Source organism: Gammaproteobacteria bacterium (assembly GCA_016716465.1).
Taxonomy (GTDB): Bacteria; Pseudomonadota; Gammaproteobacteria; order SZUA-140; family SZUA-140; genus JADJWH01.
The window spans coordinates 57,264-114,934 of the sequence record JADJWH010000007.1; the positions used below are offsets into that span (position 1 = coordinate 57,264).

General features: G+C 67.1%; 36 protein-coding genes (2 of these 36 cut by a window edge). 17 read left to right on the top strand and 19 right to left on the bottom strand.

The window, feature by feature from the left end; translation table 11 throughout:
- The 5 genes from IPM20_13630 to erpA all read left to right on the top strand — a co-directional run.
- A protein-coding gene (locus tag IPM20_13630) for a cytochrome c (GenBank protein ID MBK9132656.1) crosses the window boundary here: on the top strand, positions 1 to 365 show its 3' portion. Its footprint begins 559 nt before the window's first position; 365 of the gene's 924 nt are visible here — the last part of the coding sequence; its start codon lies beyond the left edge, outside the window; it ends in the stop codon at positions 363 to 365.
- 72 nt (positions 366 to 437) lie between these two features.
- The gene (locus IPM20_13635; GenBank protein ID MBK9132657.1) at positions 438 to 1,487 is read left to right on the top strand and encodes an N-acetyl-gamma-glutamyl-phosphate reductase; all 1,050 of its coding nucleotides are present in this window, start codon (positions 438 to 440) and stop codon (positions 1,485 to 1,487) included.
- 127 nt (positions 1,488 to 1,614) lie between these two features.
- On the top strand, positions 1,615 to 2,340 hold the full coding sequence (locus IPM20_13640; GenBank protein MBK9132658.1) for a hypothetical protein: 726 nt from the start codon (positions 1,615 to 1,617) through the stop codon (positions 2,338 to 2,340).
- Positions 2,341 to 2,360: 20 nt separating this feature from the next.
- Entirely contained in the window at positions 2,361 to 2,792 is a 432-nt protein-coding gene (locus tag IPM20_13645) for a polymer-forming cytoskeletal protein (GenBank protein MBK9132659.1), read from the top strand.
- Positions 2,793 to 2,843: 51 nt separating this feature from the next.
- Positions 2,844 to 3,212, top strand: a complete 369-nt coding sequence (erpA, locus tag IPM20_13650) for an iron-sulfur cluster insertion protein ErpA (GenBank protein ID MBK9132660.1) — start codon at positions 2,844 to 2,846, stop codon at positions 3,210 to 3,212.
- 70 nt (positions 3,213 to 3,282) lie between these two features.
- Here erpA and IPM20_13655 read toward each other — a convergent pair whose 3' ends face one another.
- Both IPM20_13655 and IPM20_13660 read right to left on the bottom strand, forming a co-directional pair.
- Positions 3,283 to 4,404, bottom strand: a complete 1,122-nt coding sequence (locus IPM20_13655; protein MBK9132661.1) for an anhydro-N-acetylmuramic acid kinase — start codon at positions 4,402 to 4,404, stop codon at positions 3,283 to 3,285.
- Positions 4,405 to 4,479: 75 nt separating this feature from the next.
- Positions 4,480 to 5,958: a peptidoglycan DD-metalloendopeptidase family protein gene (locus IPM20_13660; GenBank protein ID MBK9132662.1), complete on the bottom strand. Its 1,479-nt coding sequence runs from the start codon at positions 5,956 to 5,958 to the stop codon at positions 4,480 to 4,482.
- A 197-nt stretch (positions 5,959 to 6,155) separates the two neighbouring features.
- Here IPM20_13660 and IPM20_13665 point away from each other — a divergent pair, with 197 nt between their 5' ends.
- The 7 genes from IPM20_13665 to IPM20_13695 all read left to right on the top strand — a co-directional run bounded on the left by IPM20_13665 (position 6,156) and on the right by IPM20_13695 (position 12,876).
- Positions 6,156 to 7,355 (top strand): tyrosine--tRNA ligase, encoded by a 1,200-nt coding sequence (locus IPM20_13665; protein MBK9132663.1) that lies wholly within the window; start codon positions 6,156 to 6,158, stop codon positions 7,353 to 7,355.
- Between the two features lie 31 nt (positions 7,356 to 7,386).
- Positions 7,387 to 8,295 carry a glycosyltransferase family 2 protein gene (locus tag IPM20_13670; protein MBK9132664.1) on the top strand — a complete coding sequence of 303 codons (909 nt, stop codon included), beginning with the start codon at positions 7,387 to 7,389 and terminating at the stop codon, positions 8,293 to 8,295.
- 2 nt (positions 8,296 to 8,297) lie between these two features.
- Positions 8,298 to 8,705, top strand: coding sequence for a WxcM-like domain-containing protein (locus IPM20_13675; GenBank protein ID MBK9132665.1), 408 nt, complete (start codon positions 8,298 to 8,300; stop codon positions 8,703 to 8,705).
- A 15-nt stretch (positions 8,706 to 8,720) separates the two neighbouring features.
- Entirely contained in the window at positions 8,721 to 9,473 is a 753-nt protein-coding gene (locus tag IPM20_13680; protein ID MBK9132666.1) for a methyltransferase domain-containing protein, read from the top strand.
- A 51-nt stretch (positions 9,474 to 9,524) separates the two neighbouring features.
- Entirely contained in the window at positions 9,525 to 10,490 is a 966-nt protein-coding gene (locus tag IPM20_13685; GenBank protein ID MBK9132667.1) for a GNAT family N-acetyltransferase, read from the top strand.
- 21 nt (positions 10,491 to 10,511) lie between these two features.
- Positions 10,512 to 11,618 (top strand): DegT/DnrJ/EryC1/StrS family aminotransferase, encoded by a 1,107-nt coding sequence (locus IPM20_13690; GenBank protein ID MBK9132668.1) that lies wholly within the window; start codon positions 10,512 to 10,514, stop codon positions 11,616 to 11,618.
- 226 nt (positions 11,619 to 11,844) lie between these two features.
- Complete coding sequence (locus IPM20_13695) at positions 11,845 to 12,876, top strand: sulfotransferase (GenBank protein ID MBK9132669.1); 1,032 nt, start codon at positions 11,845 to 11,847, stop codon at positions 12,874 to 12,876.
- 47 nt (positions 12,877 to 12,923) lie between these two features.
- Here the strand turns inward: IPM20_13695 and rfbC are convergent, their stop codons facing one another.
- The 17 genes from rfbC to IPM20_13780 all read right to left on the bottom strand — a co-directional run bounded on the left by rfbC (position 12,924) and on the right by IPM20_13780 (position 49,093).
- Positions 12,924 to 13,469, bottom strand: coding sequence for a dTDP-4-dehydrorhamnose 3,5-epimerase (gene rfbC, locus IPM20_13700; protein ID MBK9132670.1), 546 nt, complete (start codon positions 13,467 to 13,469; stop codon positions 12,924 to 12,926).
- The gene (gene rfbA, locus IPM20_13705; protein MBK9132671.1) at positions 13,469 to 14,350 is read right to left on the bottom strand and encodes a glucose-1-phosphate thymidylyltransferase RfbA; all 882 of its coding nucleotides are present in this window, start codon (positions 14,348 to 14,350) and stop codon (positions 13,469 to 13,471) included. Before rfbA ends, rfbC begins: the two co-directional genes overlap by 1 nt.
- Positions 14,351 to 14,361: 11 nt before the next feature.
- A complete protein-coding gene (rfbD, locus tag IPM20_13710; protein ID MBK9132672.1) occupies positions 14,362 to 15,264 on the bottom strand; it encodes a dTDP-4-dehydrorhamnose reductase in 903 nt (300 codons plus the stop codon).
- Complete coding sequence (gene rfbB, locus IPM20_13715; GenBank protein ID MBK9132673.1) at positions 15,261 to 16,358, bottom strand: dTDP-glucose 4,6-dehydratase; 1,098 nt, start codon at positions 16,356 to 16,358, stop codon at positions 15,261 to 15,263. The genes rfbD and rfbB overlap by 4 nt, the downstream gene beginning before the upstream one ends.
- A gap of 52 nt (positions 16,359 to 16,410) precedes the next feature.
- On the bottom strand, positions 16,411 to 20,586 hold the full coding sequence (locus IPM20_13720; protein MBK9132674.1) for a tetratricopeptide repeat protein: 4,176 nt from the start codon (positions 20,584 to 20,586) through the stop codon (positions 16,411 to 16,413).
- Positions 20,583 to 24,830: a tetratricopeptide repeat protein gene (locus IPM20_13725; GenBank protein ID MBK9132675.1), complete on the bottom strand. Its 4,248-nt coding sequence runs from the start codon at positions 24,828 to 24,830 to the stop codon at positions 20,583 to 20,585. Before IPM20_13725 ends, IPM20_13720 begins: the two co-directional genes overlap by 4 nt.
- The gene (locus IPM20_13730; GenBank protein ID MBK9132676.1) at positions 24,827 to 26,905 is read right to left on the bottom strand and encodes a tetratricopeptide repeat protein; all 2,079 of its coding nucleotides are present in this window, start codon (positions 26,903 to 26,905) and stop codon (positions 24,827 to 24,829) included. Before IPM20_13730 ends, IPM20_13725 begins: the two co-directional genes overlap by 4 nt.
- Positions 26,902 to 28,959, bottom strand: coding sequence for a tetratricopeptide repeat protein (locus IPM20_13735; GenBank protein MBK9132677.1), 2,058 nt, complete (start codon positions 28,957 to 28,959; stop codon positions 26,902 to 26,904). The genes IPM20_13730 and IPM20_13735 overlap by 4 nt, the downstream gene beginning before the upstream one ends.
- A 562-nt stretch (positions 28,960 to 29,521) precedes the next feature.
- Positions 29,522 to 33,262, bottom strand: a complete 3,741-nt coding sequence (locus tag IPM20_13740; GenBank protein MBK9132678.1) for a tetratricopeptide repeat protein — start codon at positions 33,260 to 33,262, stop codon at positions 29,522 to 29,524.
- Between the two features lie 250 nt (positions 33,263 to 33,512).
- On the bottom strand, positions 33,513 to 35,567 hold the full coding sequence (locus IPM20_13745; GenBank protein MBK9132679.1) for a tetratricopeptide repeat protein: 2,055 nt from the start codon (positions 35,565 to 35,567) through the stop codon (positions 33,513 to 33,515).
- 101 nt (positions 35,568 to 35,668) lie between these two features.
- The gene (locus IPM20_13750; GenBank protein ID MBK9132680.1) at positions 35,669 to 36,973 is read right to left on the bottom strand and encodes a class I SAM-dependent methyltransferase; all 1,305 of its coding nucleotides are present in this window, start codon (positions 36,971 to 36,973) and stop codon (positions 35,669 to 35,671) included.
- Positions 36,974 to 37,151: 178 nt separating this feature from the next.
- A complete protein-coding gene (locus IPM20_13755; GenBank protein MBK9132681.1) occupies positions 37,152 to 38,522 on the bottom strand; it encodes a hypothetical protein in 1,371 nt (456 codons plus the stop codon).
- A 23-nt stretch (positions 38,523 to 38,545) separates the two neighbouring features.
- The gene (locus tag IPM20_13760) at positions 38,546 to 42,490 is read right to left on the bottom strand and encodes a tetratricopeptide repeat protein (protein MBK9132682.1); all 3,945 of its coding nucleotides are present in this window, start codon (positions 42,488 to 42,490) and stop codon (positions 38,546 to 38,548) included.
- A 10-nt stretch (positions 42,491 to 42,500) separates the two neighbouring features.
- Entirely contained in the window at positions 42,501 to 43,433 is a 933-nt protein-coding gene (locus tag IPM20_13765; GenBank protein MBK9132683.1) for a hypothetical protein, read from the bottom strand.
- A 46-nt stretch (positions 43,434 to 43,479) separates the two neighbouring features.
- Positions 43,480 to 46,008, bottom strand: coding sequence for an MMPL family transporter (locus tag IPM20_13770; GenBank protein ID MBK9132684.1), 2,529 nt, complete (start codon positions 46,006 to 46,008; stop codon positions 43,480 to 43,482).
- A gap of 65 nt (positions 46,009 to 46,073) precedes the next feature.
- Positions 46,074 to 47,645 carry a hypothetical protein gene (locus IPM20_13775; GenBank protein MBK9132685.1) on the bottom strand — a complete coding sequence of 524 codons (1,572 nt, stop codon included), beginning with the start codon at positions 47,643 to 47,645 and terminating at the stop codon, positions 46,074 to 46,076.
- A gap of 623 nt (positions 47,646 to 48,268) precedes the next feature.
- The gene (locus IPM20_13780; GenBank protein MBK9132686.1) at positions 48,269 to 49,093 is read right to left on the bottom strand and encodes an outer membrane lipoprotein-sorting protein; all 825 of its coding nucleotides are present in this window, start codon (positions 49,091 to 49,093) and stop codon (positions 48,269 to 48,271) included.
- A 475-nt stretch (positions 49,094 to 49,568) separates the two neighbouring features.
- Between IPM20_13780 and IPM20_13785 the strand changes: the two genes are divergently transcribed.
- The 5 genes from IPM20_13785 to IPM20_13805 form a co-directional block, all read left to right on the top strand.
- Positions 49,569 to 50,522, top strand: a complete 954-nt coding sequence (locus tag IPM20_13785) for a hypothetical protein (GenBank protein ID MBK9132687.1) — start codon at positions 49,569 to 49,571, stop codon at positions 50,520 to 50,522.
- A gap of 24 nt (positions 50,523 to 50,546) precedes the next feature.
- Entirely contained in the window at positions 50,547 to 51,479 is a 933-nt protein-coding gene (locus IPM20_13790) for a hypothetical protein (protein ID MBK9132688.1), read from the top strand.
- 177 nt (positions 51,480 to 51,656) lie between these two features.
- Positions 51,657 to 53,627, top strand: coding sequence for a hypothetical protein (locus IPM20_13795; protein MBK9132689.1), 1,971 nt, complete (start codon positions 51,657 to 51,659; stop codon positions 53,625 to 53,627).
- On the top strand, positions 53,627 to 55,558 hold the full coding sequence (locus tag IPM20_13800; protein ID MBK9132690.1) for a tetratricopeptide repeat protein: 1,932 nt from the start codon (positions 53,627 to 53,629) through the stop codon (positions 55,556 to 55,558). Before IPM20_13795 ends, IPM20_13800 begins: the two co-directional genes overlap by 1 nt.
- 135 nt (positions 55,559 to 55,693) lie before the next feature.
- A protein-coding gene (locus tag IPM20_13805; protein ID MBK9132691.1) for a hypothetical protein crosses the window boundary here: on the top strand, positions 55,694 to 57,671 show its 5' portion. The gene runs 872 nt beyond the window's last position; the window shows 1,978 of its 2,850 coding nt (coding positions 1–1,978); it begins with the start codon at positions 55,694 to 55,696; its stop codon lies beyond the right edge, outside the window.

The following is a 57,671-nucleotide window of genomic DNA, read 5'->3' on the forward strand; positions in this document are numbered from 1 at the left end:
TCTCGGGCGCGTCGCTGTCCGCGCGGCATGACGCTGCCCCGCGGCTGGTCAACCCGACGCCGCAGCAACGGCGCGGGGAAGAGATCTTCCAGCACAACTGCGCCTTCTGCCACGCGCGCGACGGCAGCGGACGCAACTGGATCGGCGCGTTTCTGGAGCCGCGGCCGCGCGATCTGACTTCCGCGTCCGTGGCGGCGCTGACGCCGGAGCGGTTGCGCGAGGTCATCGCGCGGGGCGTGCCCGGCAGCGCGATGCCGGCCTGGGAGACGGTGCTCGACGCGGCGCAGATCGCGGCGGTGGCATCCTATGTGGAAGCGGTCTTCGTACGGTCCGCCAGGGAAGCGCCGCGTGCCGGCCAGGATTGACCCGCGCCGGGCGCGGCATATCTGTTATATTGGGCCGATTGTGGCCGGGACATGACCCGGGCGGGAACGCGGATGGCGAACACGAGACTCAAGGTGGGCGTGGTCGGAGGCACGGGCTATACCGGCGCGGAGCTCCTGCGTCTGCTCGCGCGTCACCCGGAGGTCGAACTGCGTGCGGTGACTTCACGCGAGCAGGCCGGACGTCCGGTCGCCGGTCTGTTCCAGAATCTGCGCGGCCATGTCGATCTGGAGTTCACGTCGCCGGAGCCCGCGGTGCTGGCGGATTGTGATACGGTCTTTTTCGCGTCCCCCAACGGCACCGCCATGACCATGGCGCGCGTGCTGCTGGAAGCCGGTACGCGCATCATCGATCTGGCGGCGGACTTCCGTCTCAAGGATCCGGAACAATGGCGCCACTGGTACCGGATGGACCACGCCTGTCCCGAACTGCTGGCGGAGGCCGTGTATGGCCTGCCCGAGATCAATCGCGCCGCCCTGCGCGGGGCCCGGCTGGTGGCCAACCCCGGCTGTTACCCCACCGCGGTCCAGCTCGGGTTCCTGCCCCTGCTGGAGGCCGGTCTGGTCGATCGCGACCGCCTGATCGCGGACGCAAAGTCCGGCGTCAGCGGCGCCGGGCGCAAGGCCGAGATCGGTACCCTGTTCGCGGAGGCGGGGGAGAACTTCAAGGCCTACGGCGTGGCCGGTCACCGGCACTGGCCGGAGATCCGCCAGGGGCTTGCGGCGGCCGGCAGGGGAGGCCCCGTCGGCCTGACCTTCGTGCCGCATCTGGTGCCGATGATCCGCGGCATTCATGCCACGCTGTACGCCGAACTGGCGACGGAACGTGAGGTGGATTTGCAGGCCCTGTACGAGAAGCGGTACGCGCAGGAGCCCTTCGTCGACGTGATGCCGTCCGGCTCGCTGCCCGAGACGCGCAGCGTGAAGGGCGCGAACCTGTGCCGCATCGCGGTCTACCGTCCGCTCGATCAGCGTACCGTGGTCGTCCTGTCGGTGATCGACAATCTGGTCAAGGGCGCGGCCGGGCAGGCGCTGCAGAATTTCAACATCATGCACGGATTCGAGGAAGGACTGGGACTCAAGGAGATCGCGCTGCTGCCCTGACCGGGCGCCGTGTGCCGCCGGGTGGAGCCGTATATTTGGTATATTTGGGGTCAGAGTAAAAACTGAATCTAGATAGCATACTTTCGACCGATTAAATAAGTTTTTACTCTGACCCCAAATATTATTAATGGCGAACAAACCCACACACGTCATCGTTCCGGCCCGCCATCCCCGCCTCAAGCGGGCCTTGTATGTGCTGTTGAGCGTCGTGGTTCTGGCGGGAGGGTGGGCCCTGTTCGATTACGGACGATCGCGCGCGGGATTCGATTCCCAGGCGGCCCGCGCGGCGCGCGATACCCTGGCGACGCGCATCCTGGATCTGGAGGCGGAGAACAAGCGGCTGAGCGGCGAGAAAGCGGTGCTGGAACAGGCGCGCGATATCGACCGTCGGGCCTATCAGGAAGTCGACCAGAATATCGCCACCCTGCAGGACGAGCTGCTCGAGCTGAAGCAGGAAGCAGCGTTCTACCGTCGACTGGTCAATGCCTCCGGCGGAGACAAGGGGCTGCAGGTCGAGAGCCTCAAGCTGCAGCGCGACGGAGAGTCCCCGCTGCTGCGTTATCGCCTGGTGCTGACCCAGTACGTGACTCCGCCCGGTCTGATCCAGGGCGAGGTACGCATGACGCTGAGCGGACTGCGCAACGGGGCGCAGGCCGAATTGTCTCAAGAGGAGCTGCTCGGCGGCGACAAGTCCGCGCTGACGTTCCGGTTCAGGCATTTTCAGGAACTGGCCGGCAGCCTGACGCTGCCCGAGGGATTCGTGCCCTTGCGTCTGCAACTCAAGGTATTGCCGCGTGACGGCGCCAAGCCGCCGGTGGAACGCAGCTTCAGCTGGACCGAACTGTTTTCGTAGTCGATAGAAGGAGACCGGCCATGTGGAATGGAGCCAAAAAACAGCGAGCCGACAAGGTCGATACCCTGATCGGGCAGCGCACCGAGATACACGGCGATATCGTGTTCAGCGGCGGCCTGCACATCGACGGCGCGATCAAGGGCAACATCGAGGCGGGCAACGACGGCTCGACCAGTCTGGTCCTGAGCGACAAGGGCTCCATTGAAGGTGAGGTGCGCGCCCCCCATGTCATGATCGACGGGCAGGTGATCGGCGACATCTACGCCTCGGAGTCGGTCGAACTCGCGCTGCATGCCCGCATCACCGGCAACGTCTACTACAAGCGCATCGAGGTGGCCATGGGCGCGGAGGTGAACGGCAGCCTGGTACACCTCGACGAGGCCGAGCTCAAGGCCTCCTCCGGGGCCAAGGATGTGAAATACCTGAGTGAATCAGGCGGACATGTTGATTGATGTGGGGCGGTCGGATTACAATAACCCCCAGTTCATGTAAGGAGATACCCCATGAGTTTAGCTGGCTCCGAAGTTATGGCCGAGGCGGCTCCGCCGATTCTGGTGTTCACCAATGCGGCGGCCGCCAAGGTGAAGTCCCTCATCGATGAAGAGGCCAACGACGCGCTCAAGCTGCGCGTGTTCATTACCGGCGGCGGGTGTTCCGGCTTCCAATACGGCTTCACCTTCGACGAAGCGGTCAATGACGGTGATACGGTGATCGAGAATGGCGGCGTGACACTGCTGGTCGACCCGATGAGCTTTCAGTATCTGGCGGGCGCCGAGATCGATTATTCCGAGGGTCTGGAAGGCGCGCACTTCGTCATCCGCAATCCCAACGCCACCACCACCTGCGGCTGCGGTTCCTCGTTCAGCGTCTGATCGACCGGTACGGGGACGGATTTCAAATCCGTCCCCGTTTACCCCGCAACTCCGTCCCCTTCCCGGTCAATCACCCCTTGCGGGCGGTACGGTAGATTCCGCCCAGCAGCACCGGCCGTGTCGCCCCGGTGACGCTGGGGAGATTGCCCGGTCGTCCCCCCAGGGTCTCGTGCGCGAGCCAGGCAAAGGCCATGGCCTCGATCCAGTCGGGCGGAAACCCGTAATCCTCGGTCGATCTGAGCTGAACCTCTCCCAGCAGTGCCTGCAGGCGGAACATCAGCGCGAGATTGTGCGCCCCGCCGCCGCAGACCAGCACCTCCCGCGTCGCCGGGGCGTGTTCGCGCAGGGCCTGCACGACGCCGGCGGCTGTCAGCTCGCACAGCGTGGCCTGGACGTTCTTCCTGATCATGCGTCCGGTGTGCCGTTTCAGCATCCGTTCCAGCCAGTGGAGGTTGAAATACTCCGTGCCGGTGGATTTGGGCGGCGGGGCGGCGAAATAACGGTCCTTCAGCAGGCGCTCCAGCAGGGCCCCGTCGATGCGGCCGCTGGCGGCCCAGCGGCCATCGCGGTCCATGGGCTGGCGCAGGTGGCGCGCGGCCCACTGGTCCATCAGCACGTTGCCGGGGCCGGTGTCGAAGCCGGTGACCGCGGCCTGCGGGTCACCGGGCAGGATCGTGACATTGGCGATCCCGCCGATGTTCAGCACGGCGCGCTCGCGTCCGCGCTGTCGGAACAGCAGGTTGTGAAAGGCCGGTACGAGCGGCGCGCCCTGGCCGCCCACGCTGATGTCGCGGCGGCGGAAATCCGCTACCGTCGTGATGCCCGTGACGGTCGCAATGATGTTCGGGTCGGCGATCTGCAGGCTGGATTTGGGTTCGGGGCCGGGATAATGCCGGACGGTCTGGCCATGGCTGCCGATGGCCACCACCTCCGCCGGCCGGATCCCGCCCTGGTGCAGCACGGCGAGCGCGGTCTCGGCGAACAGGTGCCCGAGTTCGGTGTCGAGCCGGGCGAAACTCTCCAGTTCGTCGCGGGTCCCTTCGCACAGGGCCTGCAGGCGCCGGCGCAATTCGGGCGGATAGGGCCGGCTGGCGGTGTGCAGCAGCTTCGGGTGCCCGTGCAGGTCGACCAGCGCGGCGTCGACGGCGTTCATGCTGGTCCCCGACATCAGACCGATGTAGAGCTCCGTCACGAGGGGTCGGCCGAATGACCGGCGCCTGGGCGCCAGGGACAGGAGGGTACTGCCGGAGCTGCGGGCGAGTGTCCCTTATTCCGCGGCATTCAGGGCGATCGCGGAGGACGCGCCCGACTGCGCGACCTGTGTCCGATCGAGCGTATCCAGGCGCGCGAGATAGGGCTGCGATTCCTGCCTGAATGCGGCCATCTGCTGCGCGGGCAGTGGGGCGGCGTCCGGCAGCGCGACGGTGAGCGGGTTGCGATGGACCCCGTCGACACGGAATTCGTAGTGAAGATGCGGTCCCGTGGCCAGGCCGGTCATGCCGACGTAGCCGATGACCTGTCCTTGCGAAACGCGGCTGCCATTGCCGAGGCCGCGCGCGAAACCGGAGAGGTGGCCATAGAGCGTGCTGTAGCGGCTGCCGTGCTGGACGATGACGACATTGCCGTAACCACCCTTGATGCCCTTGAAAGCGATCTTGCCGTCACCGGTCGATTTGACGGGGGTACCGGTCGGCGCGGCATAGTCGACACCCTTGTGGGCGCGGATCCGGTTCAGGACCGGGTGCAGACGGCCCAGGCTGAAGCCGGAGCTGATGCGGGAGAAGGCCACGGGTGAACGCAGGAATGCCTTGCGCAGACTCTTGCCGTCCGGGCTGTAATATTGGGCGTTGCTGTCCGTTCCGGAGTAGCGCACCGCGCGGTAGACCTTGCCGCGGTTGACGAACTCCGCGGCCAGGATGGCGCCGTCGCGCAGCTTGTCGCCGTCCTTGTAGACCTCCTCATAGACGACCGCGAAGCGGTCGCCCTGGCGGATGTCGAGCGAGAAGTCGACGTCCCAGCCGAAGATGCCGGCGAGCTCCATCGTCAGGTTGTCGCTCAGGCCGGCGCGTTGCGAGGCGAGAAACAGGGAGTCGTTGATGGTTGCGCTGGCCTGGGTGACGCGCTTCTCGAGCGGATGCTCGACCACCCGGGTGGTGAGGTCGCTTCCGTTTTGCTCCACCCACAGGGTGTGCGACTCGTCCATATCATAGTTGAGCGCGAGCAGCCTGCCGTCCTCACCGGTCTGGACCCGGATCTCCTCGCCGGGATACAGGCGCTTCAGGGTGCGGGTATCGCCGCCCAGTTCGAGGATGTTGTGCAGTTCCTGCGCGCTGAGGCCGAGACGCCCGAAGATGAGCGAGAGATTGTCGCCGTTGCGGACCTGCGCCGTCTTCCATTCGCGCTCCGGTTCGGGCGCGGCGGGCAGCGCCGACCGCTCGGCGGCTTCCGTGACGACGCTTGCCGGCCGGACCGGGAGTTCGAGCGGGACGTTCAGGCGGGCGGTCTCCCCGACGATGGCATCGGTCGCGACGCCTGGCGGGGGGAGTTCGGCGAGGATCTGGGTCTGAGCGCCGGTCTGTTCACTGCGCGTCGCGCTGGCCTCGTCCGGGGTCAGCCCGATAATGAGACCGATGCCGACGAGCGCGCCGGCGGCGGTCAGCAGATGGTGGTTGGTGTAGAGAGGTTTCTTGCCATTCCCGCGGGTAACCGGTTTGAAGTCCCGGTTTTTCATGCACAATCTGTCCATGGTGCCATCCTTGTTGTTTGGGCTAACCTTAGCTTGTGCGCCGGCCGCGGTCAATAATCGGATGCACGAACGTTGCAGTGAGTGCATCAACCGGTGCGAACGCTCGTCGGGAAAGGACATTTTTCGCTTCAACGCGGGCATGAGTACGGTAATATATCGGCTATTTTTCAGCCGTCTTAAGCAGTTAAGGGAGTTCTATGAGCGGGGTCGGTGATGTCCTGGCAGAAATCAAGCGCGGCGCCGAGGAGATCCTTCTGGAAGGGGATCTGGCGCAGCGGCTCGCCGCCGGCCGGCCGCTGCGGATCAAGGCGGGTTTCGACCCGACCGCCCCCGATCTGCATCTGGGGCATACCGTCCTGCTCAACAAGCTGCGCCAGTTTCAGGAATTCGGGCACGAATGCATCTTCCTGATCGGCGATTTCACCGGCATGATCGGCGACCCGACCGGGAAGAACGTCACCCGCCAGCCGCTCACGCGCGACGAGGTGATCGAGAACGCGCGCACCTATGAGGAGCAGATCTTCAAGATCCTGGATCCCGGCAAGACCCTGGTGATGTTCAACTCGAGCTGGATGGGCGCGATGGGCGCGGCGGACCTGATCGGTCTGGCGGCGCGGCATACCGTGGCGCGCATGCTCGAACGGGATGACTTCAGCAAGCGTTACGCGGGTGGCCAGCCGATCTCCATCCACGAATTCCTCTATCCGCTGATCCAGGGTTACGACTCCGTCGCCATCCGCGCCGATGTCGAGCTCGGCGGCACGGACCAGAAATTCAATCTGCTGGTGGGCAGGCAGCTGCAGGAATCCTTCGGCCAGCCGCCCCAGGTGGTGCTGACCATGCCGATCCTGGAAGGCCTGGACGGCGTCCAGAAGATGTCGAAGTCACTCGGCAACTACATCGGCATCAACGAGCCGCCGGACCAGATGTTCGGCAAGCTGATGTCCATCTCCGACACGCTGATGTGGCGCTACTTCGACCTGCTGTCGGCGCGCACGGCCGGTGGGATCGCGGAGTTGAAGCAGCAGGTCGCACAGGGCGCGAATCCGCGCGACATCAAGTTCCTGCTGGGCGTGGAGCTGGTGACGCGCTTCCATGGCGCGGCCGCCGCCGCGCGGGCGCAGGAGCAGTTCGTCGCGCGTTTCCAGCGCGGGGCCTTGCCCGAGGACATGGAGACCGTCGAGCTCGCCGCGGAAGACGGGGTGTATCCGATCGCGAACCTGCTCAAGGACGCTGGCCTGGTCGCCAGCACCTCGGAGGCCCTGCGCATGATCCAGCAGGGCGCCGTGCGCCTGGACGGCGAGCGCGTCGAGGACGCCCAGCGTCGCATCGCCCGCGGTGGGACCCACGTGGTCCAGGTGGGCAAGCGGCGGGTCGCGCGGGTGAGTGTCAACTGAATGGGGGCGGTGGAAGCAGGATGGCGTGTCCATGACTGAGGTTGCGGCGATGTCCCCGGAGCAGCCGCTCGTTTCGGTCTGCATCCCCGCCTACAAGGAGCGCGACCTGAAGACGGCGATCGGGAGCGCGCTGGCGCAGACTTATCGCAACATCGAGGTGATCGTTTCCGACGACGCGCCGACCGATGCGATCCGGAACGTGTGCGCCGAATTCGGCACCGCCGTGCAGTATGTCTGTAACGAGGATCGCGTCGGACGTGGGCGGGGCAACTACCGGAACCTCATCCGCCTGGCGCGGGGAAAGTACCTCAAGTTTCTGCTGGACGACGATTTTCTCCATCCCTTCTGCGTGAGCGAGCTGGTCAGGCTCGCGGAGCATCCTTCCGGGCCGCGGCTGGTCGCGAGCCTGCGGCAGGAGGTGAACGAGGCGGGCGAACCGGTCAAGATCATCAACCCGTTCCAGCTCGAGACCACGCTGATGCGCGACGGTCGCGAGCTGATCCGGATCATGGCGCTGTACCTGTCCAATCCGATCGGCGAGTTCTCGACCGTACTGATACGACGCGAGGACATGCTCGAACCCTCGGGCGAGCCCTGGGGGTTCGATCTGGAAGGGGAGCTGTGGCGCGGGCTGGACGACGTCGCCACCTGGATCAGGCTCGGCTTGCGGGGGCCCGTCGCGATCCACGCCACGCCGCTGTCCTATTTCCGCCGGCACCTCAACGCCAACAGTAATCCGGCCTACAACCCGGAGTTCATCTATGCGGTGACGGACTGGGCCATGCTGCTGAAATATGCCGTGAAGCACAATTTCATCAGCGGCGAGGAGATCGAACGATCGCTCGCGCGCCTGCGCGAGATCTACGACATGTGCGCGCACCTGTATCCCGAACTGTCCGGGCATTACGCGCAGACGGTCGCCGAGCTCAAGGGCGGCTGAGCATGGGCGTGCAAGAGTGCAGGCTGATCGATCTGCCGAAGGTCCATGACCCGCGCGGCAACCTGACATTCATCGAGTCCGCGCGGCACATTCCCTTCAGGATCGAGCGCGTGTACTACCTGTACGATGTCCCGGGCGGCGCGAGCCGCGCCGGTCACGCGCACAAGGCCCTGCACCAGTTCCTGATCGCGATGTCCGGCAGCTTCGACGTGCATCTCGACGATGGCCGCGAGAAGAAGACGTTTCACCTCAGCCGGTCCTATTATGGCCTGTATATCGCCCCCGGGGTCTGGCGCGAGATCGACAATTTTTCTTCCGGCGCGGTCTGCCTGGCGCTGGCGAGTGACATCTATCGTGAAGAAGATTATTACCGGGTCTACGAGGATTTCATCCGGGACGTCGGCCGCTAGCCGCGCGGGGGCATGATGAAGCGGGATATCGAACGCTATACCGAGGACTATCTCGCGCACTACGGTTTCGAGCAGGTGCTGGTGGAATATCGCCGGCGGGTGGTGCTCGAGCAGTTGAATGCGGTCCGGCCGGCCGTCGTGCTGGAGATCGGCTGCGGATCGGAGCTGCTGTACCAGCATTACCTGCGCCATGCCGCGCCCCTTGAGCGTTGGGTCGTCATCGAGCCGGCGCCGGCGTTCTGCGCCAGCGCACGGCGGGCGGAGCTGCCGGGCATGACGGTCGTCGAGGGATTCCTCGAGCAGTCCCAGCCCGCCGTGCGGGCGGCGCTGCCGCGGCCGCCGGATCTGGTGATCTGCTCCGGCGTGCTGCAGGAGGTGCCGTCGTCCGGGGCGATGCTGCGGGCCATCCATGCGACGATGGACGGCCGCTCCCGGCTACACGTCAACGTCGCCAACGCCGCCAGCCTGCATCGCCGGCTCGCGCTCGCGATGAGGCTGATTCCGACACTGGACACCATGAGCGAGCGCAATCAGCTGCTGCAGCAGCACCGCGTGTACGATTTCCCCGCCCTGGTCTCCGATCTGGAGGCCGCCGGGTTTGCCGTGGAGGAGCGGGGCGGATATCTGGTGAAGCCGTTTACTCATGGGCAGATGGAGGCGATCGCGCCGGCGCTGGGCGATGCGGTGCTGGACGGCCTGTTCGAGCTGGGCCGGCGCGAACCGGAACTGGCCTGCGAGATCTTCGTCAATGCGCGGATCGCGGCCTAGTCCCGCCAGGCCTCCGGCGCGCCCGCGTCCGCTGATGTGTGTGTCACCGCCATGACCCCGATCAGCGCCGTGCAGCGTCCTGATGTCACCGTGCGCAGCTACGCGGGATCCGATGCCGCGGCCTGGGACGCGTGCGTCAGGGATTCGCGCAACGGCACCTTTCTCCACCTCCGTTCCTATATGGATTATCACGCGGACCGTTTCCCGGACGCCTCCCTGTTCGTCCTCGACGGCGACCGGATCATCGCGGCGCTGCCCGCGACGATCCGCGACGCCGGATTGCATTCGCACGCCGGTCTGACCTACGGCGGGCTGATCGTCGGCCGCGACTTCCACGGCAGCCATGCGCTGCCCGCGTTCGCGGCGATCGGCGCGTGGTGCGTTGAACATCAACTGAACAAGCTGGTCTACAAGGCGATCCCGCATATCTATCACCGGATGCCCGCCGAGGAGGACTTGTACGCCCTGGTGCGGCTCGGCGCGCGCCTCACGCGCCGGGACCTCTCCACCAGCCTGTGTCTGTCCGAGAGGTATACCCCCGCCAAGGGCCGCAAGGCCTGTATTACGAAGGCGGGCCGGGAGGGGCTGGAGGTGCGCGTGAGCGGGGATTACGCGGCCTTCATGCGGATCGAGGCGGAACACCTGAGGGAGAAGCACGGCGTCGTCCCGACCCATAGCGCGGAGGAGATCGCCCTGCTCGCGGCGCGGTTCCCGGCGAATATACGGCTCGTCGGCGCCTATGACCGGGACCGGCTGCTCGGCGGGGTCATCGTCTACCAGACGGATTGCGTCTGCCACGCGCAGTACATCGGCGCCACCGAGGAGGGGAAGCGGCGCTGCGCGCTCGACGCCTGCCTGTCGCATGTCCTGACGCAGCTGTGCAATGGCGTGCGCTGGTTCGACTTCGGGATCTCCACCACCGACGCCGGCCGCGTCCTCGACGAGACGCTGTTGCTGAACAAGGAGTCCTGGGGCGGGCGTTCGGTGGTCTATGACCAGTACGAGTGGGTCTTCTGACCGGCAATGGTGACCGAGGGCATGATCCCGTTTCTCGACCTGCGGCCGGCTCACGAAGAGTTGCGCGCGGATCTGCGTGCCGCGTTCGAGCGCGTCCTCGATTCGGGCCGCTGCATCCTGGGCCGGGAAACAGAACACTTCGAACAGGAATTCGCCGCCTACTGCGGCGCCCGTTTTTGCATCGGCGTCGGCAACGGCCTGGACGCGCTGCACCTGATCCTGCGTGGGTACGGTATCGGGGCGGGCGACGAGGTCATCGTGCCGTCCAACACCTTCATCGCTACCTGGCTCGCGGTCAGTCACGCGGGCGCCGTGCCGGTGCCGGTCGAACCGGACGCGCGCACGTACAACATCGACCCGGCCCGCCTCGAGGCCGCGATCACCGGACGCACCCGCGCCATCATCGCCGTGCATCTGTACGGACAGCCGGCCGACATGGACGCCATCAAGGCCGTCGCTGCCAAACACCGCCTGAAGGTCATCGAGGATGCGGCCCAGGCCCATGGCGCCCGCTACAAAGGCCGCCGCGCCGGGGCGCTCGCCGACGCGGCGGGCTTCAGTTTCTATCCGGCGAAAAATCTCGGCGCGCTCGGCGACGGCGGCGCCGTGACGACCGACGACGCCGCGCTGGCGGAACGGATCCGGCTGTTGCGCAACTACGGTTCCCGCATCAAGTATGAGCACGAGGCGCCGGGATACAACTCCCGGCTGGATGAGCTGCAGGCGGCCTTTCTGCGCGTCAAGCTGGCGCGGCTGGACGAATGGAACGGGCGCCGCCGCCGGATCGCGGCCCTGTATCTGAGCGAGCTGGGCAAGACCGTGTCAGGCCTGCCCGTGGTGCCCGAATGGGCGGAACCGGTCTGGCACCTGTTCGTGGTGCGCAGTGCGCACCGCGACACCCTGAGGGCCAGCCTGTCGGCAGAGGGCATCGAGACCATGGTGCATTATCCCGTGCCGCCGCATGCGCAGGCCGCATATGCCGGTATGAATCTTGGCGCCGGCGCACTGCCGATCGCCGAGGCGATCCACCGCGAGGTCCTCAGCCTGCCAATGGGTCCGCACCTGGAGCCTGCGGGTGCGCGCCGGGTGGCGGCGGCATTGAAGCGATTCGCCGCGCCGGATCCTTGAGGCGCGGAACCCTCCGGGCATTGCTGACGTCAAATGCTTGCGGATGTGGGATCACGGGCGCTGGGCGGCTGATTACCCTGCGCCGGGAGATCCTCCTTTCAATTTCCCCTGGTGGATACGTGGATTTGATGATGGCGGTCGCCCGCTGGACCTGGCGAAAACGGCCGTTTATTCTTCCGGTAACCCACCGTATAGCCGGGAGCGAACCACGCCCCGCGGACACGACATGAACCCGCACCTCCCCAGCGCGCAACCCATCTTCATCGGCGGTACCGGGCGCTCCGGCACCTCGGTGATGGCGGATTTGCTGAACTCGCATCCGGAGATCGTGTTGCCGGTACACGAGAACAAGTTGATCATCGAGCGCGGCGGACTGATGGATCTGGTCAACCGGCTGTCCGGCCCGTTCGACATGAAGCGCCACCATTACGCGGTCGCCGATTTCATCCTGTGGGCGGCCAAGCTGCGCGTGATAGGGTTCGGCGATGCGGCGCTGAACGACAAGGTGCGCGGGCTGATTGCCGCGGGCTCGGACATGCACCAGGCCTTCGAGACCATCGGGCGCGAGCACCCGGACGCCGGTTTCAGCATCCACGCGACCGGTCAGTTCGTGGGCCTCGAGCACTATGATATCTGTGTGAACGACTTCGTCCACGGTCTGCTCGAGAGCGTCTCGGTCGAGGGTATCGTCGATACCGAGGGCCTGATCCGGCCCTTCTTCACGCCCAGGTCGATGACCCGGGATGAATTGCTGGACGCCTGCCGCGCGTTTCTCGACCGGCTCTACGCCCCGTCGCTCCGGCGCGCCGGGGCGCGGCGTTGGTGCGACGACACGCCTGATAACTGGCTCTATCTGGATTTCCTGCGTGAACTTTATCCGGCCATGCGCTTCATTCACATGATTCGGGATCCGCGCGACGTCGTGGGCTCATATCTCAAGCAGGCCTGGGCGCCCTCCGATCCGAAGGCGATCGTTGCCGGCCTGAGCGCCCAGTTCGCCGCCTACGAGGCCGTGAAAGCGCGCGTGCCGGCGGAGTGCGTCATGGAGATTCGCATCGAAGACCTCGCGGCCGACAAGAACGCCGTGCTGGATGATCTCAGCGTGTTCCTGGGGGTGGAGAACCGCTTCGATGGGTCACTCTTCGTCGCCGAGAAGGTGGGTACGGGCAGCTATGCCGACAGCCTCGGAACCAAGGTGCTGGGATTGGTAACGAGCCAGCTTGGCGACTGGATGGCCATGTTTCATTATCTGGTCTGACGCCGGGGCGCGCGCGTCACGCGCGCTGTGGGGCCAGGCAGCGCGGATCAGAACAGCACAGCCGCTCTGAACGATGAACCTTGCCGGTCCCGGGCGGAGAGTTCGGGCGTGTCCGGATACTGCCAGTCGATGGCGAGATCCGCGTCGTCCCAGGCGATGCAGCGTTCGTGTTCCGGAGAGTAGTAATTCGTAGTCTTGTAGAGCACCTCGGAGCTGTCGCTCAGGGTGACGAAGCCGTGGGCGAAGCCCTCCGGGATCCAGAGCTGGCGCCGGTTCTCGGCCGAGAGCCGGGCGCCCGCCCAGCGGCCGAAGGTGGGCGAGGCGCGGCGGATATCCACCGCGACGTCATAGATCTCCCCTTGGATCACCCGCACCAGTTTTCCCTGCGCCATCGGCGGCAGCTGGTAATGCAGCCCGCGCAGGACGCCTTTGACGGAGCGCGAGTGATTGTCCTGGACGAATTCTGGAGACCGCCCGGTCGCCTCCGCGAAGCGCTGCTGATGGAAACTCTCGAAGAAAAATCCGCGCGGGTCGGTGAAGACCCGGGGCGTGAACACGACGAGATCGGGGATCGCCAGCCGCTCCGTCCGCATCAGAACACCCGGCCATCGATCAGTCGCAGCAGATATTCACCGTAGGGCGTCTTGGCCAGCGGCGCCGCGAGTTTCTGCAACTGCCCGGCATCGATCCAGCCGTTGCGAAAGCAGATCTCCTCCGGACAGGCGACCTTCAGGCCCTGCCGCTTCTCGATAGTGGCGACGTACTGTCCCGCCTCGAGCAGGTTTTCGTGCGTCCCGGTGTCGAGCCAGGCGTAGCCGCGCCCCATGATCACGACGCGCAGCTCGCGCCGGTCGAGGTACATCGCGTTCAGGTCGGTGATCTCGAGTTCACCGCGGGCGGAGGGGCGGATCGCGCGGGCAAAGTCCACCGCCTGGTTGTCGTAGAAGTAGAGGCCGGTTACCGCGTAGTTCGAGCGGGGCCGGGCGGGTTTTTCCTCCAGCGACAGGGCTTGGCCGGCGGCATCGAATTCGACCACGCCATAGCGCTGGGGATTCTGCACGTGATAGGCGAAGACCGTGGCGCCGGCCCGATGTTGCGTCGCGTCCTTCAGCAGGGTCTGGAGGTTGTGGCCGTAGAAGATGTTGTCGCCCAGCACCAGGGCCGACGGGTCGCGTCCGATGAAGTCCGCGCCGATCGTGAAGGCCTGGGCCAGGCCGTCCGGTCGCGGCTGCACGGCATAGGAAAGATTCAGTCCCCACTGGCTCCCGTCGCCCAGCAGGCGGGTGAACAGCGGCGCATCCTCCGGGGTCGTGATCAGCAGGATGTCGCGGATGCCCGCCAGCAGCAGGATGCTGAGCGGATAATAGACCATCGGCTTGTCGTACACCGGCAGCAACTGCTTCGAGACCGGCAGCGTGGTCGGGTACAGGCGGGTGCCGGAACCTCCGGCCAGGATGAGGCCTTTTCTGGGCACGAACTCCCCCCTTAGGTCAGTAGCTCTCGCACGGTGCGTCTGACGCCGTCGCGCCAGTCCGGCATCCGCAGGCCGAAGGCGTGCTCCAGGCGGGCGACGCTGAGACGGGAATTGCGCGGCCGCGGCGCCGGCCGCGGATAGGCCTCGGACGGTACGGCGGTCACCTGTTCGGCCGTCACCCGCAGGCTCGCGCCCGCCTGCTGGGCTTCGGCGAGAATCAGCCGCGCGTATTCCCACCATGTCGTCTCGCCGGCCGCCGCCAGATGGTACAGCCCGCCGCGCGACGCCTCTCCGGTCTGCGCCAGCGCGATCAGGGCGTGGGCCGTGACATCGGCGATCAGGTCCGCGCCGGTGGGGGCGCCGAACTGGTCGTTGACGACGCTCAGGATATCACGGCTCCGGGCCAGCTGAAGTATCGAGCGGAGGAAGTTGCGGCCGCGCGCGGCATGGACCCAGGAGGTGCGGAAGATCAGTGCGCGCGCGCCGGAGTTCGCCACCGCTTCATCGCCGGCGAGCTTGCTCCGGCCATAGGCGGAGAGCGGCGCGGGCGTGTCCGTTTCGGTCCAGGGCCGCGTGCCCGCGCCGGAATAGACGTAGTCGGACGAGTAGTGCACCAGCCAGGCCCCGAGGCGCGCCGCCTCCGCCGCCAGCACGCCGGGCGCCTCGGCATTGATCCGCGTGGCCGCCTCCGGATCGTGTTCCGCCGCGTCCACGTCGGTCCAGGCGGCGGCGTTGACGATGACCTGCGGCGCGACCGCGCGCACCGTCGCGGTCAGGCCCGCGAGATCGCCCAGGTCGCCGCACAGGTCCGCGGTCCCGCTGCGGTCCAGCGCGATCAGCTCGCCGAGCGGCGCCAGTGCGCGCTGCAGCTCCCAGCCGACCTGGCCGTTCTTGCCCAGCAGCAGCAGCCTCACTGCATGCCCTCGCCGTACTGGAGCCCGATCCATTCGCGATAGGCCCCGCTCTGCACGCGCGCCGTCCAGTCCGGATTCGCCAGATACCATTCGACCGTCCTGCGGAGGCCCGTCGCGAAACTCTCCACGGGGCGCCAGCCCAGTTCGCGCTCGATCCTGGCGGCATCGATGGCATAGCGCCGGTCGTGTCCGGGCCGGTCCGCCACGAAGGCGATCAGTTCGGCGTAGGTCCGCACCGGGTGGCCCCGCGCGTCGCGCAGGTCGCGTGCGGCCGCCGGCGCCAGTTCGTCCAGCAGGGCGCAGACGGCGCGCACGACGTCGATGTTGGTCATCTCGTTGCGGGCGCCGATGTTGTAGGTCTCACCCGGCCGGCCACCCGTCAGCACCTGCCGGATCGCCGCGCAGTGATCCTCGACATGGAGCCAGTCGCGGATCTGCCGCCCGTCGCCGTAGACCGGCAGCGGCCGGCCCGCGAGCGCGTTGATGAGGGTCAGCGGGATCAGCTTCTCCGGGAACTGGTACGGGCCGTAGTTGTTCGAGCAGTTCGTCGTCAGCACCGGAAGCCCGTAGGTATGGTGATAGGCGCGGACCAGATGGTCGGCGGCCGCCTTGCTGGCGGCATAGGGGCTGTTCGGGGCATAGGGCGTGGTCTCACTGAACGCCGGATCGCCCGGACCGAGACTGCCATAGACCTCGTCGGTGGAGACATGGAGAAAGCGGAACGCCCGCCGTTCAGCGTCGCCGAGCTGCTGCCAGTACGCGCGCGCTGTCTCCAGCAGATGAAAGGCGCCGGTGACGTTGGTGCGCACGAAGGCCTCGGGGCCGTGGATCGAACGGTCGACATGGGTCTCGGCGGCGAAATTGAGCACCGCCCGCGGGCGATGCTCGGCGAACAGGCGCTGCAGCAGGGCGGGGTCGGTAATGTCGCCGTGGATGAAGCGATGCCGCGCCGAGCCGGTCAGCGCGCGCAGGTTCTCCGGATTGCCGGCGTAGGTCAGCGCGTCCAGGTTCAGGACCGGTTCAGCGTCCGTGGCGCACCACCGCAGGACGAAATTCGCGCCGATGAAACCGGCGCCGCCAGTGACCAGTATCATGCCGATCGATCCTTTGTCCGGTTCGGGCGCGAGTCCCGCGCCGGGAGCTGCATCATGAGGCGCACCAGTCCCTCCACATTGCGCGATACGCCTCCTCCAGCTGGCGCGTGAAGCCCGCCTCGTCGCGCAGCGGCGAGGCGGCCAGGCGCGCGCGCATGCCGCTGCGCAAGGCCTCGAGGCGGTCGAGGTCCGCGGCCAGGGACTCGGCGATGGCGATGTAGTCCTGGACATCCCGTCCCGCCAGTTCGGCCAGGCCGATCGTCTTCAGCAGATGATAGCCGAAGCGGGCCGAGAAGCGGTCACCTGCCAGGCTGATCACCGGCAGGCCGAGATGCAGGACCTCGCAGGTCGTCGTGTTGCCGTTGAACGGCCAGGGGTCGAGCGCGATGTCGATGTTCGCGTGCAGGGCGCGGAACTCACGCAGCGGCAGTTTGTGATGCAGCGTGAGGCGTTCCGGCCCGATCCCGTGCGTGGCGAAACGCTCCCGGATATGCCGCTGCGCCTCGCCCGCCGGCACGCCCGCCATGACCAGCCGCGAGCCGGCGACGCGCCGGAGCAGTTCCGACCAGGCGGACAGCGTCGCCTCCGAGACCTTGGCGACCTTGTTCATCGATCCGAAGGTGACGTGACCGTTGCGGCGCGCCGGCGTCGTCGTTGCGACGGGCGGAAGGTCCGCGGCCGGCCGGTAACACCAGAGATTGCGCGGCAGGCGAAACAGCCGCTCGCTGTTATAGCGCTCGTAGCCTTCAGGATCGGTGTCGATATGGCTCAGGCGCCAGTCCATGGTCTCCATGCCGGTGCTCGCGACGTCGCCCAGATACGTGATCTGAACCGGCGCCGGTTTGCGCGCGAAGACCAGCAGGCGGTTCTTGTCGGTGTGGCCGGCGAGGTCGACCAGGATGTCGATGCGGTCGGCACGGATCTGTTCGGCCAGCGCTTCATCCGACAGGCTCGGGCAGGGGATCCAGCGGTCGACGAGCAGGGCGATCCGGTCGGTCCAGTCATCACGCTCGTAATTGTTGTAGTAGCCATAGACCTCGACCCGGTCACGGTCGTGATGGGCCAGCACCGGCTCGATGAAGTTCGCCACCGGGTGGCGGCGCAGATCGGGTGACACGTAGCCGATCCTGAGCCGGCGCCCGGGGTCGCGATCGTTCGTGTGCGGGCGCCGGTACGGCCTGAGCGGCGTCTCGCACTGCTCGGCGAAGAACCGCTGGGCGGCGAACGCCTGCTCCGGTGTGACCGAGGAGAGATTGTGCAGCGCAAAGAGCCGGGCACTGTGTCCGGCCGCGGAGGCGGGATCGATACGGAGGCCTGCTTCGTAGCAGCGCATGCCTTCTTCCACCTCGCCTTGATTGGTCAGCGCGGAACCCAGATTGATGTGCGCCTCGGCATCGCCGGGCTTGAGCGCGATCGACTGCCGGTAACTGGCCACGGCCTCGTCCAGCCTGTCCTGGCGAATGAGGAGCTGGCCCATATTGTTATGGGCGGCGGCGTAATCCGGTTTCAGTGCAATCGTCCTGCGGAGGCAGTCGCCCGCCTCGTCGAGCCTGCCCTGGGCGAGCAGGATGCCGCCCAGATTGAACCACGCCTCGGCAGAGTCCGGTTTCAGTGCCAGCGCCCGCCGGTAACTTTCGATGGCTTCCTCCTGCATCCCGCTTTCCGCCAGGGCATTACCCAGGTTCAGGTGCGCCTCGATGAGCTCCGGTTTGAGCGTCAACGCCCGTCGGTAGCTGGCGATCGCTTCGTCCCGTCGGTGCGACTTGTGGAGCGTCAGGCCGTAATTGTTGTGGATCAGGGCATTTTCCGGTTGCAGGGACAGCGCCTTGCGCAGGTATTGCAAGGCCTCTTCCTGGCGGCCCTGGCTGCTGCAGGTCACGCCCAGGCTGGAGTATGCCTCGACGAAGTCCGGCTTGAGCTTCAGCACGGCCAGATAGCAGTCCGCGGCGGCGTCCGCCCTGCCCTGCCGGAAATACGCCAGACCCAGGTTGTAGTGCGCCGCGACGAGCGCGGGATCGAGCGCCACGGCCTGCTGGTAACAGGCGACGGCCTCGTCCAGCCGTCCCTGGGCAAAATACGCATTGCCGAGCTTGCGCTGCGCCTCGGCATGTTTCGGATCGAGCGCCAGCGCCGCGCGAAAGTCCTCCGCCGCGGCGGCGAACTCGCGCCGCATATAACGCGCGAGTCCCTGTTCCAGCAACGCCTCCAGGCGATCCTTCACGTTCGGCGTGGCTGCAGGCGCGGCGGTTTCGGGTGCCGGCCCGCGCGCGCACCACTGCCGCCACATATCGCGATAGGCGTCCTCGAGATCGCGGGTGAAGGCGGCCTCGTCGCGCAGCGGGGAGGCGTCGAAGCGCGCGGGTATGTCGCGGCGGAGGCGGTCGAGCCGCGCGGGATCGCGGGCGAGGTCGGTGGCGATGCGGACGTAGCCGGCGACATCGTGGGCGACGAGTTCCTCGAGTCCGACCGCTTTCAGCAGGGCGAGTCCGGAGCGGGCGACGGAGGTCTGGCCGGCGAGGGAGACGACGGGGATGCCCATCCACAGGGTCTCGCAGGTGGTGGTGGTGCCGGTGTACGGAAACGGGTCCAGCGCGATGTCGATCCCGTGCTGTAGCTGCCGGAATTCCTCGTAAGGCAGCCGTCCGCATAACGTGATCCGCGCCGGCGCCAGGCCCGCGGCGGCGAAGTAGTGTCTCAGGTCTTGCTGGGTCGAGCCCTCGGGTACCGCGCTCATGATCAGGCGCGAATCCGGGACGGCACGCAGGATATCGACCCAGGCCGCAAGCGTCTCGCGCGAGATCTTGGGATAGCTGTTCATCGATCCGAAGGTGACAAGGCCGCCCTGCACGACAGGCGTTGGAAGACCGGCCGCGCGCTCGGTGAGCGGGCGGTAGCACCACAGCGTGCGCGGCAGCCGATAGAGCGTTTCGGAATGCCATTCCTCCTGTCCCGGGGGATCGGTATCGAGGGTACAGAGGCGGTAGTCCATCGCATCGAGGCCGGTGGTGGCGGGATAGCCGAGCCAGGTGACCTGCACCGGGGCGGGCCGACGGGCGAAGGTGAGTAGCCGATGCTCATTGGTGTGTCCGCCGAGATCGATCAGGATGTCGATGCCATCGGCCCGGATGCGCCCGGCGAGCTGCTCGTCCGGCAGCCCGGGGCAGTCGAACCAGTGGTCGGCCAGGGCGGCCAGGGTCTCGGTGAGCGTGTCGCGTTCGGAATAGTTGTAATAGCAGAAGACCTCGAAGCGGGCGCGGTCATGGCGGGCGAGCACGGGCTCGATGAAATTGGCGACCGAGTGGCGGCGGAAATCCGCGGAGACATAGCCGATCCGGAGCCGGCGTTCGGGCTCGCGCGTATTGGTATGCGGGCGCCAGGTCGATTTCAGCGGTGTCTCGCAGCGTTGTGCGAAGCGGCGGGAAGCGGCCAGCAGGTCATCCGGCGTGGTCTCGGGCAGGTACAGCAGCGCGGAGCAGCGGGCGCTGAGCGCGGCGGCGGAATCGGGGGCGAACCTCAGAACGGTGTCCAATGCCTGCAAAGCTTCGCGGCTGCGGCCGGTGTGGGCGAGCAGGGCGGAGTGGAAGATCTGCATATTGGTGTCGTCCGGCTGCAGCGTGAGGGACCGCTGCGCGCGTTCCAGCGCCTCGTCCATGCGGCCCAGGTCATAGAGCGCGAGGCAGAGTGTGTGATAGGCACTGACGAAGTCCGGCTTGAGCGCAAGCGCGCGCTGCGCTGCCGCGATCGCCTCTTCCAGCCGGCCCTGGCGCAGGAGCGCCAGCCCGAGATTCTGGTGCGCCGCGGCAAGGTCCGGTTTCAGCGCAATGGCCTGCTGGCACGCGGCCACGGCATCCCCCGGGCGCCCCCGGTCGAGACAGACATGGGCGAGATTGTTGTAGGCCTCGGCGTAATCGGGTTTCAGCATCGTGGCGCGCCGGTAGCTCGCCTCGGCCTCATCCAGCCGGCCTTGCTGGTAACGCGCGATCCCCAGATTGAAATGGGCCGCGGCGAGATTCGGCTGGGCGGCGATCACCTTGAGATAACTGTCGGCGGCCTCCGCCGCGCGACCCTGGGCGAGGCAGGCGTTGCCGAGATAGAGTTGCGCCTCCGCGTGGAGCGGATTGAGCGCGAGCACCTCGCGGAAGCAGGCGATGGCCTCGTCATGGCGGCCGCGCCCGGAATATTCCCGGCCTTGTTGCAGCGCGCGTTGCAGGGAGGTATCGAAATTCATGTCGTCCCTCCCGGCTGCGGTCGGCACCAGCGCCGCCACATATCGCGATAGGCGTCCTCGAGGTCGTGGGTGAAGGCGGCCTCGTCGCGCAGAGGGGAGGCGTCGAAGCGCGCGGGGATCTCGCGGCGCAGACGATCGAGCCGCGCGGGATCGCGGGCGAGTTCGGCGGCGATGCGGACGTAGTCGGCGCCATCGCGGGCGACGAGTTCCTCGAGACCGACGGACTTCAGCAGGGCGAGTCCGGAGCGCGCGACGGAGGACTCACCGGCGAGGGAGACGACCGGGATGCCCATCCACAGCGTCTCGCAGGTGGTGGTGGTGCCGGTATAGGGGAACGGATCGAGGGTGAGATCGATCTGGCGCATCAGTTCATGATACGCCGAGTCGGATACCCGGGAATGTACGCTGACCCGGTCGGACGCGATGCCCTGCGCGGCGATGCGCTCCGCCAGCGTCCGGCGCACGGAGCCCTCGGGGACGGCGGTCATGATCAGGCGCGAATCCGGCACGGCGCGCAGGATGTCCATCCAGACGGAAAAGGTCTCGGGCGTGATCTTGGGGTAGGTGTTCAGGGAACCGAAGGTGATCCGACCCCCCTGCAGCGCGGGTGCGGTGCCGCCGGCCGGCCGCGCACCGGGCGGGCGGTAGCACCACAGCGTGCGCGGCAGGCGGTAGAGGGTCTCCGAATGCCAGGCCTCCTGCCCCGGGGGATCGGTGTCGAGGGTGCACAGGCGGTAGTCCATCGCGTCGAGGCCGGTGGTGGCGGGATAGCCGAGATAGGTCACCTGAACCGGGGCGGGCTTGCGCGCGAAGGTGAGCAGGCGGTTGCCGTCGGTGTGTCCGCCGAGATCGATCAGGATATCGATGCCATCGGTGCGAATGCGTTCGGCGAGCTGATCCTCCGTCAGTCGCGGACATTCCAGCCAGCGGTCGGCCAGCGCGATCAGGCGCCCGGTGACCGCGTCGCGCTCGGTGTGGTTGTAATAGCAGAAGACCTCGAAGCGCTGGTGATCGTGGCGGGCAAGCACGGGCTCGATGAAATTGGCGACCGAGTGGCGGCGGAAATCCGCGGAGACATAGCCGATCCTGAGTCGGCGTTCGGGCTCGCGCGTGTTGGCGTGGGCGCGCCAGCGCGGCTTGAGCGGCGCCTCGCAACGCGCGGCGAAATCCCGGTGCGCCGCATGGATGTCCTCCGCGGGCAGGCCCGCGATGCGGTTCATGGCGCAGAGCCGGGAGCTCAGCGGATTGGCGTATTCCGGCTGCAGCGCGACCGCCTGCTCGTAGCAGCGCATGGCCTCCCGGTTCCTGCCCTGGTACGCGAGCGCCACGCCGAGATTGTTCAGTGCCTTGTACAGGTCGGGCTTCAGCGCCAGCGCGCGCTGGTTGCACGCGATGGCCTCATCGATGTTCCCCTGCCGGAAACGGATCAGGCCGAGGTTGTAATGCGGGACGGCGGCGTCGGGCTTGAGCCCGATCGCCCGCTGAAAGTTGCCGGCGGCCAGCTCCAGCCGGCCCTGGTCCATGTAGACGGTGCCGAGGTTGTGACAGGCCTCGGCGGAATCCGGTTTGAGCGCAAGCGCCTGTTCGAACGCGGCCGCGCTCGTGTCCAGCCGGCCCAGCCGATAGAAGGCGGTGCCCAGCGCGATCAGCGTTTCCGGGGTGTCCGGCTGCAGTGCCAGCGCCGCATCGAAGCGGGCCGCCGCCTCTTCACGCTCGCCCCGGGAGAGCAGGTCATTGCCTGCCTTGAGCAGGGCCTGGATCTCCTCTCGGCGCGGGGACGGCGGCTGGCACCACTGTCGCCACATGTCGCGATAGGCGGCCTCGAGATCGCGGGTGAAGGCGGCCTCGTCGCGCAACGGGGAGGCGTCAAAGCGCTGGGGGATCTCGCGACGCAGGCGCTCGAGCCGCGCGGGATCACGGGCGAGATCGGTGGCGATGCGGACGTAGTCGGCGCCATCGCGGGCGATGAGTTCCTCGAGGCCGACGGCCTTCAGCAGGGCGAGTCCGGAACGGGCGACGGAGGACTCCCCGGCGAGGGAGACGACCGGGATGCCCATCCACAGCGTCTCGCAGGTGGTGGTGGTGCCGGTGTACGGAAACGGGTCCAGTGCGATGTCGATCTCCGTCAGCAGGCGCCAGTACTCGGCGTAGGGGAGTTTGCCGTACAGTGCTATGCGCACGGGATCGATGCCGCGGGCGGCGAAGCGGTCGTGTAGGGACTGACGGATCGAACCCTCCGGGATGCTGGTCATGACCAGGCCGGATCCGGGCACGGCATGCAGGATTTCGGCCCAGCAGTCCAGGCTCGCGGGTGAGACCTTGGCGAGGTTGTTCAGTGAACCGAAGCGGATCTGTCCACGCGGCGCTCCGGGCGTTGCACCGCGCGCCGGGCGCTCGGTGAGTGGGCGGTAGCACCACAGCGTGCGTGGCAGTCGATAGAGCGTTTCGGAATGCCATTCCTCCTGTCCCGGGGGATCGGTATCGAGGGTACAGAGGCGGTAGTCCATCGCATCGAGGCCGGTGGTGGCGGGATAGCCGAGCCAGGTGACCTGCACCGGGGCGGGCTTGCGCGCGAAGGTGAGCAGGCGGTGGCCGCTGGTGTGTCCGGAGAGATCCACCAGGATGTCGATGCCATCGGCCCGGATGCGCTCGGCGAGCTGTTCGTCGGTGAGTCCGGCGCAGGTCAGCCAGCGGTCGGCGAGCGTGACGAGGCGATCCGTCACCGCGTCGCGTTCGGTGCTGTTGTAATAACAGAAGACCTCGAAGCGGGCGCGGTCGTGGTGGGTGAGCACGGGCTCGATGAAGTTGGCGACCGAGTGGCGGCGGAAATCCGCGGAGACGTAGCCGATCCGGAGCCGGCGTTCCGGATCGCGTGTGTTGACGTGCGTGCGCCGGTGCGGATTGAGCGGTACCTCGCAGCGCGCGGCGAATTCGCGGTGCGCGGCCAGCAAGGCGGCCGGCGTCGTTTGCGCCAGGTACAGCATCGAGTACAGTCGGGCGCTGTGGGCGCCGTCGGAATCCGGATTGAGGGCGAGCGCCTGTTCGAAGCTGCGCATCGCCGCGTCCGTCCGTCCGAGGTAGGTCAGGGTGGTGCCCAGGTTCGCGTGCGCCTCGACATAGTCGGGCTTGAGGGCGATGGCCCTGCGGTAGCTGGCCTCCGCTTCGTCCAGCCTGTGCTGCCCGAACAGCACCAGGCCGAGATTGTAATGGCCGCCGGCGAAGTCCGGCGCCAGCTCGATGGTCTTCCGGCACAGGCGCAGCGCCTCGTCGAGTCGGCCCTGGTCGAGGCGGGTATTGGCCAGATTGCTGTAGGCCTCGGCGAAGCCGGGCTGGAGCGCGATCGCCTGCTCATAGCAGGCGGCGGCCTCGTCCAGCCGGCCCTGGTCGTGCAGGGCCAGGCCGAGGGTGAGCCGGGCATCGGCGGAATCGGGCCTGAGTTCGACCGCCTTGCGGCAGTAGCCCAGCGCCTCGTCCAGGCGGCCGAGGCGTATCAGGGTATTGCCCAGGTTCAGGCAGGCCTCGCCATAATTCGGATCGAGCGCCAGGGCCTGGCGGAAGTACGCCTCGGCCTCCTCCGGGCGACCGTGATTCAGCAGGGCCAGCGCGAGATTGTAGGGTGCGACGGGATTGCCCGGGAGACCCGCCTGCGCGCGGCGCAGGAAGAGGATGGCCTCGTCCGGCTTGTCCTGACGGCTGAGGGTGATGCCGAGATTGAGGGCCGCCTCGGCGGAGTCCGGTTTGAGCGCGAGCGCCCGCCGGTAATGGTCGGCGGATTCGTCCAGCCGGTCCGCCCGGAAACAGGCGAGTCCGAGATTGTAATAGGCCATGACCGCATTCGGATCGGCGGCGACGATCCGGCGATAGCAGTCCGCCGCCGCGTCCGCCTGGCCGCGTTCGAGCAGCAGGTTGCCGAGGCCCATCAGCGCCTCGGCATGGCCCGGTTGCAGTTCCAGCGCGCGTTCGAAGCAGGTGGCCGCCGCGGCGGGATCGCCCTGCAGTGCGCGGGTGACGCCGAGGTCGTAGTGGGGGCCGGCGGCATCGGGGGCGGCCCGCACGGCCTTGCCGAGCATGTCGGCGGCGATGTCGAGCCGGCCGGCGGAGCGGGCGAGGGTGCCGAGCAGGTGCAGGGCCGGCGGATATTCGGGGTGTTGTCGCAGGATCTGCAGGCAGAGGTCCCGGGCCTGCGGAAAGCGTCCGGCCTGCTGATGCGCCAGCGCGAGCTGGAATTCCTGTTCAGTATTCACGCGCGGTCCTCGCGCGCGCACCACTGCCGCCACATGTCGCGATAGGCGTCCTCGAGATCGCGGGTGAAGGCGGCCTCGTCGCGCAGCGGGGAGGCGTCGAAGCGCCGGGGGATCTCGCGGCGGAGGCGCTCGAGCCGCGCGGGATCGCGGGCGAGGTCGGTGGCGATGCGGACGTAGCCGGCGGGATCGCGGGCGACGAGTTCCTCGAGACCGACCGCTTTCAGCAGGGCGAGTCCGGAGCGCGCGACGGAGGTCTCGCCGGCGAGGGAGACGACGGGGATGCCCATCCACAGCGTCTCGCAGGTGGTGGTGGTGCCGGTGTACGGAAACGGGTCCAGCGCGATGTCGATCTCCGTCAGCAGATGTTCAAAATCGCCGTCGGACAGCTTGTCGTGCATGAGCACCCGTTCCGGCGTGATCCCGCGCTCGCTGAACAGGCGCGCGATCGGCGCGCGCGCCGATCCCTGCGGCACGCTGGTCATGATCAGCCGGGCGGCGGGGGTCGCGCGCAGGATCTCGGCCCAGGCGGCGAGCGACGGCTCCGAGACCTTGGCGATGTTGTTGAAGGAACCGAAGGTGAGCGATCCCGCGCCCGTCACAGTCGCGGCGCGCGCGGGGCGCGGTCCCGGCGGCCGGTAGCACCAGAGGGTGCGCGGCAGTCGATAGAGTGTTTCGGAATGCCATTCCTCCTGTCCCGGGGGATCGGTATCGAGGGTGCAGAGGCGGTAGTCCATCGCGTCGAGGCCGGTGGTGGCGGGATAGCCGAGCCAGGTCACCTGAACCGGGGCCGGTTTGCGCGCGAAGGCGAGCAGGCGGCCGTCACGCGTGTGACCGGCGAGATCGACCAGGATGTCGATGTCGTCGGCACGGATGTGCCCGGCGAGTTGCTCATCGGACAGATGGGCGCAGTCCAGCCAGTGATCCGCCACCGATTTCAGGCGCCCGGTGACCGCATCGCTTCCGGTGCCGGTGTAATAGCAATGGACCTGGAAGCCGGCGCGATTGTGTGACTCGATGACGGGCTCCATGAAATTGGCGACCGAGTGGCGGCGGAAGTCGGGCGAGACGTAGCCGACGCGAAGCCTGCGCTCCGGATCGCGCGCAGCCGTGTGGCGCGGCCAGTGCGGTTTGAGCGGAGACTCCCACCGTGCGGCGAATTCGCGGTGCGCGGCCAGCGCCTCACTCGGGGTCGTTTCCGGCAGATACAGCATCGCGTACACCCGGGCGCTCTGTACGGCGGGCGACCCCGGATCGAGGGCAAGGCTGCGCTCGAAGCAGGTTATGGCCTGCGCGGGCCGGCCCTGTCTGATCAGGGCGAGTCCCAGCGTGTAGTGGGCGGTGGCGTGCCTAGGCTTGAGGCCGATCGCCTTCTGAGCGAGCGCCTCGGCCTCGTCCAGCGCGCCCTGATGCAGCGCGAGCGTCGCCAGATTCACATAGGCCTCGATGGCGTCGGCTTGCAGCGCGATCGCGCGCTGGAATGCGGCGCGGGCCTCATCCCAGCGCCCCAGCTTGTACTGCGCCACGCCGAGCGTGATCTGCGCGGCCACCGAACCGGGCCGATGCGCGAGCGCCGTGCGGCAATGTGCCAGGGTCTCCTCCAGCTGTCCCAGATGCAGGCAGGCGGTCGCGAGATTGCTGCTGGCCTCGGGATATTCCGGCTTCAGTCCGAGGGCGCGCCGGGCGCAGGCGGCGGCCGCGTCGAAACGACCCAGGCCGATGCAGGCCGCGGCCAGATTGTTATGGGCCTCCGCGCTGGCGGGGTTCAGTTCGATGGCGCGCCGCGCGCTGGCGGCGGAGTCCTCCAGGCGCCCCAGCCGGTATAGGCTGAGCCCGATCATCATGTGCGGCTCGGCGTTGCCGGGCGCGAGCCGCGACGCCTGTTCGAACTGCGCCAGGGCCTCGTCCAGCCGGCCCGACATGTAGCGGGCGAGGGCGAGGTTGTAACGGGCCGGGTAGGCATCCGGGGCGAGGTCGACGGCCTCCTGATAGCGGACGGCGGCCGCGTCGTATTCCCCGCGCATGAAGTGCGCCTGACCCTGCTGCAGCAGGTGAGGGAGGGAACGCTCGGCCATCATGACGGGGCATCCTGCGCGCACCAGCGGTGCCACATGTCGCGATAGGCGTCCTCGAGATCGCGGGTGAAGGCGGCCTCGTCGCGCAGCGGGGAGGCGTCGAAGCGCCGGGGGATCTCGCGGCGGAGGCGGTCGAGCCGTGCGGGATCGCGGGCGAGGTCGGTGGCGATGCGGACGTAGCCGGCGGGATCGCGGGCGACGAGCTCCTCGAGACCGACCGCTTTCAGCAGGGCGAGTCCGGAGCGCGCGACGGAGGTCTCGCCGGCGAGGGAGACGACGGGGATGCCCATCCACAGCGTCTCGCAGGTGGTGGTGGTGCCGGTGTACGGAAACGGGTCCAGCGCGATGTCGATCGCGGCCAGGAGTTCGAGATATCGCGCTTCGGAGATGCGTCCGTGCAGGACGATGCGGTCCGGTTCGATGCCGCGGGCGGCGAAATGGTCGTGGATCCCGCGGCGGGCGCTGCCCTCCGGTACTTGGGTCATGACCAGGCGCGCGGCGGGGGTCGCGCGCAGGATCTCCGCCCAGGCGGAGAGGGAATTCTCCGATACCTTGGCGATGTTGTTCAGCGAGCCGAAGGTGATGTCTTCACTCCGCGCCGCGGGCGGCTGTCGGTCGCCGCCGGGCCGATAGCACCAGAGCGTGCGCGGCAACCGGTACAGGGCCTCGGAATGCCATTCCTCCTGCCCCGGGGGATCGGTATCGAGGGTGCACAGGCGGTAGTCCATCGCGTCGAGGCCGGTGCTGGCGGGAGCGCCGAGATACGTGATCTGCACCGGCGCCGGCCGGCGCGCGAAGACGGGCAGGCGGTTGTCCACCGAATGTCCCGCCAGATCCACCAGGATGTCGATGCCGTCTTCACGAATGCGTTCGGACAGTTCCTCGTCGGACAGGCCTTTGCAGGGAGTCCAGTGATCCGCGCTGGCGGCGATCCGCGCCGTCGTCTCGTCTTGCATCGCGTGATTGTAGTAGCAATGGACTTCGATGCGCGATCGGTCGTGGCGCGCGAGAATGGGCTCGATGAAATACGCGACCGAGTGGCGGCGGAAGTCCGGGGAGACATACCCCACCTTGAGCCGGCGCCCGGGATCACGGAGATTCCGGTGCGCGGGCCAGTGTTTCCTGAGCGGGGTTTCATACTGTTCGGCGAAACGCCGGCAGGCGGCGAACCATTCCGCCGGCGTCGTCGTTGCGAGGTAGAGCCGGGAGAACAGCAGCGCGCTGTAGCCGGAGGCCTGGCCGGGCTCGCGGCGGAGGGCCGCCTCGAAGCTGGCGAGCGCCTCCCGCGTCCGGCCGAGATAGGTCAGTGCGATGCCCAGGTTGATGTGCGCCTCGGCGTACTCGGGATTGAGACGGAGGGCGTTCTGGAGGGCGGCGACGGCGTGATCGAGCTTGCCCTGGCGGAAGGCGGCGAGGCCGAGGTTGTAGTGGGCGACGGCGAGGTCGGGCGCGCGCGCGAGCGCGGCGCGGCAGGCCTGCTCCGCCTCCGCCAGCCGGCCCTGGTCGAGATAGAGATTGGCGAGGTTGCTGTAGGCGTCGGCATAGCCGGCGCGCAGTTGAATCGCCTGTTTGAAGGCGGCCTCGGCCTCCGCCATGCGGGAGCGCTTGTGCCGCACCAGGCCGAGCATCAGGTGCGCCTCGGGCAGCGCCGGGGCGAGTTCGAGCACGCGGCGGAATTCCCGGTCGGCGTCTTCGAGGCGCTCGCGATGATAGAGCGCCAGCGCGAGGTTGTAGCGCGCGAGCAGGTGATCCGGCTGGAGCTGCAGGGTCTTCCGGAAGCCGGCGATCGCCGCGTCGAGATCACCCTGCATGGCGCGGGTGACGCCGAGCTCGTAGTGGGCATCGGGGCTGGCGGGGGCGGCGCGCGCGGTGCGGGTGAAGAGCCCGGCGGCATCCTCGAGCCGGCCGGCGGCGCGGGCGAGGGTGCCGAGCAGATGCAGGGCCGGCGGATATTCGGCGTGTTGTTGCAGGATTTGCCGGCACAGGGCCTCGGCCTGGGGGAGGCGCCCGGCCCGCTGATGCTCGAGCGCGCGCTGGAAGTCCTGTTCAGTAGTCACGCGCGGTTCTCCCGCGCGCACCACTGCCGCCACATGTCGCGGAAGGCGGCCTCGAGGTCGCGGGTGAAGGCGGCCTCGTCGCGCAGGGGTGAGGCGTCGAAGCGCGGGGGGATCTCGCGGCGGAGGCGGTCGAGCCGTTGGGAATCGCGGGCGAGGTCGGTGGCGATGCGGACGTAGTCGGCGGTGTCGCGGGCGACGAGTTCCTCGAGGCCGACCGATTTCAGCAGGGCGAGCCCGGAGCGCGCGACGGAGGTCGCGCCGGCGAGGGAGACGACGGGGATGCCCATCCACAGCGTCTCGCAGGTGGTGGTGGTGCCGGTGTACGGAAACGGGTCCAGCGCAATGTCGATCTCCGCCAGCAGGCGCCAGTAGTCCTCGTTCGGCAAGCGGTCATGGACGGTCAGCCGCTGCGGATCGATACCGTGGGCGGCGAGGGCGGCGCGCAGATCGTGTTGCGCCGAGCCTTCCGGGATGTTCGTCATCACCAGCCGGGAGGCGGGCAGGGTCCGCAGGATCTCCGCCCAGCATGCGATCGCTGCGGGCGAGAGCTTGGTGCGGTTGTTCAGGGAGCCGAAGGTGATGTGTCCGCTCCGCGCGGCGGTCGCCGGTCCAAGCGGTGGCCGGATGCCAAAGGGCCGGTAGCACCAGAGGGTGCGCGGCAGGCGGTAGAGGGTCTCCGAATGCCATTGCTCCTGCCCCGGGGGGTCGGTGTCGAGGGTGCAGAGGCGGTAGTCCATCGCGTCGAGTCCGGTGGTGGCGGGATAGCCGAGCCAGGTGACCTGCACCGGGGCCGGCTTGCGCGCGAAGGCGGGCAGGCGGTTGCCGGCGCGGTATGCCCGGCGAGATCGACCAGGATGTCGATGCCATCGGCCCGGATGCGCTCGGCGAGCTGCGCGTCGGCGAGCCCGGCGCAGGCATGCCAGCGGTCGGCAAGGGCGGTGAGTCGCACCGTGACTTCGTCGCGGACCGGGTTGGTGTGATAACAGTGGATCTCGAAACGCTCGTGATCGTGGGCGGCGAGCACGGGCTCGATGAAATACGCCACCGAGTGCCAGGCGAAGTCCGCGGAGACGTAACCGATCCGGAGCCGGCGCTCGGGGTCGCGCGTGTTCGTATGCGCGCGCCAGTGGGGCTTGAGCGGCGTCTCGCAGTGCGCGGCGAATTCCCGATGCGCGGCCAGCGCCGCGGCCGGCGTCGTGCCGGGGAGGTAATGCAGGGTGAACAGCCTGGCGCTGTGCGCCCCGGCGGAATCGGGATCCCGCGCGAGGCCGCGCTCGAATTCCTGCATCGCCTCGTCCATCCGGCCCAGGCATGACAGCGCCAGCGCGATGTTGGCATGCAGCGGGGCGAGATCCTTGACCGCCAGTGCCCGCCGGTAATTGGACAGCGCATCATCGAACCTGCGCAGCCTGAAGAAGACGTGGCCGAGGTCGGTGCAGGCGTATTCGTCGGGCCGCAGTTCGACGGCGCGCCGGCACGCGGGCAACGCCTCGTCGAGTCGGTCCTGCTCCAGACAGGCGTTGCCGAGCTTGAACCAGGCCTCTGCGTAGTCGGGCTTCGCCGTGACGGCCTTGCGGTAGCTGTGGATGGCCTGGGCGGGATCGCCGAGACCGGCGCGGGCATTCCCCAGAATGAGCCAGGCCTCGGCGTACTCGGGATTGAGACGGAGGGCGTTCTGGAGGGCGGAGACGGCGTCATCGAGCTTGCCCTGGCGGAAGGCGGCGAGGCCGAGGTTGTAGTGGGCGACGGCGAGGTCGGGCGCGTGCTCGAGTGCGGCGCGACAGGCCTGTTCCGCCTCCGCCAGCCGGCCCTGGTCGAGATAGAGATTGGCGAGGTTGCTGTAGGCGTCGGCATAGCCGGCGCGCAGTTGAATCGCCTGTTTGAAGGCGGCCTCGGCCTCCTCCACGCGGGAGCGCTTGTGCCGCACCAGGCCGAGCATCAGGTGCGCCTCGGGCAGCGCCGGGGCGAGTTCGAGCACGCGGCGGAATTCGCGGTCGGCGTCCTCGAGGCGCGCGCGATGATAGAGCGCCAGCGCGAGGTTGTAGCGTGCGAGCAGGTGGTCCGGCTGGAGCTGCAGGGCCTTCCGGAAGCCGGCGATCGCCGCGTCGAGATCGCCCTGCATGGCGCGGGTGACGCCGAGGTCGTAGTGGGCCTCGGGGCTGGCGGGGGCGGCGCGCGCGGTGCGGGTGAAGAGCCCGGCGGCGTCCTCGAGCCGGCCGGCGGCGCGGGCGAGGGTGCCGAGCAGGTGCAGGGCGGGCGGATAGTCGGGGTGTTGTTGCAGGATCTGCCGACACAGGGCCTCGGCCTGGGGGAGGCGTCCGGCCTGCTGATGCGCCAGCGCGAGCTGGAAGGCCTGTTCGGTATTCACGCGCGGTCCTCGCGCGCGCACCAGCGCCGCCACATGTCGCGATAGGCGTCCTCGAGGTCGCGGGTGAAGGCGGCCTCGTCGCGCAATGGGGAGGCGTCGAAGCGCGGGGGGGTCTCGCGGCGGGGGCGGTCGAGCCGTTGGGGAATCGCGGGCGAGGTCGGTGGCGATGCGGACGTAGTCGGCGGTGTCGCGGGCGACGAGTTCCTCGAGCCCGACCGGCTTGAGCAGGGCGTAGCCGGAGCGCGCGACGGAGGTCGCGCCGGCGAGGGAGACGACGGGGATGCCCATCCACAGCGTCTCGCAGGTGGTGGTGGTGCCGGTGTACGGAAACGGGTCCAGCGCAATGTCGATCTCCGCCAGCAGCGCCTGATACTCCGGTTCCGGGAGCCGCCCGCGGGGATCGAGCCGCGCGGGCGCGATCCCCGCGGCGGCGGCGCGGGCCTTGAGTTCGGCATGGGTCGCGGCATCGCCCGCGCGGGTCAGGATCAGGCGCGCGGCGGGGTCGTCGCGCAGCAGTTGCATCCAGAGCGCGAAGGATTCCGGTGAGACCTTGGGCAGGTTGTTCATCGAGCCGAAGGCGATGCCGGCCGCGCGTCCACTCGCGGCCGGCGCGCGCGGACCCGGCGGGCGGTAGCACCAGAGCGTGCGCGGCAGCCGGTAGAGGGTCTCGGAATGCCATTGCTCCTGCCCCGGGGGATCGGTGTCGAGGGTGCAGAGGCGGTAGTCCATCGCGTCGAGTCCGGTGGTGGCGGGATAGCCGAGCCAGGTGACCTGCACCGGGGCCGGCTTGCGCGCGAAGGCGAGCAGGCGGTTGCCGGCGGTATGGCCGGCGAGATCGACCAGGATGTCGATGCCATCGGCCCGGATGCGCTCGGCGAGCTGCTCCTCCGACAAGCCGAGGCAGGGGATCCAGTGATCCACGCGGGACTTCAGGCGCGCGTTCACCTCGTCCTGCTGGCTGTGGCTGTAATAGGCGTAGATCTCCACCGCGGACGTGTCGTGATGCGCCAGCACGGGCTCGATGAAGCTGGCCACCGAATGCCGGCGCAGGTCCGGCGAGACATAGCCGATCCGGAGCCGGCGCTCGGGGTCGCGCGTGTTCGTATGCGCGCGCCAGTGGGGCTTGAGCGGCGCCTCGAAGCGCTCGGCGTAGCCGCGGTGCTGTTCGAACAGGCGGGCCGGCGGGAGGTCCGCGCGGTAGAGCTGCGCCATCAGCCAGTTGCTGTAGACATAGGCGAGTTCGGGGCTGACCTTCAAGGTGGCCTCGAAACAGCCGGCCGCCTCGTCGACCCGGCCCTGGCCGAGGCGGGCCCGGCCCAGGTTGTGCAGCGCCTCGGCCGAATCCGGCTTGAGGGCCAGCGCCTTCTGGTAGCACTCGATCGCGTCCTGGGTCCGGTTCTGGCGCAGTCGCGCCGTGCCGAGGTTCTGCCAGGCCTCGGCGGAGTCCGGGTGGGATTCCAGGACCGCGAGAAAGCAGGCGACCGCCGCGTCCAGTTCGCCGCGTCCGCTGTGCGCCAGGCCGAGCTGGATGCGGGCGAGGCTGTCGACGGGGTTGAGGTCGAGCAGCCGCCGGTAGGCGTCGATCGCCTCGCCGTTGTTTCCCTGGCGCAGCAGGATGCCGGCGAGGTTGAACAGGGCGTTGGCATACCCCGGCCGGTGGGCGAGGGCCTGCCGGAAGCACTGCGCCGCGGCATCCAGGCGGGCGCGGCTGAGATGGATCATGCCGAGATTGTTGTGCGCCTCGGCGAAGCCGGGACGGATCTGCAGCGCCTGTTCATAGCACTGCGCCGCGGCGTCCAGTTCACCCCGGGTTCCCAGGGTCACGCCGCGGTTATAGAGTTCCTCCGCGGTGACCGCCGATCCCGCGAGGCAGCATTTCTTGTATTTTTTGCCGCTGCCGCAGGGGCAGGGGTCGTTGCGCTTAGGGGCGTTCACTGTACATCAGGCTCATCGCAGGCATTCGCTGGCGCGGGACCCGCACGGCGCGGGCGCCATGGCGGGGAATCCTCCATGCAGCGGCCTTCGGTTCCCGGAGTATCGTTCAGTCAACCGGCGCGCACGGGCGCGCCGGATATCGCGCCGGCGGGGAAGATTTCCGCTGACCGGTGTCGACAGGTTCGGGGCGGAGATGCCGGCGTTGCGGGAATTTTAGCACAGCCGTAGCGCTCCCCGGCCGTCCCGGCGGCTATGTCTTTTCGGTATCGGCACGACACCAGCGGCGCCACATATCGCGGTAGGCGGCCTCGAGATCGCGGGTGAACCCGGCCTCGTCGCGCAGCGGCGAGGCGGCGAAGCGCGCGGGCAGTTCCGCGTGCAGGGCGGAGAGGCGCGCGGGATCGTGCGCGAGCTCGACGGCGGCACGCACGTATTCCACCTCGCTGGCCGTAACCAGTGCTTCCAGTCCGACCGCCCGCAGCAGGGCGTGGCCCGCGCGCGCGGCCGAGCCTTCGCCGGCCTGCGTCACCACCGGAATGCCCGCCCACAGGGTTTCACAGGTGGTCGTCGTGCCGTTGTAGGGAAAGGGATCGAGCGCGATATCGATCCGATCCAGCAGGGCACAGTAGTCGGAGGCCGGCAGGCGGCCGGGGAAGCGCAGCCGTTCAGGTGCGATGCCGCGCCGGGTGAAGCGCGCGCGGATGTCCGCGCAGACCGGACCTGCGGGGATATTCGTCATGACCAGGCGCGATCCCGGGACGGCGAGCAGTATTTCGGCCCACAGGTCGAGGCGTTCCAGCGTGATCTTGGCGGGGTTGTTCATCGACCCGAAGGTGACGGCATCCACTCGGTGCGCGCGCGGCGCGGACGGAATGGCCGGACGCTCGGCAGGCGGACGATAGCACCACAGGCTGCGCGGCAGGCGATAGAGGGTCTCGCTGTGCCAGCGCTCCTGTCCCGGCGGATCGGTGTCGCGGGTGCAGAGCCGATAATCGACGGCATCGAGCCCGGTCGTGGCCGGATAACCGAGCCAGGTCACCTGCACCGGGGCGGGTTTGCGCGCGAGGGTGAGCAGGCGGTTCTCGTTGGTGTGTCCGGCGAGGTCGACCAGGATATCGATCCCGTCGGCCCGGATGCGCGCGGCCAGTTGCGCGTCTCCGATGTTCCAACACGGCAGCCAGTGGTCGGCCGCCGCGGCCAGGCGCGCGCTCATGTCGTCCTGGCGGTGATGGTTGTAATAACCGTAGACCTCGACCGCCGATTTGTCGTGCGCGGCGAAGACCGGCTCGATGAACCAGGCCACCGAGTGACGGCGGAAATCGGGCGACAGATAACCGATCTTCAGGCGGCGCTCCGGATCGCGCGCGTTCGGATGCGGTCGCCAGCCGGACTTGAGCGGCGCCTCGAAGCGTGCCGCGAAACGGCGGTGTTCGGCGAAGGACTGCGCGGGCGTGACCTCGCCCATGTACTGCAGGGTCACCAGCAGGGCGCTGTGCGCCGCGGCGAAATCCGGGTCCAGTTCCAGCGCCCGTCGCAGGGCCGCGACGGCCTGATCCAGCCCGCCGGGCCGGTTGTAGCCGTTGGCCAGGTTGACGTAGGCCTCGGCGTAACCGGGCCGGAGCGCGATGGCGCGCTCACAGGCCCGGGTGCTCTCGTCCAGCCGTCCCAGCTTGTAACAGGCGATCGCCCGCGTGAGCTCGGCCTCGGCGGAGTCCGCCTTGAGCGCGATGGCCTGTTCGCAGGCGCGCACGGCGTCTTCGTGCCGGCCCTGATTGATGCGCGCATTGGCCAGGTTGACCAGCGTATCGGCGACGCCGGGCCGGAGGGCGAGCGCCTGTTCGAAACAGGCGGCCGCCTCGTCCACCCTGCCGGAGCGCAGCAGCGCCTTGCCGAGCTGGTGCCGCGCGTCGGCATCCGCCGGGGAGAGCGTCACCACCCGCTGGTAGGCGTCGATCGCGGCGGGCAGGTCTCCCAGTCGCAGCGCGACCCCCGCCAGATTGAAGAGCGCATGGCCGTAATCGGGGCGCGCGGCGAGCGCCGCCCGGAAGGCCTGGGCGGACGCCTCCAGGCGGTCCTGGCTCAGGAAGGTCAGGCCGAGGTTGTTGTGCGCCTCCGCGAACCCCGGACGCAGGGCGAGGGCGCGCCGGAAACAGGCCACGGCCTCGTCGAGGTGTCCCGTGCCAAAGGCGGTCACGCCCAGATTGTACGCGGCCTCGGCAGGATCGACCCCCTGGGCGAGGCAGCATTTCTTGTATTTTCTGCCGCTGCCGCAGGGGCAGGGCTCATTGCGATTGACGGTGTTCATGGGGAATCCGGCGGTGATTCACGCCAATGGTACGTGATCACGGGCGGCGATCGCGAGCGCCGCCGGCGGCATCGACCGCGCGGCGCCGACGCGTCGGGCGACTACTGTCCGGGACGGGGGGTAAGGGGCTGGCCTTCGATCAAGGCGCCCCAGTCCATCTGCTGCCCGGGCGGATCCGCCGCGAAGGCGCGGGGCAGGCGGTAATGGTAGAGGCCGAGGCGCCACAGGTCCTGGAACAGGGCCCGGCAGAAACGCCGGACCGTGTCGGGCGGATCCTGGAATCCGGCCTCCCGGACGCAGTCCTCGATGGACCTCCGCCCGTCCGCCTGGCGCAGTATCAGCGACTGCGGGCGCGTCAGCGTCAGCGGCGGATACGGCGCGCGCTCCAGCACGAGGAGTCCGGCAGCGGTTTCCCGCAGGGCAAGGTCCCAGCGCCGCACGGGGATGTAGGCCATGAACGCGTCCGTCTCGAATCCGATCCGGTACGTGGCGGGGTCGCGGTCGGTACGGCAGACATAGAAGGCATGCTGCGAGACAAAGCCGTGCATCAGCTCCATGGCCTGCCAGCGCAGAGGCTCCGGCAGGGCGTCGAGCTGGGCGTAGAACGGCGCGTCGCGGGGGATCTGCGCCTCGGGATAATAGAAGAAATTTTCCATCCAGCCCTGGAACGCGAGTCCGGCGTCCTGCGTCAATCGGAGGCAGTCCCGCACGGTGAACGGAATGTCCTGGCGGTGCAGGAACGTATCCACCAGGCCCGCGTCGTAGTCCACGTCGTTCGACTGCTGCAGATAGCGGTGGATCGGGTGGTCGGGCTTGAGGGTGGACAGGCAGGCCTTGACGCGCGCGAGATCCTGCTCGCTCTGATCCAGGCCCATCATGCGAAAGAGATCCTGCAGCATGTAGACCCCGGTGCGCCCGTATTTGGCGTACAGCATGACGAAGATCACGCCGTCGGGGTCCAGCACCGTGCCGAGGGCGCGCAGCCCCTGCGTCGGATCCGGCAGGTGATGCAGGACGCCGCTGGTGTCGATGAAATCGAAGGTTTCGCCCAGGCTCGCGATCTCTTCCAGGCGTCCCAGGCGCAGTTCCAGATTGTCCAGCGAGTGCTGGTGCTTGAGGTGGCGCTCATGCGCCAGGCTCGCCGCGCTGATGTCGATGCCGATCACGCGGGATTCCGGATAATGAAACGCATAGCGCGCCGCGAGATTCGCGCCGCAGCCGGCGACGAGGATCTTCATGGCGGTGCGGGGCCGGCGGCCGGGCCAGTAGGCGGCGCTCAGCCGCGCGGGATCGCAGCCCGCGCGCAGTTCGCGTTCGTGCGGGACCGAGAGGTCCGCGACGGGCTTGGGGTAGATCCAGCGCTCGTATTGACTCGCGACGGGATCCACCGTGGTATTGACCACCATGGCGCCGGTTTTCCCTTGCTCGGAGGGGTCGCCGCGGGTGGCGCGGCGGGGTTAATGCGACGGACCGTCGGGTCGTCGATCACAGGCATCAGGGTATGCGAGGCGGCGGCGCGCGGTCAACTCCCGTTTGTCGCCGGCGTGAGCACCCCGGAGCGTGTCGGGTGCCGGCAAGGCCCGCTTAGTTGAGGCGGCACCCGGTCGCGGTATAGGTGCCGGTCTGCTGCTGGGTCGCGCTGATGTTTTGCGTCCAGGTGCCGGTCACGCTGAGGCTGTTGAAGTCGATGTTGCCGACGAAGTTCTTGACGTCGCCGGCGGTGACGTCCATGGTCCGGATCGAGGCGCTTTCATCGCCGATGACGCGGCCGTTGAAATTGGTCAGTTCATCGATGGTGGCCTTGTACATCTCGCCGTTGATGCTGTTGAGGTCGCCGGCGGAGTCGCGGAGGATGCCGAAGGACATGATGCCGGTGTCGTCGCCGCTGAAGGTTCCGGTGAACAGGTAGATGGGGGTCTGGGCCACGTTGATGCGGGGGCCGGAGAAGGTGCCCTGCTGGCTGGTGGCGCTGTTCTGCCAGTTGCCATCGATCTGGTTCAGGGTCGTGTACTGGAAGGTGAATTCATCGCCTTCCGGCGTCCTTCCGGCCACCGATATCCCGCCGAGGTTCTGCCCGTCGAACCTGAGCGGCGTCGTGCCGGCGATCGGGATCACCACCGTGCTGCCGTTCCGGTAGATATGGCCGGACAGGATGCCGGTCTTGCCGTTGACCAGGAATCCGAAGCGCCCGATCACGCCGGTGGTGTCCTGGAAGTTTCCGCCGAAGCCGCCCGAGTAGCTGCATACCAGCATGGCATCCAGGCGTGTCTTCGCCGTCACGGCGTCGGGCAGCACGGGGACTCTCTCATCGACGCTGGCGACGTCCGACATGACGTTGACCAGTTCGCTGTCAAGGTCGGTGGAGAGGAAGTTCACCTGCGGCCAGTTCTGGGCCACGGTGCGCACCGCCTCCGAGATGACGATCCCGTCATCGGGATTCCCGTTGTTGTCGAGCATCTGCAGGAAGCGCGCGATGTTCTGCACCTCGGTGTTGCTGGTGTTGCTGCCGTTGGCCACCAGATGGACGGGGGTGATGAGCGACTGTCCCGCCGCGGTGCCGAGGGTCACGCCGCCGAGGAAAAACGTGATCCCGGCGTTGGTCTCGTACGTGAACTCCCCGGTCAGGGTGAGGTTGTCCTCGACCGGCGTCACGCCGGTGGTATCGCCCGACCGGTATTCGAGCCCGGCGACATTGCTGTCGCGGAACAGGCCCTTGCCCGTCGTGGAGGCCAGCCCTTCCGGACTGACGTTGCCGAGGTTGCTGACGGCCCCGCCGCAGGCGCTCAGGCCCAGGCTGACGAGGACGGCGGCGGGCAGGTGACGCCTGAAAACGGGGTGTCCGCGTTTCACGATATGACCTTCTTCATGGCCGCGGTCCGCCGCGGCGCTCGTCGCGTCTTCGGCCGCGGGCCGGGGCTGTAGGGTGGTTTCACAGCAGTTTGACCATATTTTCATGGAACAGTTCCCGGGCCGGTTGGCTAGAAGCTCAGGGCCGCGCCCGCGGTGATGGAGACATTACTGTAATCGCCCAGCGATGAACTCTGGATGCCGACCGCCGTGCCAACGTCCTCGGGGGACAGGATAAACCCGGTCGGCAGGTTCGATTCATTCAGCTGCCAGGACAGGCTGGTGAACAGTCGCAGGTTCGAGCTGACGAAATAGGTCGCCCCGGTGGAAAGATTATGGGTAAGGTTCTTGCGGAATTCGGTGAACAGCGTGGCGGAGTCCGGATTGACGTAATCGGACAACGAGATCGAGTATGCCCCGTTGACGCTCAGCCCGCCGCCGAGGACCTTGCTCAGCTGAAGCGAGAGCGCGTGGCTGTTGTAGGCCAGATCCGAGCCGAGGTTCTCCAGGTTTTCGTTGCTGGTGAGGGTATAGCCGCCGGCCCATCTCCAGCCGTTGCCCAGCGACTGATTCAGAGTCGCGCCGAAGGTGACGTTGTTCGCATCCAGTATGGGCGAGGTCGCCGACTTGAACTGGCGCGCGCCGAAGGTCAGGCGCCAGCTGCCGGGGGCCTCCTCCTGCATGGCCTCCGAGGCCAGCCACGGGATCAGGGCGGGCAGCCGGATGTTGCCGGTCACGTCGCCGTTGAAGCTGTAGGAATCGTTGATCTTGTTCTGCGTCGCGAGTGCTTCCAGCGAACTGCCGGTGAACGAGGCGGAGAAGTCGAGCCCCTTCCAGGCGAAGGTCAGGTACGGCGTCAGGCTGGTGTTGAACAGATCGAACTGGGAATAGTAATAGGTGGAGTACGACGGGCTGTAGATCAGTCCCAGATAGATCGGCTTCAGGTAGAGCTTGCGGCGGTAATTGATGCTGCCGCTGAGGTCGGTGCGATATTCCGGCTGCGGGTCGTCGCGGGTCTGGTTGTTGTTCGAACTGTAACTGGTCGAATAATTGATGGTGTAGGAAAAACCGTCGATGCGGTTTTCCAGCGATTTGATCCGCGCCGCCGCGCTCTCGCGCAGGCTCTCCGAGGGGGAAAGCCGCATTGCCGCGCGGTATTCGGCCAGCGCGTCCTCCTCGCGATTGCTCTGCTCGTAACTCAGGCCCAGGTTCAGATGGGCGGCGGAGTGATTGGGGGCGAGACGGATCACTTCCTCGTACTGGAGCGCGGCATCCTCGGGGCGCTCCTTGTCGCTGTAGATGATCGCAAGATAAAAGTGCGCCATTAGGCTGTCGGGGTTCTTTTCGATGATCTTCTTGAACGCGTCTTCCGCCTCCTTCGAGCTGCCCTTGTTGAACTCGATCTTGGCGGATACCAGGGCGAGCTTGTCCTCGACGTCCGCCCGCTCCTCGGGCCCCAGTTCCTTTTCCAGCAGGGTTTTGTACAGGGCCTCGGCCTTGTCCAGGGCGCCGCTCTCGTCATACATGCCGGCCAGGGTTTGCTGGGCGGGCAGATTGTCGGGCGTGATGCGCACGATATTTTCGAAGGCCTCTATGGCCTGATCCCGGTGGTTCAGCTGCAGGCTCAGCAGGGCAAGCTGCGACCAGGCCCGCAGGTCGTCCGGCGTCTCGGCCGTCTGATCGCGCCAGTCCTTGATCAGATCGTCCTGCACCGCGGCCTTGATCTCCGCGCCCCCCTCGCCCGTATAGATGTTCGTGAGCAGCTGATCGACCTGCCCCGCGAGCGGGGTGCCGCGGCCGCGAATCTTGATCTCCTCGAATTCGCGCGCGGCGTCTTCCGGCTGCTTCAGCTCGAGGTAGAGGGCGGCCAGCCGGAGTCTCGCCTCCAGATCGGAAGGATCTTCCTTCAGCATGTCGAGCAGTATCTGCTCGGATCTGGCGCTTTCCTTCATGCCGCGATAGGCCGTGGCGAGGTTGAGTCGCGTTGCGCGGTCATCGGGCGTCAGCTTCAGTTGCTGCTCGAACAGGTCCTTCGCCTCGGCGAAGGATTCGCTCTGCAGCGCAAGGTGTCCCTTGAGCTTGTACAGGCTGATGTTGATCTGGCGGGCCTGTGGAGAATCCGCGGGGGCGATCGCCAGCGCCTGCTCGTATCGTTCGATGGCCTTCGGGTAATCGTTCGTGCCGGCATAGACATCGGCCGAGACGACGTAAGGCAGGATCTCGCGCGGCGCCGCGGCGATGACCTTTCCCAGCATGGCCTGCGCGTCGGCGGTACGGTCCGCCGCCGACAGCGCCGTGACCGCCTGTCCGAAGGCCTCGACGTCATTGGGATTTTCGGTCAAGACGTCCGTGATGATGTTCAAGGCCTGGTCCGCGTTCCCCTCGCTCAGTTCGCGCAGCCCGGTCAGCAGCCGGAGGCGTTTTGTCGCCTCGGCCGCCTCGCGCGTATTCGGCGCGCCGTCGATGATCTTCTGGTAGTTCTCGAGCGCATCGCCCATCAGGCCGACGCGCTGGTAGGCCTGGGCGAGCGACAGGCGCAGGGGATAATTGCCGGGGTCGAGCTGGACACTGCGGGCGAGGTAAGGCAGGCCTTCGCGGGTGCGATCCTGCTGCATATAGATGCTGGCGGCCAGCAGCAGGACTTCGGCGTTGTCGGGCTCGCGCGTCAGCACCGCGCTCAGCATGCGCAGTGCGCCCTGCGGATCGCCCTGGGACAGCAGGCGTTTGCCCTCGGCGACGAGGGTGGAGATGTCCGCGGACAGGATGATCGCGTCGTCGCCCAGCACCTGCTGCCGCCCCGTCAGGACGCGGATCTGCTCCTGCGCCTCGGCGCCGACGTTGGCCGGCGGTGACAGGCTGAGCACGCGTTCGAAGGACTGCAGCGCGTCTTCGACGGCGCCGTACCGCTCATAGGTCTGTGCCAGCGTCATCTGCAGGAGATGCAGATCCGGCTTCAGCGTAACCGCCAGCTCGAGGTATTTGACCCCGGCCACGGGCTGGTCGAGTTGCGGCAACAGCGTCCCGACGTAGAACAGCACCTCCACGTTGGTGGGCTGGAGCGCCAGCACGCCCTTGAACGCGCGCAGGGCGCCCTCCCGGTCCTGCTCGGAAAGCAGCCGCCGGCCTTCTTCCATGAGCTCCTCGATGCCGCGGCCGGGTATCGTCTCCGCCTTCAGTCGGGCCTGGATCTTTTCGGCCACCAGGGGTTCGCGGCGCGCCGCTTCAATGCCTTCCGGCGTCCCGGGCGTCGCGGCGGCGATGGCCTTGAATTCACGATAGGCCGCGCCGAGGACGTCGTACTGTTCGTAGAGGCCGGCGAGCTGCAGCCGTGTCGCGTAGCGCCCCGGCGCGAGCTTGATGGCGCGCTCCAGATATTTGATGCCGGGGACCGGCTGGTCGAGCGACAGATGGGTCTCTCCGGCGCGGATCAGGATCTCGACATTGCCGGGTTCGTGCACCAGCACCGACTTGTACAGGATCAGCGCGCTGGCGAGGTCGCCCGCGGAGCGCAGGCGCGTGGCCTCGGCGACCAGGGCGGAGATCTCGGCGGGCGAGATGGTGACCGCGCTGGCGGTGATCCGGCTCTGTTCCGCCAGCGCGCGGTTGCGTTCCTCCGCTTCCTTCGCTTCGCGGCTGTCGGGCGCCAGGCTGATCACCTTCTGGTATTCCCGCATGGCGTCGTTGATGCCGCCGAAGCGTTCATAGGCCTTGGCCAGCACCATGCGCACGCGATAGTTGTCGGGGGCGAGCTCCACGCTGCGCGCGAGATACTTGAGCCCGAGTTCGGGCTGCTGCAGCTGCAGATAGAGGTTGCCGAGGAAATACAGCACCTGGGGATTTTCCGGGTCGCGGGCCAGGGCCTGTTCGAACTCCTGCAGGGCGCCCTGCGGGTCGCCGCCGGTCAGGCGCTTTCTGCCCTCGGCGATGAGGTCCGAGATGTCAGTGGCGGAAAGGAAGGCGTCGGGGTTCTGCTGTCCCAGCGCGGCGGGCATCGGCCCGGCGCCCCACAGTGCGGCGCCGAGGCAGGCGGCCCAGAGGAGCCTGGTCGGATCGTTTCCCGGGTTTGCGCGTCGCATAAACAGGGCGTCAGAAGTAGAAGGTGGCCTTCATGAGCAGGCGCCAGCCGCTGAAGTCCAGCCGGGTGAACTCATAGGCGCCGCCCGATACGGATTTATGCGTCATGCGCCGGGTCGGGACATCCATGATCATGGGCGGGCGCAGCTGGACGTTGTCCGTGGCGAGGAAATCGCTGGTGATGGGCGTGGTGCCGACGCCTTCCAGCTCGATGTCCTTGAGCCCGATATCATAGGCGCCCTCGAGGCCGAGCGAGATCCAGTCGTTGATGAACCACTCGCCGCCCGCCGCGCCCTCCAGCAGCGGGAGCCCGGTCGTCTGCGCCTGGATGATGAGGGACTTGCGGAACCCGCGAATGTCACCGCTCAGAAAGACGCCGGTGAAATCCTCGCGGTAGTCGATGTCGTACAGGTGGTGCAGCGTGGCCGACAGGTAGAAGCGATAGGTCTTGGGCCGGGAGAACAGGTTGTAACGCCAGCCCAGGAAAAACTCGTTGTAGGACAGGCTGGCCTTGCGCTGCGCGCTGACCGATTCGAACGCGCCCTGGATCGGAAACAGTCCCGTGCTGGCCGTGGTGCTGGTGGCCTGCCAGGTGGAAGCGCCCATCAGGAACGAATGCTTGTCGTTGATGCGCCACTGGAATTCCAGGCCGGTGAGCGTGCCGGGTTCGAAGGGCGCGAGCGGCGTGTTGTAGGTGAAGGTGCCGTCGGTATTGTTCGCGACCGGGTCGACGAATTGCGCGCCGCCCTCATAGGGCGCCTGGAACTCACCCTGGTTGAGATCGTCCAGCTTCGGCTGGTTCAACCCGAAATAGGGCGCGACGCCCCAGGTCCGCGTGGCGGTCTCCTCCTGGCCCCACGCCGGCGACCCGGCGAGGCCCGCCGCGAGCAGCAGTACGGCGGCCGCCCGGCCCGGTGCGCGCCGCCCGCTCACGCCGGTCAGCATCCGGACATTCCCGGCGACCGCCGCGTGTTATACCGGCCGGACCGCATCACTCCTCGTCCCGCGCCTGTTGCGCCTTGAGCGCGCGTTGTTGGCGGAAGTAGTGCATCAGCGGCAGCGTGACCAGCGCCATGACGCAGCTCAACAGCATGTAGGCCACCACGAAATACCCCAGCTTCACATGGGGCGGGAAGCGGGAGAAGAACAGCATGGCGAAGCCGACGCTGACGATGGCGGCGTTGAATACGATGGTCCTGCCGATGCTGCGCATGGTGGCCTGGGTCACGGCGAGGGTGTCTCCGTTGCCGAGCCGGGATTCGTAGCGGTGGCGAAAGATGAAATGCACCGCGTAGTCGACGCCGACGCCGACCGCCACCCCCGCGGCCAGCGCGGTGGAGACGTCGAGCGGGATGCCGGCCCAGCCGGCGGCGCCGGCGATGAACAGCGTGGTCAGGCTCACCGGGATCACGGTGTACAGGCCGGTCAGGAACGAGCGGAACAGCAGCGCGGCGATCACCAGGATGATGACCTTGGACCAGAGTATGGACGTGGTCTGGCTGGAGATGAGCAGCTGGGCCCAGATGTCGGAGTTGTTCGCCGAGCCGGCGAAATTGACCTCGACGCCGGTGCCCGCGAGCTGCTGCTCGGCGAGTTGGCGGATGCTGTTGATGATGCGCTGCAGGTCACGCGTATGGTCGGTCTTGATGGCGAAGGTCACCAGCGCGCGCTGGTAATCGTAGTCGATCACCTCGTCGAGCTGTTCCGGCCGGCCGGACACCGAGAACAGGAACAGGTACTCGCCGATCTGGCTCGCGGTGGTCGGCAGCACGTTGAATGCCGGATCCCCGGCGTGCAGGGTCTTGTTCATGTTCTTGATGTAGTCGACGATGGAGCGGGCGCCGCCGACCAGCGGCAGGGTTTCGCCGAAGTCCTGCACCGTTTCGACCCGACGCAGCAGGTCGGGGTCCTTGAAGGTATCCTTGTGGTTACCCTCCAGCACCATGTTGAGGAAGATGGTGCCGTCGAATTTTTCATTGAACACGTCGTTGGCCTTGACCAGGTCGCTGTCCTTGCGGAAGTCGCTCATCCAGCTCGAGTCGACGTACATCCGCGTGGCCCCCAGGCCGGCCGCGGCCGTGAGCGCCAGCAGGACGATCACGGCGGGGACGCGCCGGCGGTACAGCAGCCCGGCGCCGGCGACCAGGAACTTGGTCAGCCGGTCCTGTTCCGAATGCACGCGCAGGGCGCGCCGCTTGGCCAGATAGTTTCCGACCTTGGGTTTCATCACGGTCAGCACCGCCGGGATGAAGGTGACGGTCAACAGCCAGCTGATGCCGATGCCGAGCACCGTGAACAGGCCGAAGACGATGAACGGGGGCATGTCGGCGAGGGCGAGCGACAGGAAGCCCACGGCGGTCGTGACCGAGGTCAGCAGCAGCGGCGCGCCCATGCGCTGCAGGACCGCGATGACGATGTCGTGGCTGCTGCGATGGGCATCCTGCACCACTTCGTCATAGTACTGGCTCATCAGATGGACGGCGTCCCCGATGCTGACCGCGATCAGGATGACCGGCAGCATGGTGGAAATGGTGTACAGCGGCACGTCGAGCAGGGCCGAGATGCCGAGGGTCCAGATCGTGGCGGCCGCCATCACGAACAGCGGCAGGAAGACGCCGCGCGCGGTCCGGAACACCAGGAACAGGCTGACCGCGAGCGCCAGCAGCAGCAGCGGGATCATCAGGCGCATGTCTTCCATGGCGTGCAGCCCGGAGGTGACCTCGATGACCGGGCGGCCGCCGAGGTAGAAGCGGTCGCCGTTGTCGGCGGCCGGCGCGTCGGAACTCTTCGGCTGTTGCCATTGCGCCTGCTGCTCCGGAGACCACTGCCCGCCGCCGGACGACCAGTTTCCGCCCGATCCGCCCGCGGAGGATCCGCCCCACTGCTGATTGCCCGACCAGTCGCCGCCCGAGCCCCACGCGCCGCCACCCTGGCCGCCGCCCTGCTCGGCGTCGATGATGCCCTTGATCTGCCAGTAGCTCATGTAGCGGTTGGCGGCGCCTTCCTTGAGGCGGGCGCGGATCATGGCGGCCTTGCCGTCGGCCGACACGATGTTGCCGACGAACAGATCGGCGTTCGCGTAGACCATCGAGCGCAGCTGCTCGATGGCGGCCGGGTCCTGCGGGACCCCGGTCATCAGCGGCACCGAGCCGATGCTCTCCTCGTCGCCGGTGAAGACCGTGGCGGTGGACAGCGAGGCAACGTCGACCGGGCGGTTCGCGATCACGCCGGGCAGGGTCGTGATCTTGTCGGTGATGCGCTTGATGACCGCCAGGGTCTCGGGGTTGAAGACCCCCTTCTCGTCATTGACGATCCCGATGATCAGCGAGTCCTTGACCCCGAAGAGGTCGGCGACCTTCTCGTCGTAATGGATGGCGGGATGCCCCTTGGGCAGATACACGCGGGCGTCGGTCTCCCAGCGCAGGTTCTGGAGCTGCAGCGCCAGGAATACCGTGATCACCACGGTCAGCAGGATGATCAGCTTGGGAAAGCGGGTGACAAGCTTGGGCCAGTTTTTCATAGGGACTCCGCTCGATTGTGGGCCGTCGTCGTTATTATGTTATTCCACACTGTTACGTGGTTTCATCAGAAACTGTATGTGAATTCCAGGTAGACGCGATCGTTGTCGTGGAAGTTGCCGACGAACTGCGAGCGCTGATCCCGCACCTGGGGCGCGCCGAGCGGGTTGCTCAGGACGCCGAACTGGGAATTCTTGCCCGAGAACATGTCGATCCCGGTCGCGATCTGGAAGCGGTCGGTGATGAAAAAGGTCCACTGGGGATTGATGTAGAGCTCATTCAGGTTGGTGAACTGGATGAGCAGGAGTTCGAACAGCATCGAGCTGCGCGGATACTCCTTGCGCAGGAACACGTTGATGCTGGTGTCGACCTGGTCCTGGACCATGGCCGGGTCGTAATCGGGAATGATCCATTGGGTGATGCCCGGCGAGATGTCCATGCCGTTCCAGTTGAATTCCACGCCCAGGCCCCAGCGGATATGGTCGCGCTCGAGCTCGCCGAGGAAATCCAGCAGGGCGTCGCCGTTCCTGTCGATGTTGTCCACCGCGAAATACTTGCCGGTGACGTAGGCGAATTCGCCCTTCAGGATGTAGTCCCCGATCTGCTTGCTCAAGGTGGTGCCGTAGATCGTGATGCGGGTGTAGGTCGGCATGAACTGCGGTTCCGTGTCGAGCTGGTTGAGCAGGATGCGGCGGAACACGACCGGAAAATCGTCCCAGGTGTAGAAGTAGCTGAAGGTCATGTCGGCGTCCCACAGGGTGGTGCTGAGCCGCACGCCGTATTCCCAGTTCATCGGGTCATAGGTGTCGGGCTCGATCGTGCCCGGCACCCGTTGCAGCAGCTCCCACTCCGAGCCGGGCGGGGCGGGCTTATGGAAGCGGATGTCGGGGATCCACAGGAATTCCCAGGTGCCTTCGTCCCGGTACCAGTCGAGCTTGCCCGTCCACAGGGGGATCCGGTAGTCGAGCAGATCGGGCATGATCAGCTCGCGGAAGTCCTGCGGATTGATCTCGTCGACGATGCGGACGCCTTCCAGCACGCCCCATACCACAATCTGGCGGCCCAGGCGGATGTCGACGCTGTCGTACATCATGTCCAGGTAGAGTTCGCGCAGATCCGCCCCGGATGAATCCTTTTCCTTGCCGAGGTTGAACAGGAAGGTGAGGGGTTCGTCGCCATTCCGTTCCAGGCGCGCCGCGATGGTGTCGTAGTCGAAGACGTCATAGGCCATGTCGTAGTAGAGCCAGCCGGAGGCGGTCAGGCGGTAGGTCGGATTGAACGAATAGACCCCGGTGAGTCCGGCGGTGTTGCGTATCTTGGTGATGGAACGCGGTTCCCTGATACGGTAGGCCGTCTCGTTCTTGAAATAGCCGTTCCAGGCGATATCGGAGAAGAATCCGCCCCCGGAGGAGGTGCTGACCAGGTCCTCCGCCTGGGAGTCCTGGGAGTCGGACTCGGATACGCCGCCGCCACTACTCCCCGCTACGTCACCGGTCGCCGCCCCGACATCGCCCCAACCCCGTAACGGCGCCGGATCCGGTCCCGGTTTCCACCGGTTCAGGCGTGCTTCCGGTCGCCGACCGCTCGGCCGTGGCGGCGCCGGCGGGGGCTTGCAGCGCTGGCCCGGTGTCGCCGGCACTCCCCGTCGCCGCCCCGGCATCGCCCGCGTCCCCGACACCGTTCTCCATCCCCGTCCCGGTATCGATCGCCTCAGGTACGACTGCAGTCTCGTTCTGGTCGGCCGTGGCCGCTCCGGCGGGGGCTGGCTGCAATGGCGCGGCGCCGCCACCACTTTCCACGCCGCCCTCGGTCGCCGCCCCGGCATCGTTCTCCATCTCCGTCCCGGTTTCGACCGCCTCAGGTGTGTCCGCGGGCGCCGTCTGATCGACCGTGGCGGCCCCCGGGGGGGCCTGAAGCAGGGACTCGGCCTGGGGCGCCGCCGCGCCGGGCGGGGCGGGCAACGGCGTCGACGGCGGGGGCGGTTCGTTCGGGGCGGGTTCGATCAGGGGTTGCGCGTTGACGGGAGCGATAGCGCTGGCCAGGGACAGGATGGCGGTGAACAGGAGTCCTTTGGCGCACCGGGCCGGGGGATGCTTCGAGTACTGCCAGACAAGGATTCCCCGCATAGTACCGCGCTAGATCTAGAATTTGCTTGAGCCAAGGCCGCGCGCCAGCCGGGGGCAACCCCGGCCGGCGGACACAGCCGCGTAAAGACCAGATGACGTCCTAGAGTCAGTATTACGGAATCTTGCCGCGCTTCCTTTAATGTCCCTTGGTCAGGTTGCGCTCGGTGAAGACATCGTCCTTGAGGCCGACGTTGGTCTGGACGTCGGTGACCTGGAAGATCGAGGTGTGTTCGGTCTGGGTGTTGCGCACGGTCATTTCATCCCACAGCCAGGCGTCGCCGGAACGCTGCCAGGAGATCACCTGCTGCTTCAGGGGTTCGCCGCGGCGGTCGAAATACTCGACCTGACGCTTGGAGCAGTCCGACCAGTCCTGGCCGGGCTTGACGAACAGCGAGAGGACCTTGGAGTAGAGCGCGTTGGAGGGGTTGCGCGGCACGCTTTCGACCACGTAGACGGTTTCCTCGCCGCGCTGCTCGGTCTTCACCAGACGGTGCTCGTCGTCATCGAGCGCGCGCCCGCTGATATCGCCGTGGGTCAGGTCGGAGCCGAGGAAGCTCTCGCCAGGATCACGCACCGAGACCCGCCGCGTCTTTTTCAGCACGGGCAGATAGATCCACTGATCCGCGTTCTTGCCCTCGCTGGTATAGCCCCAGCGCATGAAGACCGAGCCCTTGGCGTCCGGCGGGAACTCGGTGATCAGCAGCATCTTGTCGGCGATGTCCTCTTTTCCCTTATAGTCCTTCCAGTAGCGGCGGTAGACGTTCTTCTTCTCGTTGCCGTCCTTGTCGCGCAGTATGATGGTCAGGCGCGTCTCCTGGTCGTCCCCGGGGTATTTGAAGTTGCATTGCTGCACGACCTCGCGGGCGCTCACGCCGTCCGCCGAGGCGGCTTCGTCGGCCCCTGCCGGACCCCAGGCGGCCATACCCAGTGCCAGCATCGTCAAGGCGCCTGTCATACGCATAGAAGTTCCCTCCGTCATTGGATTTTTTGTGGAATCGGATTGTAGCAGATCTGACCGGTAAGAGAAGGCGAGCGCAGGAGGCGGAACTGGGTGGCCTGGCCCCGCCTGTTTATGATCTCTTTCGGAATTGTCACAAGTTTTGGCCTGATTCTACAATGACTTGCGGTCGGCGTTGTTATTGACTTTTGAGCGGCTCAGGAGTACAAAGTTCCCTCAGAAGGGATGCTCACTCCACAATGAAACGATAACGGAGAAGGGGCGCTCGCGCTTAGTTGGATTTTGCAGGCGCCCATGCGTTGACGCCGTGTCCATGCAGTTCGTGGATGCGAGGATTCGCAGCAATTGCTGACGGAAACTTCATCCTTAATGACGGGGATGAGTTTCAACCTAACGCAATATATTTTGGGAGAGACAAATGAAGAAAATCACTTCTCTGGCCTTGGCGCCGGCCGCGCTGTTTATCGGCGGCGCTGCCATGGCGGCACCGATCGGTGGTTACGACGCGTGGACGGTTAACGCGGGCGTAATCACGGCGACCTGCCCGGCGGGCCATACCTGTACCAACCTGGACGCCACCGGCAACGGCATCCTGCAGCAAAAGATGGTGGACAACGCGGACACCACCGTCTCCTACTTCCGCACCATCGTTACCGAAGAAGGCGCCAATGCGTCGGACCTGGCCTCGGTTCAGGCCCTGGGTTTCCGCATTGAAGGCCAGATCGGCATCGACGGCGGCGGCGGCAACAACTACACCAACCGCAGCGTGATCAAGTCCGGCACTCAGCTGGGCAACGATGCAATGGAAACCTCGGCGGAGATCTCGCAGGGTGCCCTGCTGTCGGGCAGCCTGGCGCACTTCGTCGCGGACCAGGAGCAAGGTCTGGGCGCCACCACCCGTCGCATGGACTGGCATTTCCATGAGAACGGCGTGAACTACCTGGAGTTGAACGCCTATTCCACCGGCGGTGTCGCCAACGGCGCCACCGGCAACGAAGGCTCGATCACGGTGCGTCGTTCCGGCGCCCTGACCGCGGGCGGTACGCTGACCCTGGGCGCGAGCCCGACGGAAGGCGTGCAGACCCTGGCCTATGCGGCCGGCGGCTCCGTCACGGCGGTGTGGTTGACGCAGGCGGCCTCGGGTATCGGCAGCCAGTTCGACCGGACCTTGGGCGTGCAGCGCTACTCGGCGATCTCCACCAACGGCAAGACCAATGTTGGCGGCACCTCGATCGATGCGACCAATGCGGATGGCTTTGGCAACTTCAAGGTCACCCTCAACGGCAACAGCGCGGCGGTTACCGGCACGCAGTTCGGCTGGAACTCGGCGCTGTTCGGCACGCAGCCGCAGGAGTACTTCACCAACTCCATCTCCAGCGGCTTGCTGACGGCTCCGACGGGCATCTTCGCCGATGACTTCCTGCTTCCCTAACGACGCGTAGATAGGAGAGTAATCATGAATCGCAAATATATAGCTTTAGCGATGGCGTCCGCGGGGGGCTTGCTGGTTTCGGGTGCTGCCCTGGCGGGTTCCGCCGCAAGTTGGAACGGTCCCCTGGGCTTTGACCAGTTCTCGGCCACCAACGGCACCATCACGGACACCTCGGTCGAGTGTTCGGTCGGCGGCTGGACGTGCGTCTCCCTGGACGCGACCAGCAACGGCCTGCTGATGCAGCAGGTGACCGATCCGGGTACCGGCGTCGCCTTCATCCGTACCATCGTGACGGAAGAGAACGCCAACGGTACGACGGCTGCGGGCCTGACCTTCTGGCAGGAAACTGAGAATCTTGCCAGCGGCGTCAACACCAACAACGTCGCGATCTCGCAGGGCATCGTCGATGGCGGCATGGACTTCCGTGCCAAGATCTTCGAGGCCTCCTTCCGTTCGGACGGGGATATCACGATCCCGACCAGCGGCGGCGCGGGTGCCGAAATGTACCTGAACCAGAAGATCGCCACGGCGGGTCAGACCTTCCAGCAGGACGGCGTGAACGGCAATGCGCGTCAGCGCATCGACCAGGTCCAGGGCACCAACCCGGGCAAGTTCACCTATGCCTCCATCGACGGCGCGGCGTTCATGCCGACCGCGGGTGGCACGCTGGGTGGTACGGTCATGCCGGCACTGGCCTTTGCCTCGACGGATGGCATCAGCGCGGTGTGGATCGGCGCGGATATGCCGGGTAACTACGCGGCCTCGCTGCGTCAGTTCGGTTACCAGCAGTTCCGCAACTGGGGTTCGCTCGCGGTCACCGCTCCGGGCACGAACGTGGCCGTCGGCACCTCGACCTACTCCTCGGTCGGTCCGCTGGGCACCTTCTCGGCCAACGGCTCGTGGGACTGGGATGCGGCCCTGTGGGATCTGGGTGCTGCGCCTTCCGGCCCGCCCTGATCGTGCTGGTCTAGTTCAGAAAACTTACAAAGCAGTACTTACTCGGAGGGGGCGCAACGCCCCCTCACTTTTTTAGGGTCTATGCCAGAGGCGACGAACTTCCGTCGGGATGAACAGTCTCATCTATAATTCCCTCATGTACACTCAATGCGGATGTCTCAGACCTGCGGTGACGCCTTGACCATTCGTGCCTCGACGGACGCCCCGTCCCTGCTGTTGCTGTTCGTCGCGCTGTTCGGCCTGAGCGCCTGCGTCGAGCAGACGATCCCCATCGGGGGCATTCCGGAAGTCGATGAGGGCGCCGGGGCCACGGCACCCCCGCCCCCCGGACAGCTCCTGTTCGCCGGCTATGGGATCAAGACCCTGAGCTTCATCTGGGCCAAGGTCGAGCAGACCTCGTTCTACCGCATCCTCGAGCAGCCGGGACCGGGCGCCGGTTTCAGCGATATCAGCGGAGACATCGACGGGCTGGGCAACGGGCCGTTCCGGTATACCGCCAGCCTGCGCCTGCATACGACGGACTGGAGCAACGCGAAATACATGTTCGAGGCCTGCAACGCCGAAGGGTGTACCGGCTCCAACGATACCCTCGACGTCAGTCCCAGCGATTCCGTCAGCATGATCGGATACATGAAGCCCTTCGATCCGGTGGCGGCGGGGCAGTTTGGTTACAGCCTGGCCTATTCCGCCGATGGCGTGACGCTCGCGGTGGGCGCCTGTCCGCAGGGGGTCGTGCCGGACACCGGATCGGTCTATGTCTATACCCATGACGGCGCCACCTGGACCCAGCAGGTCAAGCTGAAAGGCAGCCGCGAGGCGGGCCTGTACGGCTTCGGCTGTTCCGTCGCGATCTCCGGCGCCGGCGATGTGCTGGCCGTCAGCGCGCTGGCCGACGCCAGCTCGCGCACCGGCATCGATCCGGACGGGGAGGACAGCGCCGCCCCGAACAGCGGCGCGGTCTATGTCTTCCGGCGCACGGACGGGATCTGGGCGGAGGAGTCCTTTATCAAGGCCTCGAACACCGGGGCGAACGACGCCTTCGGCATCTCCCTGGCGCTGTCCGCCGACGGGGCGACGCTCGCCGTGGGGGCGAACAACGAGGACGGCGCTGGCAGCGGCGTCTACGCCACCCTGCCGCATGGGGCCGAGGACAACGACGGCGCCGCCGACAGCGGCGCCGTCTATGTGTATTCCCACGATGGGACCGGCTGGACCCAGCAGGCCTACATCAAGGCGCCGAATGCGGGGGTGGGCGACCGATTCGGCACCGCCGTGGCGCTGTCGGATACCGGCGCCACGCTGGCGATCGGCGCGCCGCTGGAAGACAGCGCGGGATTCGGCGCGAATGATGACTGCGGCAGCGCGCAGGCGCAGGACAATTGCCTGGCCGACAGCGGCGCCGCCTACGTCTTCACGCGCAGCGCGGGCGTCTGGAGCCAGCAGGCCTTCATCAAGGCGCAGGTCCCCGGTCAGGAGGACAATTTTGGCGCCGCGCTCGATCTCTCCGCGGACGGCGGCGTGCTGGGGGTCGGCGCGCCGCTGGAAGACAGCGCGGCGACCGGGGTGGGCGGCAACCCGGTCAATGATTGCGACGCGGCGCTGGCGGACCGGTTGAATTGCTCGCTCAATAGCGGCGCGGCCTACCTGTTCAGCCGCTCGGGAACCGCCTGGTCGCAACTGGCCTATGTCAAGGCCTCGAACACGGAGCCGGGGGAATGCAACGTGTTCCCCTCCTCGTGCGACTGGTTCGGCACGGCCGTCGCCGTGTCGGGCGACGGCAGCCTCCTGGCCGTGGGGGCTCCGCGCGAGGACAGCTTTACGTCCGGCGTGAATGTGCCGCCGATTTCCGTGAGCCGGAAAAATTCCAACCGCGACTCCGGCGCCGTCTACATCTATCGCAATCAGGCATTTTTCAATATCGTGAAGTCCTCCGCCGGGGAACGCACGACCGTGGACGATAATTTCGGCCGCGCGCTCGCCCTGTCCGCGGACGGCGCAAACCTCGCCGTCGGCGCCGTCGGCGACGACTGCCCGTTTACCGGCCAGGCGGGAAAGCCGGTATACAACGGCCTGACCAACGACAATATGCAGCCGGACCTGAGCCTGTGCGGCACGCCGGCGGACAGCGGGTCGGTATATCTCTATTGATGGCCCTGCCGCAGCGCAATGATCCCTGTCCCTGCGGCAGCGGCAGGAAATACAAGAAATGCTGCCTCGGACGCGCCGCCCCCGCCGCCAGATCGGGGACAGCCAAATTGGGGACGGATTTCAAATCTGTCCCCACCGCCCCCCCGTCCGATGCGATCGAGTCCCTGCTGCAGCAAGCGCGGCAATTTCACCAGGCCGGGTTGCTCGCGCAGGCGGAGGCCTTGTACAGGCAGGTGCTTCGTCTGGACTCCCGGCACCCCGAGGCCTTATACCGCCTGGGCCTGCTCGCGCGCGACGCCGGCCGCCCGGATATTGCCGCCGAGTTGATCGGCCAGGCGGTCCGCGCCGACGACTCGCTGATCGAATATGCCGCCGAACTGGGGCTGATCCTGTGCCGGCTGGGCCGCGTCGATGAGGCCGCCCCGCATTTCCTGCGCGTGCTGGCGCTGAAGCCGGATCATGTGGCCGCGCGGCTCAACCTCGGCAATATCCAGCTCGCGCAGGGGCACCTGGACGCGGCCGCCGCGTCCTATGAAAAGGGCCTGGCGCTGGATCCGCGCCTGAGCGCGGCGCATCACAACCTGGGGACGGCCCACTTCAAGCGCGGGCGGGTGGAAGAGGCCGTGGCCTGTTTCCGCCGAGCCCTCGCGCTGCAGCCGGAGTTTGCCGAGGCGCACAGCGCGCTGCTGTACGCCCTGCAATACCTGGACGATCTCGCGCCGGCGCGGAAACTGGCCGAGCATCGGTGTTACGCCGAGCGCTTCGAGGCCCCGCTCAGGCCATCCTGGCGGGCGCATGCCAATATCCGCGATCCCGACCGGCGGCTGCGCGTGGGGTATCTCTCGCCGGATTTCCATGCCCATTCGGTGGCGTACTTCATCGAGCCGATCCTCGCCCACCATGACCGCTCGCAGGTGGAGGTCTTTGGCTATTACAACCATACGCGCCAGGATGCGGTGACGGCGCGCCTCATGGCCCTGATGGATCACTGGGTGCCGTGCAAGGGCTGGGCGAACGAGCCGCTGGCCGCGCGCATCCGGCAGGACGGGATCGACATCCTGGTCGACCTCGCCGGACACACCCACAGCACCGACAATCGCCTGCTCGCCTTCGCCCACAAGCCGGCGCCGGTGCAGGTTACCTACCTCGGGTACCCGTCGACCACCGGCCTGTCGGCGATCGACTACCGGCTGTGCAGCGCGGATACCGATCCGCCGGGACAGGAGGCCTGGCACAGCGAGGCCCTGTACCGCTTGCCGCGCAGCCTGTGGTGCTATCGTCCACTTGCCGACTGGCCGCTGATGCCGGCCTCGCCTCCGTTGCGACACCACGGCGCCGTCACCTTCGGCTCGATGAACAATCTGGCCAAGGTTTCGCCCGCCACCTGCGCGCTGTGGGCGAAGATCCTGCACGCCGTGCCGGGATCCCGCCTGTTCATGACCAGCATGCCCGAAGGTTCGGCCCGCGCCACGTTCCAGGACCGCTTCGCCGCGCACGGAATCGACCCGGCGCGCGTCCATTTCTTCGGCCGACTGCCCAACCCGCAGTACTGGGAGGTGCTGGCGCAGATCGATCTGGCGCTCGATCCCTTTCCCTACAACGGCACGACGACGACCTGTGAAACCCTGTGGTCCGGCATACCGGTCGTGACGCGGGCCGGCGCCGACTCGGTGGCGCGCTCGGGATACGCCCTGCTCGGCATGCTCGGCCTCGGCGAGCTGATCGCGAACGACGCGGATGAGTATGTCCGTATCGCCGTCGAGCTGGCCAACGATCCGGAGCGTCTCGCGGCCCTGCGCGCGGGCCTGCGGCCGCGCCTCGCGGCCTCGCCGCTGCGCGACGAGCCCGGCCTGACCCGCGATCTCGAGGCGGCCTATCGCGCCATGTGGCGGCGCTGGGTCGCTGACGGGGCGCGCGAGGCGGCGCCATGATGGATGAGCGGCGCGTGATCCGGGATCGGGGACGGCTCCGCCAGGGCGAAGCGGGCGGATCTGGTATAATTCGCCCGATGTTTCCCGGAATCCCAGTCGCCCTCGCGCCCTGACCCGATGATACCCGCTCCCGCCATGGTCCGCGTCGTCCTCCTCGTCCTGTTCGGATGCGTGCTGGCGGCCTGTTCGGAGGGCAAGGATTACCAGCTCAAGGTGCAGGTGTCCGGCCTGAACGGGACCGGGCTCGTGCTGCAGAACAATGGCACGGAGACTCTGACGGTCAACAGCGGCGGGGTCCATGCCTTCCCGCTGGACTATCCCTTCGCCTATCCCTACAAGGTCACCGTGCGGACCAATCCCACCTCGCCGGATCAGATCTGCGTGGTCGAGAACTCGGAGGGACGCCTGACCGAGAGCGTCGATAACGTCCTGGTGCGCTGCACTGACGCCTACCGTGTCAGCGGCACCGTCGTCGATCTGACCGGCGAAGACCTCATCATCATGAACAACTCGTCCGAGCGGCTCACGATCGACGCGAACGGCGGTTTTACCTTTGCCCGCCTGATCCCGGATGGCGGTCCGTACCAGGTCAGCGTCCTGCAGCAGCCGACCAAGCAGCTGTGCACGGTCGAGAACGCCGCCGGCAGCATCTCCGGCGCGAACATCACCGACGTCAGGGTGGTCTGCGGTACGCGGACCGTCGGTGGAACCCTGTCGGGCCTGGCCGGCGCGCGCACGGTCGTGCTGCAGAACAACGGCACGGACAACCTGACGCTGGCGCAGAACGGCGCGTTCGCCTTTGCCACCACCTTCTTCGACGGCGCGGATTACGCCGTCACCGTGAACACCCAGCCGTTCGATCAGGTCTGCACCGTCGCCAACGCGTCCGGAACCGTGGCGGCGGCGAACATCACCGATGTCGAGGTCGCCTGCGGGTTTACCGTGGGGGGCAATATCACCGGGCCGTCCGGGGCCACCGTGGTGCTGCAGAACAACGGGACGGATAATCTGTCGCTCGGAATGAACCGCGCCTTTACCTTCGTCACCGGGCTGCCCGTCGGCGCCACCTACAACGTGACGCTGCTCACCGTGCCGGACGGCCTGAGCTGCGCCATCGTCAACGGCAGCGGCACGATGATCGCCAGCCCGGTGGGCAATGTCGCGGTCAGCTGCCGCGAAGGCACCACGCTCAGCGTGGACTATGGCATCAAGGAGGTGCGGCTGAGCTGGCAGCTCGTCAATGGCGTCGATAGCTATCGTGTCATGAAAAGCACGGATGCCGGGGAGACCTATACCCAGATCGGGACGGATACCACCGCACTGAGTTTCACCGATCCGGTCGACGTCCACCTCAATGACTGGATCAACCTCAGCTACAAGGTGCAGTCCTGCGTGGGGCAGGGCGCGGATGAGGTCTGCACCGACTCGAATATTATCTCGCCCTTGAACTCCGCCCGCGCGACCGGGTACTTCAAGGCCTCGAATACCGGAGCGGGGGATGGTTTCGGGTATGCCGTCGCGCTGTCCGGGGATGGCAACACCCTGGCCGCCGGGGCGCCGTTCGAGGACAGCGCCGCCACGGGCGTGGACGGCGATGAGACCGATGATTGTGATGGCGCGCAGGCGAATTGCGCCGAGGACAGCGGGGCCGTGTACGTATTCGCGCGGGACGTCGATACCGGGGCGTGGACGCAGCGGGCCTATCTCAAGGCGTCCAATACCGGCGCGGGGGACCGCTTCGGTTCCGCGCTTGAGCTGGCCGATGACGGTGCTACCCTGGTGGTCGGCGCGCCCGCCGAGGACAGCGACGCCAGCGGGGTATATCAGGTGCTGCCGCACGGCGCGGAAGACAATGATGCCGCCGCCGACAGCGGCGCGGCCTATGTCTTCGTGCGCGACGTCGATGATGTGTGGACCCAGCAGGCCTATGTGAAGGCCTCGAACACCGGCGCGGGCGACGGCTTCGGCGCCGCGCTTGCCCTGTCCGGCGCCGACGGCGACACGCTGGCCATCGGCGCGCCGCTCGAGGACAGCGCCGCGACGGGGCTCGACGGTGATGAAATCGATGATTGCGCCGGTGCATCGCTCAATTGCGCCGCGGACAGCGGCGCGG

Bases quoted from the DNA above. Each gene is read 5' to 3' on its own strand.
- IPM20_13635 (MBK9132657.1), top strand. From the start codon at position 438: ATGGCGAACACGAGACTCAAGGTGGGCGTGGTCGGAGGCACGGGCTAT.
- IPM20_13640 (MBK9132658.1), top strand. From the start codon at position 1,615: ATGGCGAACAAACCCACACACGTCATCGTTCCGGCCCGCCATCCCCGC.
- IPM20_13645 (MBK9132659.1), top strand. From the start codon at position 2,361: ATGTGGAATGGAGCCAAAAAACAGCGAGCCGACAAGGTCGATACCCTG.
- erpA (MBK9132660.1), top strand. From the start codon at position 2,844: ATGAGTTTAGCTGGCTCCGAAGTTATGGCCGAGGCGGCTCCGCCGATT.
- IPM20_13660 (MBK9132662.1), bottom strand. From the start codon at position 5,958: ATGGACAGATTGTGCATGAAAAACCGGGACTTCAAACCGGTTACCCGC.
- IPM20_13665 (MBK9132663.1), top strand. From the start codon at position 6,156: ATGAGCGGGGTCGGTGATGTCCTGGCAGAAATCAAGCGCGGCGCCGAG.
- IPM20_13670 (MBK9132664.1), top strand. From the start codon at position 7,387: ATGACTGAGGTTGCGGCGATGTCCCCGGAGCAGCCGCTCGTTTCGGTC.
- IPM20_13675 (MBK9132665.1), top strand. From the start codon at position 8,298: ATGGGCGTGCAAGAGTGCAGGCTGATCGATCTGCCGAAGGTCCATGAC.
- IPM20_13680 (MBK9132666.1), top strand. From the start codon at position 8,721: ATGAAGCGGGATATCGAACGCTATACCGAGGACTATCTCGCGCACTAC.
- IPM20_13685 (MBK9132667.1), top strand. From the start codon at position 9,525: ATGACCCCGATCAGCGCCGTGCAGCGTCCTGATGTCACCGTGCGCAGC.
- IPM20_13690 (MBK9132668.1), top strand. From the start codon at position 10,512: ATGATCCCGTTTCTCGACCTGCGGCCGGCTCACGAAGAGTTGCGCGCG.
- IPM20_13695 (MBK9132669.1), top strand. From the start codon at position 11,845: ATGAACCCGCACCTCCCCAGCGCGCAACCCATCTTCATCGGCGGTACC.
- rfbC (MBK9132670.1), bottom strand. From the start codon at position 13,469: ATGCGGACGGAGCGGCTGGCGATCCCCGATCTCGTCGTGTTCACGCCC.
- rfbB (MBK9132673.1), bottom strand. From the start codon at position 16,358: ATGATACTGGTCACTGGCGGCGCCGGTTTCATCGGCGCGAATTTCGTC.
- IPM20_13720 (MBK9132674.1), bottom strand. From the start codon at position 20,586: ATGAATTTCGATACCTCCCTGCAACGCGCGCTGCAACAAGGCCGGGAA.
- IPM20_13730 (MBK9132676.1), bottom strand. From the start codon at position 26,905: ATGATGGCCGAGCGTTCCCTCCCTCACCTGCTGCAGCAGGGTCAGGCG.
- IPM20_13745 (MBK9132679.1), bottom strand. From the start codon at position 35,567: ATGAACACCGTCAATCGCAATGAGCCCTGCCCCTGCGGCAGCGGCAGA.
- IPM20_13750 (MBK9132680.1), bottom strand. From the start codon at position 36,973: ATGGTGGTCAATACCACGGTGGATCCCGTCGCGAGTCAATACGAGCGC.
- IPM20_13755 (MBK9132681.1), bottom strand. From the start codon at position 38,522: ATGAAAATATGGTCAAACTGCTGTGAAACCACCCTACAGCCCCGGCCC.
- IPM20_13760 (MBK9132682.1), bottom strand. From the start codon at position 42,490: ATGCGACGCGCAAACCCGGGAAACGATCCGACCAGGCTCCTCTGGGCC.
- IPM20_13765 (MBK9132683.1), bottom strand. From the start codon at position 43,433: ATGCTGACCGGCGTGAGCGGGCGGCGCGCACCGGGCCGGGCGGCCGCC.
- IPM20_13770 (MBK9132684.1), bottom strand. From the start codon at position 46,008: ATGAAAAACTGGCCCAAGCTTGTCACCCGCTTTCCCAAGCTGATCATC.
- IPM20_13780 (MBK9132686.1), bottom strand. From the start codon at position 49,093: ATGCGTATGACAGGCGCCTTGACGATGCTGGCACTGGGTATGGCCGCC.
- IPM20_13785 (MBK9132687.1), top strand. From the start codon at position 49,569: ATGGCGGCACCGATCGGTGGTTACGACGCGTGGACGGTTAACGCGGGC.
- IPM20_13790 (MBK9132688.1), top strand. From the start codon at position 50,547: ATGAATCGCAAATATATAGCTTTAGCGATGGCGTCCGCGGGGGGCTTG.
- IPM20_13800 (MBK9132690.1), top strand. From the start codon at position 53,627: ATGGCCCTGCCGCAGCGCAATGATCCCTGTCCCTGCGGCAGCGGCAGG.